This is a genomic window from Myroides sp. TSA_177.3 (assembly GCF_052691955.1).
Genome location: NZ_JBQZGD010000005.1, coordinates 115,344 through 173,014, shown reverse-complemented (window position 1 = coordinate 173,014; position 57,671 = coordinate 115,344). Strand labels below are relative to the sequence as shown.

At 34.1% G+C, this 57,671-nt stretch carries 58 protein-coding genes (2 of these 58 cut by a window edge); 30 read left to right on the top strand and 28 right to left on the bottom strand.

Features of this window, described 5'->3' with window-relative positions:
- The 3 genes from ACUTSE_RS07380 to ACUTSE_RS07370 form a co-directional block, all read right to left on the bottom strand.
- A protein-coding gene (locus ACUTSE_RS07380; protein WP_445639734.1) for a HipA family kinase crosses the window boundary here: on the bottom strand, nt 1-114 show its 5' portion. It extends 681 nt beyond the left edge of the window; 114 of the gene's 795 nt are visible here — the first part of the coding sequence; it begins with the start codon at nt 112-114; its stop codon lies beyond the left edge, outside the window.
- A 154-nt stretch (nt 115-268) separates the two neighbouring features.
- A complete protein-coding gene (locus ACUTSE_RS07375; RefSeq protein WP_445639733.1) occupies nt 269-667 on the bottom strand; it encodes a hypothetical protein in 399 nt (132 codons plus the stop codon).
- 119 nt (nt 668-786) lie between these two features.
- The gene (locus tag ACUTSE_RS07370; RefSeq protein WP_445639732.1) at nt 787-1,209 is read right to left on the bottom strand and encodes a hypothetical protein; all 423 of its coding nucleotides are present in this window, start codon (nt 1,207-1,209) and stop codon (nt 787-789) included.
- Between the two features lie 630 nt (nt 1,210-1,839).
- Between ACUTSE_RS07370 and ACUTSE_RS07365 the strand changes: the two genes are divergently transcribed.
- Complete coding sequence (locus ACUTSE_RS07365; protein ID WP_445639731.1) at nt 1,840-6,717, top strand: PKD domain-containing protein; 4,878 nt, start codon at nt 1,840-1,842, stop codon at nt 6,715-6,717.
- Nucleotides 6,718-6,806: 89 nt separating this feature from the next.
- On the opposite strand, the gene ettA is transcribed toward ACUTSE_RS07365, so the two are convergent.
- Entirely contained in the window at nt 6,807-8,495 is a 1,689-nt protein-coding gene (ettA, locus tag ACUTSE_RS07360; RefSeq protein WP_445639730.1) for an energy-dependent translational throttle protein EttA, read from the bottom strand.
- Nucleotides 8,496-9,157: 662 nt separating this feature from the next.
- Here ettA and ACUTSE_RS07355 point away from each other — a divergent pair.
- Entirely contained in the window at nt 9,158-10,357 is a 1,200-nt protein-coding gene (locus ACUTSE_RS07355; protein WP_445639729.1) for a hypothetical protein, read from the top strand.
- 63 nt (nt 10,358-10,420) lie between these two features.
- Here the strand turns inward: ACUTSE_RS07355 and ACUTSE_RS07350 are convergent, their stop codons facing one another.
- Nucleotides 10,421-10,912: a hypothetical protein gene (locus tag ACUTSE_RS07350; protein WP_445639728.1), complete on the bottom strand. Its 492-nt coding sequence runs from the start codon at nt 10,910-10,912 to the stop codon at nt 10,421-10,423.
- Between the two features lie 201 nt (nt 10,913-11,113).
- On the opposite strand from ACUTSE_RS07350, the gene ACUTSE_RS07345 reads away from it, so the two are divergent.
- A complete protein-coding gene (locus tag ACUTSE_RS07345; RefSeq protein WP_115091092.1) occupies nt 11,114-11,302 on the top strand; it encodes a hypothetical protein in 189 nt (62 codons plus the stop codon).
- A 180-nt stretch (nt 11,303-11,482) separates the two neighbouring features.
- On the opposite strand, the gene ACUTSE_RS07340 is transcribed toward ACUTSE_RS07345, so the two are convergent.
- A complete protein-coding gene (locus tag ACUTSE_RS07340; protein WP_002986661.1) occupies nt 11,483-11,671 on the bottom strand; it encodes a CAL67264 family membrane protein in 189 nt (62 codons plus the stop codon).
- Between the two features lie 10 nt (nt 11,672-11,681).
- Nucleotides 11,682-12,686, bottom strand: a complete 1,005-nt coding sequence (holA, locus tag ACUTSE_RS07335) for a DNA polymerase III subunit delta (protein ID WP_445639727.1) — start codon at nt 12,684-12,686, stop codon at nt 11,682-11,684.
- A 52-nt stretch (nt 12,687-12,738) separates the two neighbouring features.
- On the opposite strand from holA, the gene ACUTSE_RS07330 reads away from it, so the two are divergent.
- From ACUTSE_RS07330 to ACUTSE_RS07315, 4 genes are all read left to right on the top strand, one after another.
- Nucleotides 12,739-13,197, top strand: a complete 459-nt coding sequence (locus ACUTSE_RS07330; protein WP_002986663.1) for a type I restriction enzyme HsdR N-terminal domain-containing protein — start codon at nt 12,739-12,741, stop codon at nt 13,195-13,197.
- 9 nt (nt 13,198-13,206) lie between these two features.
- Complete coding sequence (locus ACUTSE_RS07325; RefSeq protein WP_445639726.1) at nt 13,207-14,214, top strand: glycosyltransferase family 2 protein; 1,008 nt, start codon at nt 13,207-13,209, stop codon at nt 14,212-14,214.
- A gap of 76 nt (nt 14,215-14,290) precedes the next feature.
- Nucleotides 14,291-15,124, top strand: coding sequence for an OmpA/MotB family protein (locus ACUTSE_RS07320; protein ID WP_036462671.1), 834 nt, complete (start codon nt 14,291-14,293; stop codon nt 15,122-15,124).
- 168 nt (nt 15,125-15,292) lie between these two features.
- On the top strand, nt 15,293-16,243 hold the full coding sequence (locus ACUTSE_RS07315; RefSeq protein WP_445639725.1) for a metallophosphoesterase: 951 nt from the start codon (nt 15,293-15,295) through the stop codon (nt 16,241-16,243).
- Here ACUTSE_RS07315 and ACUTSE_RS07310 read toward each other — a convergent pair whose 3' ends face one another.
- Nucleotides 16,244-17,218, bottom strand: coding sequence for a DUF4421 family protein (locus ACUTSE_RS07310; protein ID WP_445639724.1), 975 nt, complete (start codon nt 17,216-17,218; stop codon nt 16,244-16,246).
- Between the two features lie 14 nt (nt 17,219-17,232).
- Nucleotides 17,233-18,711 carry a hypothetical protein gene (locus ACUTSE_RS07305; protein ID WP_445639723.1) on the bottom strand — a complete coding sequence of 493 codons (1,479 nt, stop codon included), beginning with the start codon at nt 18,709-18,711 and terminating at the stop codon, nt 17,233-17,235.
- A gap of 321 nt (nt 18,712-19,032) precedes the next feature.
- Here ACUTSE_RS07305 and rfbA point away from each other — a divergent pair, with 321 nt between their 5' ends.
- Nucleotides 19,033-19,914: a glucose-1-phosphate thymidylyltransferase RfbA gene (gene rfbA, locus ACUTSE_RS07300; RefSeq protein ID WP_445639722.1), complete on the top strand. Its 882-nt coding sequence runs from the start codon at nt 19,033-19,035 to the stop codon at nt 19,912-19,914.
- Between the two features lie 6 nt (nt 19,915-19,920).
- Here the strand turns inward: rfbA and rfbB are convergent, their stop codons facing one another.
- From rfbB to ACUTSE_RS07270, 6 genes are all read right to left on the bottom strand, one after another.
- Nucleotides 19,921-20,943, bottom strand: coding sequence for a dTDP-glucose 4,6-dehydratase (gene rfbB / locus ACUTSE_RS07295; protein WP_445639721.1), 1,023 nt, complete (start codon nt 20,941-20,943; stop codon nt 19,921-19,923).
- Nucleotides 20,944-21,058: 115 nt separating this feature from the next.
- Nucleotides 21,059-22,177: a DNA polymerase III subunit beta gene (dnaN, locus tag ACUTSE_RS07290; RefSeq protein ID WP_002986677.1), complete on the bottom strand. Its 1,119-nt coding sequence runs from the start codon at nt 22,175-22,177 to the stop codon at nt 21,059-21,061.
- An 80-nt stretch (nt 22,178-22,257) separates the two neighbouring features.
- Nucleotides 22,258-23,946, bottom strand: a complete 1,689-nt coding sequence (gene gldG, locus ACUTSE_RS07285; protein ID WP_445639720.1) for a gliding motility-associated ABC transporter substrate-binding protein GldG — start codon at nt 23,944-23,946, stop codon at nt 22,258-22,260.
- On the bottom strand, nt 23,946-24,665 hold the full coding sequence (gene gldF / locus ACUTSE_RS07280; protein ID WP_445639719.1) for a gliding motility-associated ABC transporter permease subunit GldF: 720 nt from the start codon (nt 24,663-24,665) through the stop codon (nt 23,946-23,948). The genes gldG and gldF overlap by 1 nt, the downstream gene beginning before the upstream one ends.
- Before the next feature lie 13 nt (nt 24,666-24,678).
- Nucleotides 24,679-24,975 (bottom strand): putative quinol monooxygenase, encoded by a 297-nt coding sequence (locus ACUTSE_RS07275; RefSeq protein WP_002986682.1) that lies wholly within the window; start codon nt 24,973-24,975, stop codon nt 24,679-24,681.
- A gap of 16 nt (nt 24,976-24,991) precedes the next feature.
- Nucleotides 24,992-25,819 carry an SAM hydrolase/SAM-dependent halogenase family protein gene (locus tag ACUTSE_RS07270; RefSeq protein WP_002986684.1) on the bottom strand — a complete coding sequence of 276 codons (828 nt, stop codon included), beginning with the start codon at nt 25,817-25,819 and terminating at the stop codon, nt 24,992-24,994.
- A gap of 96 nt (nt 25,820-25,915) precedes the next feature.
- On the opposite strand from ACUTSE_RS07270, the gene ACUTSE_RS07265 reads away from it, so the two are divergent.
- A complete protein-coding gene (locus ACUTSE_RS07265) occupies nt 25,916-26,902 on the top strand; it encodes a PhoH family protein (RefSeq protein ID WP_002986686.1) in 987 nt (328 codons plus the stop codon).
- A 42-nt stretch (nt 26,903-26,944) separates the two neighbouring features.
- On the opposite strand, the gene ACUTSE_RS07260 is transcribed toward ACUTSE_RS07265, so the two are convergent.
- Entirely contained in the window at nt 26,945-27,718 is a 774-nt protein-coding gene (locus ACUTSE_RS07260) for a hypothetical protein (RefSeq protein ID WP_115091115.1), read from the bottom strand.
- Nucleotides 27,719-28,176: 458 nt separating this feature from the next.
- Nucleotides 28,177-28,413, bottom strand: a complete 237-nt coding sequence (locus ACUTSE_RS07255; RefSeq protein WP_002986691.1) for a hypothetical protein — start codon at nt 28,411-28,413, stop codon at nt 28,177-28,179.
- Nucleotides 28,414-28,717: 304 nt separating this feature from the next.
- On the opposite strand from ACUTSE_RS07255, the gene ACUTSE_RS07250 reads away from it, so the two are divergent.
- The 3 genes from ACUTSE_RS07250 (at nt 28,718) to ACUTSE_RS07240 (ending at nt 31,074) form a co-directional block, all read left to right on the top strand.
- A complete protein-coding gene (locus ACUTSE_RS07250) occupies nt 28,718-29,665 on the top strand; it encodes an isopenicillin N synthase family dioxygenase (RefSeq protein ID WP_259189073.1) in 948 nt (315 codons plus the stop codon).
- Between the two features lie 175 nt (nt 29,666-29,840).
- Nucleotides 29,841-30,188: a translation initiation factor gene (locus tag ACUTSE_RS07245; protein ID WP_002986695.1), complete on the top strand. Its 348-nt coding sequence runs from the start codon at nt 29,841-29,843 to the stop codon at nt 30,186-30,188.
- 13 nt (nt 30,189-30,201) lie between these two features.
- Entirely contained in the window at nt 30,202-31,074 is an 873-nt protein-coding gene (locus ACUTSE_RS07240) for a nucleoside phosphorylase (protein WP_445639718.1), read from the top strand.
- Nucleotides 31,075-31,125: 51 nt separating this feature from the next.
- Here the strand turns inward: ACUTSE_RS07240 and ACUTSE_RS07235 are convergent, their stop codons facing one another.
- Nucleotides 31,126-31,827 carry a pseudouridine synthase gene (locus tag ACUTSE_RS07235; protein ID WP_445639766.1) on the bottom strand — a complete coding sequence of 234 codons (702 nt, stop codon included), beginning with the start codon at nt 31,825-31,827 and terminating at the stop codon, nt 31,126-31,128.
- Between the two features lie 104 nt (nt 31,828-31,931).
- On the opposite strand from ACUTSE_RS07235, the gene ACUTSE_RS07230 reads away from it, so the two are divergent.
- Nucleotides 31,932-33,347: an MATE family efflux transporter gene (locus tag ACUTSE_RS07230; protein WP_445639717.1), complete on the top strand. Its 1,416-nt coding sequence runs from the start codon at nt 31,932-31,934 to the stop codon at nt 33,345-33,347.
- 487 nt (nt 33,348-33,834) lie between these two features.
- Here the strand turns inward: ACUTSE_RS07230 and ACUTSE_RS07225 are convergent, their stop codons facing one another.
- Nucleotides 33,835-34,290, bottom strand: coding sequence for a GNAT family N-acetyltransferase (locus tag ACUTSE_RS07225; RefSeq protein ID WP_445639716.1), 456 nt, complete (start codon nt 34,288-34,290; stop codon nt 33,835-33,837).
- 83 nt (nt 34,291-34,373) lie between these two features.
- Nucleotides 34,374-35,090: a CPBP family glutamic-type intramembrane protease gene (locus ACUTSE_RS07220; protein WP_445639715.1), complete on the bottom strand. Its 717-nt coding sequence runs from the start codon at nt 35,088-35,090 to the stop codon at nt 34,374-34,376.
- An 832-nt stretch (nt 35,091-35,922) separates the two neighbouring features.
- On the opposite strand from ACUTSE_RS07220, the gene ACUTSE_RS07215 reads away from it, so the two are divergent.
- From ACUTSE_RS07215 to ACUTSE_RS07175, 9 genes are all read left to right on the top strand, one after another.
- Nucleotides 35,923-36,066 (top strand): hypothetical protein, encoded by a 144-nt coding sequence (locus ACUTSE_RS07215; RefSeq protein ID WP_445639714.1) that lies wholly within the window; start codon nt 35,923-35,925, stop codon nt 36,064-36,066.
- Between the two features lie 11 nt (nt 36,067-36,077).
- Nucleotides 36,078-36,221, top strand: coding sequence for a hypothetical protein (locus tag ACUTSE_RS07210; protein WP_002986709.1), 144 nt, complete (start codon nt 36,078-36,080; stop codon nt 36,219-36,221).
- A 66-nt stretch (nt 36,222-36,287) separates the two neighbouring features.
- Nucleotides 36,288-37,583 carry a hypothetical protein gene (locus ACUTSE_RS07205; RefSeq protein ID WP_445639713.1) on the top strand — a complete coding sequence of 432 codons (1,296 nt, stop codon included), beginning with the start codon at nt 36,288-36,290 and terminating at the stop codon, nt 37,581-37,583.
- Nucleotides 37,584-37,585: 2 nt separating this feature from the next.
- Complete coding sequence (locus tag ACUTSE_RS07200; protein WP_445639712.1) at nt 37,586-38,089, top strand: hypothetical protein; 504 nt, start codon at nt 37,586-37,588, stop codon at nt 38,087-38,089.
- A gap of 6 nt (nt 38,090-38,095) precedes the next feature.
- Complete coding sequence (locus ACUTSE_RS07195; RefSeq protein ID WP_445639711.1) at nt 38,096-40,291, top strand: peptidase domain-containing ABC transporter; 2,196 nt, start codon at nt 38,096-38,098, stop codon at nt 40,289-40,291.
- Between the two features lie 70 nt (nt 40,292-40,361).
- On the top strand, nt 40,362-40,544 hold the full coding sequence (locus ACUTSE_RS07190) for a hypothetical protein (RefSeq protein ID WP_445639710.1): 183 nt from the start codon (nt 40,362-40,364) through the stop codon (nt 40,542-40,544).
- Nucleotides 40,545-40,622: 78 nt separating this feature from the next.
- Nucleotides 40,623-42,995 carry an outer membrane beta-barrel protein gene (locus ACUTSE_RS07185; protein WP_445639709.1) on the top strand — a complete coding sequence of 791 codons (2,373 nt, stop codon included), beginning with the start codon at nt 40,623-40,625 and terminating at the stop codon, nt 42,993-42,995.
- A gap of 135 nt (nt 42,996-43,130) precedes the next feature.
- Nucleotides 43,131-43,562: a 3-hydroxyacyl-ACP dehydratase FabZ family protein gene (locus ACUTSE_RS07180; protein WP_002986726.1), complete on the top strand. Its 432-nt coding sequence runs from the start codon at nt 43,131-43,133 to the stop codon at nt 43,560-43,562.
- A 6-nt stretch (nt 43,563-43,568) separates the two neighbouring features.
- Nucleotides 43,569-43,976 carry a hypothetical protein gene (locus ACUTSE_RS07175; protein WP_445639708.1) on the top strand — a complete coding sequence of 136 codons (408 nt, stop codon included), beginning with the start codon at nt 43,569-43,571 and terminating at the stop codon, nt 43,974-43,976.
- Nucleotides 43,977-44,085: 109 nt separating this feature from the next.
- Here the strand turns inward: ACUTSE_RS07175 and ACUTSE_RS07170 are convergent, their stop codons facing one another.
- The 5 genes from ACUTSE_RS07170 to ACUTSE_RS07150 form a co-directional block, all read right to left on the bottom strand.
- The gene (locus tag ACUTSE_RS07170; protein WP_445639707.1) at nt 44,086-44,715 is read right to left on the bottom strand and encodes an AsnC family protein; all 630 of its coding nucleotides are present in this window, start codon (nt 44,713-44,715) and stop codon (nt 44,086-44,088) included.
- A 160-nt stretch (nt 44,716-44,875) separates the two neighbouring features.
- A complete protein-coding gene (locus ACUTSE_RS07165) occupies nt 44,876-45,361 on the bottom strand; it encodes a hypothetical protein (protein ID WP_002986733.1) in 486 nt (161 codons plus the stop codon).
- Between the two features lie 31 nt (nt 45,362-45,392).
- Nucleotides 45,393-46,343, bottom strand: coding sequence for an NAD(P)-dependent oxidoreductase (locus ACUTSE_RS07160; RefSeq protein ID WP_445639706.1), 951 nt, complete (start codon nt 46,341-46,343; stop codon nt 45,393-45,395).
- 19 nt (nt 46,344-46,362) lie between these two features.
- Nucleotides 46,363-47,430: a 3-phosphoserine/phosphohydroxythreonine transaminase gene (serC, locus tag ACUTSE_RS07155; protein WP_445639705.1), complete on the bottom strand. Its 1,068-nt coding sequence runs from the start codon at nt 47,428-47,430 to the stop codon at nt 46,363-46,365.
- Between the two features lie 4 nt (nt 47,431-47,434).
- Complete coding sequence (locus ACUTSE_RS07150) at nt 47,435-48,493, bottom strand: acyl-CoA reductase (protein WP_445639704.1); 1,059 nt, start codon at nt 48,491-48,493, stop codon at nt 47,435-47,437.
- A 73-nt stretch (nt 48,494-48,566) separates the two neighbouring features.
- On the opposite strand from ACUTSE_RS07150, the gene ACUTSE_RS07145 reads away from it, so the two are divergent.
- On the top strand, nt 48,567-48,917 hold the full coding sequence (locus ACUTSE_RS07145; protein WP_002986741.1) for a 4Fe-4S dicluster domain-containing protein: 351 nt from the start codon (nt 48,567-48,569) through the stop codon (nt 48,915-48,917).
- Between the two features lie 90 nt (nt 48,918-49,007).
- On the opposite strand, the gene ACUTSE_RS07140 is transcribed toward ACUTSE_RS07145, so the two are convergent.
- Together ACUTSE_RS07140 and ACUTSE_RS07135 are read right to left on the bottom strand one after the other, a co-directional pair.
- Nucleotides 49,008-49,232 carry a hypothetical protein gene (locus ACUTSE_RS07140; protein ID WP_002986743.1) on the bottom strand — a complete coding sequence of 75 codons (225 nt, stop codon included), beginning with the start codon at nt 49,230-49,232 and terminating at the stop codon, nt 49,008-49,010.
- 91 nt (nt 49,233-49,323) lie between these two features.
- On the bottom strand, nt 49,324-51,357 hold the full coding sequence (locus ACUTSE_RS07135; RefSeq protein WP_445639703.1) for an LTA synthase family protein: 2,034 nt from the start codon (nt 51,355-51,357) through the stop codon (nt 49,324-49,326).
- Between the two features lie 495 nt (nt 51,358-51,852).
- On the opposite strand from ACUTSE_RS07135, the gene ACUTSE_RS07130 reads away from it, so the two are divergent.
- The 7 genes from ACUTSE_RS07130 (at nt 51,853) to ACUTSE_RS07100 (ending at nt 56,562) form a co-directional block, all read left to right on the top strand.
- A complete protein-coding gene (locus ACUTSE_RS07130) occupies nt 51,853-52,497 on the top strand; it encodes a suppressor of fused domain protein (protein WP_445639702.1) in 645 nt (214 codons plus the stop codon).
- A gap of 10 nt (nt 52,498-52,507) precedes the next feature.
- Nucleotides 52,508-52,999: a hypothetical protein gene (locus ACUTSE_RS07125; protein WP_445639701.1), complete on the top strand. Its 492-nt coding sequence runs from the start codon at nt 52,508-52,510 to the stop codon at nt 52,997-52,999.
- A gap of 43 nt (nt 53,000-53,042) precedes the next feature.
- The gene (locus ACUTSE_RS07120) at nt 53,043-53,738 is read left to right on the top strand and encodes a DUF1963 domain-containing protein (protein ID WP_445639700.1); all 696 of its coding nucleotides are present in this window, start codon (nt 53,043-53,045) and stop codon (nt 53,736-53,738) included.
- Between the two features lie 96 nt (nt 53,739-53,834).
- Entirely contained in the window at nt 53,835-54,326 is a 492-nt protein-coding gene (locus ACUTSE_RS07115) for a hypothetical protein (RefSeq protein WP_445639699.1), read from the top strand.
- A gap of 92 nt (nt 54,327-54,418) precedes the next feature.
- Nucleotides 54,419-55,180 carry a hypothetical protein gene (locus ACUTSE_RS07110; RefSeq protein WP_445639698.1) on the top strand — a complete coding sequence of 254 codons (762 nt, stop codon included), beginning with the start codon at nt 54,419-54,421 and terminating at the stop codon, nt 55,178-55,180.
- Nucleotides 55,181-55,210: 30 nt separating this feature from the next.
- Complete coding sequence (locus ACUTSE_RS07105) at nt 55,211-55,984, top strand: hypothetical protein (RefSeq protein ID WP_445639697.1); 774 nt, start codon at nt 55,211-55,213, stop codon at nt 55,982-55,984.
- 20 nt (nt 55,985-56,004) lie between these two features.
- Nucleotides 56,005-56,562 carry a hypothetical protein gene (locus tag ACUTSE_RS07100; protein WP_445639696.1) on the top strand — a complete coding sequence of 186 codons (558 nt, stop codon included), beginning with the start codon at nt 56,005-56,007 and terminating at the stop codon, nt 56,560-56,562.
- Nucleotides 56,563-56,600: 38 nt separating this feature from the next.
- On the opposite strand, the gene ACUTSE_RS07095 is transcribed toward ACUTSE_RS07100, so the two are convergent.
- A protein-coding gene (locus ACUTSE_RS07095) for a DUF695 domain-containing protein (RefSeq protein WP_445639695.1) crosses the window boundary here: on the bottom strand, nt 56,601-57,671 show its 3' portion. It continues 18 nt past the right edge of the window; only the last 1,071 of its 1,089 coding nucleotides appear in the window; the start codon falls outside the window, past its right edge — the gene reads right to left on this strand; its stop codon occupies nt 56,601-56,603.

Below are 57,671 nucleotides of genomic sequence, written 5' to 3'. Positions count from 1 at the left end.
GACATATTTAAAGCCATCATCCGCATCCGCTAGGGCAGGTAAAGATCCTCCTTCTCTCAAAGGAGTAACATAACGTGTAACCACTACACTTCTTAAATCAAATGATTTATTCATCAATTTATGTTCTTATTTAATCAAAAGAATTGCTCCATTAAAAGTAAACTTTCTGATAGGTTTTACCAAACCCTAATGCTCCTAAAAGGAAAAAAGGGATAAAATCCCTTCTTTATTCTTTTGTACGTTATCAATCATACGCTGTTATTCAGCCTTATTTCATTGTTATTTTGGCATTCGTCAAAATTTTTCTCAATACCCCTTGTTGGTCTTTCGTCTTCAAGTTGAAAATCTCTCTTACCTTACCATTATTCAATTTCACTACTGCTTTTGTAGCTAAACCTTTAGGCATTTTTACATACTTAATTGCTACTTTATCTATTTGTTCAGCTGCTGTTTTAGTAAGGAAATTCTTATAAACTAAAAACAAAAACACTGCTGCGATAATACAAAAAACGTAATCCATTTCTTTTGGACTCTCCCAATTCGCCATAAATAAGCGCACCAAAGACATCGCCAAAATAACAGCAGACATCAATCGAGAAGAGGTTAACCTTCCTTTGTAATTATCCTGAATAATCAGTTGTTTAGTCTCATTATTAAATGATAGCATAAGTATATTTTTTGATTGTATTCAATCCTACAAAGGTAAGTATTAAACTTTGAAATTGCTCTTTTTTAACCTTTTCTCAAGAGATTCTTACAGAAAAATGACCAAATTTTTCTGTCCTGCTACTGCTTGGAAAAAATTGCATCAAAAACAGCAAGTGGCGCATCATCACTTTGCTCTAACAATTGCTTCAATATCGGAGCATATCCCTGGTATAATGCAGCATATTCAAAAACAATTTGCTTATTTTTCATGATATATCCATCGTAAAAACACGTGCTTAACTGTCCTATTTTATTGATTACACCTACTTTCAGATAGGGATGCTTACGACTAAAAGAAGTGATTTTATCCTCCAAGAACAACACCGAAATATCAAAATTCGTCCAACATATTTCATCAAGATTAACAGTTAACAACAGCAAAGAATCATCTTTATGCACGACATAATCCATCGTTGCAAAAGGAAATAAAGCACTCAATTCAGCGGTAAAAGCTTGTTTATTCTCGGCATGTAGCGCTATAATAACATAAAGGATTTCCATAGACTTACTTCTTTTATTTAAAGTTAATCCGTATTTTTTTTGAAACCTTGCTTTTTATTTTATTAAAAGATAGTGAAGATGTTAATTTTACATTACTAAGAACAACAATACTCTTTTTTTATTCCTAAAAAACTTAAGAGAATAACTATTCTTCCACCATTCAGCTATTGACAATCTTGCTGTATAGCGTATATTTCTTTTTATCCCAACACCACATTTATCTTAAAAAAACAACTAAATTAAGTTACCTCCCCTCCTCTAAAGATCTTCATAAAAAAAATTTTCACAATATTACCACGTCTATAATAGTTAACATATTTTCACATTATATTTTAATTTTGTTAAGAATAAATTTGGATTTGTTAAAAATTTGCTTTTCTTTTGAATATACATTTAAAAAAATATCTGCCTAATATCTAGTTATTTACAACAAAAATAATTTCGTTTAAACTAAAAAAGACATAAAAAACAAGCCTAGATATAAATCCCTCCTACTATAGCCTTTTACAAGTTTGTTAAAATAAAAATTAGATAATTATAATTTACCCCCCATTTTTTAAACAAAATCAGTATAAAACAGTCTGGTACAAAATAAATTATCACACCATTATTAACTTAAATTATAATTTTATGACAAACACTACAAATCAAATTAGTATTCGGGGCTTTTGGCTCCTCTTACTGGTGGTCTTATGGTCCTTAGGCATAAAGGCACAACAAGGAATCAATCCTGTATTAACATGGGATAAAGAAGTTGGATGTATAATAAGAACCAATAACAAAGAAGATGTAGGAAACTATACCCTCTATGAGCAAATTCGTTTGGGACTTTGTTTACGTGTCTGTGAATACAGCAATGTAAAATATACTTTTACAGCCAATAATTTACGACAAGTAACCTGGCAAGTTTCAGGAGGAAGTATTACTAACAGCTCAAATAACCACGCGACAGTCAGTTGGAATGCTGCTGGAAATGCTAGTCTTACTCTTCTTGTTACTTATACAAATAATACGACCGAAACACTTACGCTCTGTGTCGAAAAAATTAAAAGCCCTAGTTCAGAATTTCAGATCGCAGGTATCGATCCAGGACAAGCTAAATTTTGTCTAGATACCCCTATAAATTTTGATAATATCTCCCATACAAATGGCGGAACAGATATCATTAATTATTTATGGGACTTTGGAGATGGTACAACAACAAATGCCTTCGAACCAACTCACTCTTATAGTCAGACAGGATATTATAAGGTTACTCTTACTGTAACGAATAGTTGTAATTGCTCTTCAACATACTCAAGAGAAATCTATATCTATGACTCTGCCCCTTTTGAAATATCTTGTCCTAGCATAGTCTGTGAAAAAAGCATCGCTACCTACACAGTCAGCGACAATTGTGAGAATGGAGATTGGAAAGTGAAAGGAGGTACCATTATAAATAATAGAGGAAATTCTATTCAAGTAAGATGGGATAATGTTGACCCTATAGAGGGTTTTGGTTATGTATCTTATCAGTCTAAATGTACTTGCCCAGTATGGAGTACCGTAAAAGTACCTGTTATTTTAGCAACAAGCAAAATTATTGGTCCAGGTGTTATTTGTACAAATAGTCAAGGATTATTCACTTTACCTCAATGGCCTTCAACAGATTTTCAATGGATGATTAATGACAATGCGAACCATCCATTCTTAGTTCGTACTGATCAACGCAATGAGATTATGGTCAATGGAACTACTCCTGGAACATACACCCTAAAAGCGAAATATAGAAACACACTAATAGACAACGGGAATTGCAGTGGAGAAGCTTCTATACAATTTACCATAGGAGCACGCCCTACCATTACTTCACCAACAGAAAACACGATATGTCCTGCTACAACTAAAACCTTTGGTATCAGTAATAACACAAGTGTACAATGGACGATCACATTAAATGGCTCAACTGTTCATACTGCTACGGGTAACACAACACAATACAACTTTCCTAATAGTGGAACTCATATTGTAACAGCTAATTACAATGGTTGTATAACAGAACCTCTAATAACAGAAGTTATTAAAACTGGTGTGATAAATGGGGAAATTAAAGGGCAGAAAAAAGTGTGTCTCAATACTCCTTATACATACAACGTAACAGAAAATGACCCAGGTTATATCTATACTTGGCAAGTAACTAATGGAAGTATTATTGGCACAAATTCAGGCAGACAGGTTGATATTAAATTTACCGCAGCTGGCACAGTGAGTGTTGTGAAGGAAAAAACAGTAAATGGGGTAACCTGTAAGACTCCAGCTATTACCTTAGCTGTTGAACCTGCTGTACTTAATCCTATTATTACCAACCTAGAGGGATTAAGCACTTTTTGTCCAAGTACTACATCTAAATTCTCATTAAACTTAGGTGATATCGAACCTGATCATATCGAATGGAGTATTCTAAGTAGTACAGGAGCTACTAATTTTGGTAATATTACGGATGGAAAAAACAGCAAATTAGCTACCGTTAGCTTCAACAATGTTATTGATGCAAATTCGGTAACAGGCGTTTTACAAGCTGCTGTGACAAAATGTGGAAAAACAATAATTAAAACATATCCTATCACTATTATCAAAATTCCAACACTGAGTGTAGCACCTATCCAGCCTCTTTGCGCAGGGACTTCATTTTTTCCTGTAAACCTAACATCTACCCCTATGACTTCGGGAACAGTGAAAATTGATTATCATGGAGAAGCACCAACAACTACCGCTCAATTTACTAATGGCACACCTTTAGTTGTCGCAAACCGATTTAGAAACAATACCAGTTCTAATATCACCAAACCTATTACATTCCACTATGAGGTTTGCGGCATAAAAGTTCAAGCAACTTTAGATGTAACAATTCTTCCTCCATTAAAGATTACTGTTGGTCCACATCATAACTTTTCATTATGCTCTGAAAATTACATTCCTTTTACACTCTATGCATCTGTACCTGTAGGACTGACAAACGTAACTTATCTTTGGTATAAAAATGGTACTTCTACAGGTGTAACCACCTCTACCTATACAGTATCAGGTCCTAATCCAGCAGGAAGGTATCAGGCATACGTCACAGATCTCACAAATGGTTGTACAACAAAATCTCCAGAAGTCAATGTGCAAGATGATTGTAGTGTAATCTCAAATTGTACCATCAGCCCAGACCCTAATGTCAACCTATCTGTCAGATGGACAAAATGCGAAGAATTCGAAGCCAATGTTAGTTTTTCTCGCCCTCCAGATAAAATTATTTGGAATGCAACTCAGCATCTAACTTTAGTTCCACCAACTCAACAAAATCCACAATCTGTAAAATATACAACCGATGTTGTAGGAGGTCATTATATTTCTGTTCTATTGCAATATGGTAATTGTACGATATCTAAAAAATTTGAAATCATTAAAGACTACCAAGCTAAAATGAAAACACGAGTTACTTGTAATAGAGATGGCACATACAAAGTAGAGCTTTTAAATAACTCCGATCTTGCCTATGCCGGAATCCCTGTCACCTATACCTATACTGGTCCAGGTATTACAGGCCCAACATCAGGACAAAATCACACCATCAATAGCATTGGTCCAGGTAACCATACCTATACACTTACACTAAGTTCGCCAGGTAAACCTAATTGTTCTGTTTCAGTACCAGTAAATATTGGTGCTGAACCTAATGCTAATTTTACGCTTTCACCACTTAACTATTGTGCTGAGGATCTTGTTCTATTAAATTTAGCTAGTTACAATTCTGATTATATTTACGAATGGTTTTTTAACGGTACAAGTTTTACTGCATCTGGTATACAAACACCAGTACGTTTTACTGCACCTGGAACATATCCTATAAAACTAACAATTACCACTCCGTATGGATGTAGCTATACCTCAACAAACAACGTACAGGTACAAATAAGGAAAGCAAACTTTAATGTAGGAATTATTAACCCTTCTCCAGCTGAATTTTGTGCAAGTAGTGCAACACCACTGAGCTTTACAGTAACTTCACCTACTTCATCTACCCTGAGTAATATTATTTGGATGAAAGATAATGAAGAAGTTGGTACTGGATTAACATATCAACCTACACGTAGTGGTAACTACTGGCCTGTATTAATCGACCAAAATGGATGTAAAAGTCATATTATGGTTGAAAAATCAAAACCTTACATCTTGCGTCAACCTCCTTTTGCTAGTGTTGAAGGAAAGATGGATGTCTGTTTTAGAGAGAATACAGTACTTACTGGTATTACAACAGATCCTAATGTAGAATTTCGTTGGACTGGACCAAATGTCCCTACTAATTTAGGTAACTGGTCAACAGCTACAGCTAATAAAACACTACAATTAAATGGATTAGCTCAAGGAACCTATGAATATTTTTTCCATACTCGTGTGACTAGTGACGCTTCTTGTGCTAATAGTTTTAAAGCAGTTGTCCAAGTTCATCCAGCGGTTACTATACCAACAATTACAGCTAATGTCATTAACTGTAATCCTTATACTATCCGCCTAACTGCTACAGGTCCTATCACAGGTACTTATAACTGGAGCAATGGTATGACTGGAAGAATCATCGAAGTACCCCATGGAGGTGCATATAGTGTAACTTATACAGCAACTACAGGTTGTAGCGCAACAGGTTACATTCAAGCACCACAAAATCCAGAACGTTCTTTATGGGTGGTTCCGCAAGGATGCTATACTGTATGTAATACATATCTATTAGGACCATTAGGACGATACGAAAATTATCAATGGAAACGATCAACTTCAATTACACAATCTGGGAACAACACTGTAATTCCTAATCAGATTATACAAACAGGTGGAATTTACAGCCTAAGTGTGACTCAAAATGGATGTACTTTTGTAAGTAATAAACCAAATATTGCAATCAATTCTAATAATTGTGTCCAAAAAGCATGTAACTTTAAGGTAACCTATCTTTTAAAAGAAAAGATTCCTGGAGGACTAAGATATCAAGTAACGATCACGAACTCTTCAGGCCCCCAAATGATCTATCTAACTAGCTTCAATGGTTATGGGACTTTCTCTCCTGCGGTACATACAATTATCAATGGAACCAACAACTTTATGGTCGACTTTTTTGTCAACGCTAACTATGCACCAGGAGTCACTGATCAGTTTGTAGCTACTGGAGATTCTTGTGCGACGCTAGTAACTATAAAATTAGAGAATGCAGGAATAAACCGAAATGGATTAGAGGCTCCCTCGCTTGTGCTTTCTCCAAATCCTACAACGGATATTACTTATGCGACTTACAACATAGGTACTTCGAATGAAAACGCTCAATATTTGATTGTTTATGATCTTTTAGGTGTACAGCGATACAAACAAAAAATCAGTGATAGACAAGCTGAAGTTGCTCTTGAAATTAATCATCTGGCGCAAGGTACTTATTTAATAAGTTTAGAAGCCGATGGCAAGCGAATCACAACAGAAAAATTAATTAAAAAATAAATAAAATAGTAAAGGGGCTGTCTTTTTGAGACAGCCCCTTTTTTATAGTTTTAATTCAACCAATTGATTGCTACTTAAAACACATGCAATTATCGAACTAATTTTTTGTATTTCAAACGCGTTGGAGCAACATCTCCTAAGCGCTTCTTACGGTTTTCTTCATATTCAGAGAAAGATCCTTCAAAGAAGTACACTTGTGAATCTCCTTCAAATGCCAAAATATGCGTACAAATACGGTCTAAGAACCAACGGTCGTGGGAAATCACTACTGCACATCCTGCAAAGTTATCCAACCCTTCTTCTAATGCACGTAGTGTATTAACATCCAAGTCATTCGTAGGCTCATCCAGTAACAATACGTTTCCTTCTTCTTTCAACGTCATAGCTAAGTGCAAGCGGTTACGCTCTCCACCTGATAAAGTAGCTACCTTTTTATTTTGATCTGATCCACCAAAGTTAAAGCGGCTTAAATACGCTCTAGAATTTACTTGACGACCACCCATCATGATTAACTCTTGTCCATCACAGAAATTTTCCCAAATTGATTTTTCAGGATCAATATTGGAATGCGACTGATCAACATAAGCAATCTTCACAGTATCTCCAATAGCAAATGTTCCAGCATCTGGTGTTTGTTCTCCCATAATCATGCGGAAAATAGTTGATTTACCAGCACCATTCGGTCCAATAATCCCAACGATACCCGCTTGAGGCAACGTAAAGTTTAAGTTGTCATAAAGCAACTTATCACCAAAAGCTTTTGCTACCCCTTTAGCTTCGATTACATTCGTTCCTAAACGAGGTCCATTTGGAATGTAAATCTCTAATTTTTCTTCTAGTTGTTTTTGATCTTCATTCAACAACTTATCGTAGTTCTGTAACCTTGCTTTTTGTTTGGTTTGACGTCCTTTTGCTCCTTGACGAACCCAATCCAACTCGCGCTCTAACGTTTTACGGCGTTTAGATGCAGTTTTCTCTTCTTGTTCTAATCGTTTTGCCTTTTGGTCTAACCAAGAAGAATAGTTCCCTTTCCATGGAATACCCTCTCCTCTATCTAATTCTAAAATCCATCCTGCAACATTATCCAAGAAATAACGGTCGTGCGTTACAGCAATAACTGTTCCTGCATATTGTTGTAAGTGTTGCTCTAACCAATGCACAGATTCTGCATCCAAGTGGTTGGTAGGCTCATCCAATAATAATACGTCTGGATTTTGCAACAATAAACGACATAAAGCTACACGGCGACGCTCTCCTCCTGATAACACTTTAATTGGTGTATCTGGATCTGGCGTACGCAAAGCGTCCATCGCGATTTCTAATTTAGTTTCCAGCTCCCATCCACCTACTGCATCAATCTTATCTTGTAGTACAGCCTGTCTGTCCATCAGTTTCTGCATCTTATCAGCATCCTCATACACCTCTGGCAAACCGAACATATCGTTAATCTGATTAAATTCATCGAGAACAGCTACAACTTCTGCAGCACCTTCTCTAACAATTTCGATTACCGTTTTCTCTTCATCTAATTCTGGTTCTTGCTCTAAATACCCCACAGTAAACCCTGGTGCAAATACAACATCCCCTTGGTAATTCTTATCAACACCAGCAATAATCTTCAATAATGAAGATTTACCTGAACCGTTAAGACCCAAAATACCAATTTTAGCCCCATAAAAGAAGCTCAAATAAATGTCTTTTAAAACTGTTTTGTTTGTTGATGAGTACGTCTTACTCACCTTCGACATGGAAAAAATTACCTTTTTATCGTCTGACATAAAGTAAAAAATTGATTGAATAATGATGTAATGCTCTTGTTATCACTCACCCTGAGTACGAACAATGGCATCGAATACCCCAAAAATACACATTATTACGGAGATAAGAAATAATTTTCAATAGGGCGAAAAGAATATCTTGTTCTTTCTTGGGGTGAGGGGGTAGGCGGTGAGAGGGTGAGGCGATGAGGGGCGGTGAGGTCGTGAGGCGATGAGAGGTAAAATCCCGTAGTGGCAAATGGCAATTTGCCAAGTAACAAGATAAATTATGGAAACAACGGATCTATTTCGACGAGTTTTTAAAACAGTTTACAAGTAACAAGAAAAATTATGGAACGTCTTTTCGTTTTTTTACAAAAGGCTTTTTTGCAATCATATTCTTTAATCGAGAAATCTTACGACTTCACAAAGAGCAAACAACAAACCTCACAAAGTACAAACCTCACAAAGTACAAACCTCACAAAGCGCAAACCTCACCGCCTCATCTCCTCCGCCTCCCCTTTTTTACCACAGCTTCACGTACACTTTTTTTCTTCAACCAGACAAAAAACAAAACAAGCAACTGATAAACAACATCATACAACGCTATATTATTTTATCAATATTTAATCTAAATAAAAATAAGTTGTATTACATTTGCCCCATCATTAAATAATCAATTATGTTTACCAAAAAATTCACCAATTTCGCAGTGATTTTACTGCTTAGCGTTTTTGTTTTCGGTTGTAGTAGTGACGACTCAACAACAGAAGAACTAACCTTAACACTGGAAGCGAATACTAAAAACATTTTACTGGGAGAAGACGTTTCTTTTGTTGTATTAGACAACAAGGGGAAAGCAATCACAGACGCTACCATTCTAGTTGACAACAAAGCTATTGTAGGCTATACGTATAAAGCACCCGCAGCTGCTATATACCAAGTGGTAGCAACGAAAAAAAACTACCAAAGCAGTGCTCCTATTAGCATCACTGTTGCTGAAGAAACGTTAACCATAAAAGCCAACAAAGAAGTAGCTAAGGTTAATGATACTATCACATTCTCTGCTCTTAATAGCGAGCAAAAAGACATAACAACCAAGGTAATTTTTTACGTTAACGCTAAACCAATTGAAGGTAATACCTACACCGTTAAAGCAACAGACGTCCCTCATCTTAAAGTTTACGCAGCGCGAACAAACATTAAATCCAATGAAATTGCCATTCAAATAGAGCAAGAACAACACGATCTAGCGCAACTAATCCGTGGAAAATGGAAGTTAGAGAATGCTGCTTCACACGATATCATCTATAATTTTTATGCTGATGATACGTTCAACTTTGTATACTTCGGTACGTTAATGCAAGGAGAATACAGAATACTGGGAGATAAAGTGCACTTAGATGTGATTTCTTCTGGTATGAAAATGACAGATTATTCTATTATTGAAGTTAAAAAGTACATTTCTACGAATGAATTGAATGTACTATTAACCGTATCGGGTATCCATGAACAAGGACAAGCTGGTCGTTTAATTCGCCAAAAAGAAGATGTTACCCTAGATGTACAACAAATGATTGGTACCTGGAAAGCAGAGCTCAATGGGCAAAAAGTTTTTACCATTACCTTCAACGATAATGGTTCATGTTCCGTAATTCAAGCAGAGAACACCACAGGAATTGCGAATATGGAAACGGTACAGTACATGAGTAAATACGAAAAATATTCCGCTAATACGCTTATTTTAGAAAACCGCAACGGTGCCTATACGTATTACTTAACAGTTGAGGAATTTCTCCATGCAAATGAAATCAAAGCGACATTATTTGAATATGTTTTATTCCCTCAAAAATCAAGTGCATTGATTTTGAAAAAAATGTAAGTTGATTCTAATCTATTTCTAAAAAAGAAGCTCATTGGTAGCTTCTTTTTTTTATCCCTATTTTTAATTAAAAACCAGCCAGATGGAAACCACACAAAACAACATAAAGCCCGTAAACAAAACATAGTTTTGATACTGATTAACGGTCAAAGGTTCAGTACCCGAGAGTTTGATCAATCCAATAATCGTTGAAAAAGTCAATACAACAATCAAAACGAGACTAAATCCATTAAATCCAGAGGACAAAAGTGAGGAGTAATCGCGTTTTTCCGTTTTCACACCGACCACTTGTTTATACAAGGTCGTTCGACTTAAAACAACAACATCTTCTTTGACAAAATCCTGCTCTAAAGAAAACTCCGTTCCCTTATCAGTATAAAAATGATAGCCAGTAACAGTGTCACTTTTGCCTTGTTTGATGAGGCTATAGGCCACTATTGTTTCCTCAGACTCCTGATAGGGAAACAAGAATAAATCGACAAAAACCATACTGACTGCAAAGAGAATGGCGACCAATCCCCAAACTACGTATCTTCTATTTTTAATATCAAACATGATTATACCCCAGCTGGAGAGTTAAACGCATCTTCCTTTTCATTGTTCAAATCTTAAAAACGGTTAAATCAACTCCTTTTATACAATTGAAAATCCACTATATGTTAAAGTTTTTAAAAATAGTAATTAATCGTTCAAAAACACCCAAAATAATCGATTTTTTATTTGTATATTTAAAGTAATAAAAAACACAGAAATTGTATGGAAAGATTTTTTAGAACGATCCGTTTTAAAGACCTACAAGAGCAGGATGTTGATACAAACCAATCTGTAGGCGAAAACTTAAACTATCCACTAGGTGAGGCTGATATGCCAGCTGGACTGTACGTAGATTTAGAAGAGGAAGAAATAGATTATTACGATGAGTACGCAGAGCACCTTGGAATTTAAGCACATAGGATCTTGTAACTGATTATTCGTTTTTGACAAAAAAACAACAATCAATTACAAGATTTTTTATTTTTAACTATTTTCTTCTTTTTAACTAGCTTTTGTAGTTTTAATTCAAGCTAGATTGTATAGCACGCTTTCTTATTTTTTGACGTTGAATGAAACATCGGTCAAAAAAACTTATACGCGTCCTTTTAAGGCATTAAATACCCAAGCGATGGCCAAGAAGCCAACTCCAACTGCAGCGAACCCCCATCCTGCTATTTCGTAGTATTTCAATGTTCCTAGGGCAATCAATACAATTCCCATCAAAATCATAATTAAGGTTGCATACCCTAATATTTTATTCTTATTCAAGTTATTTGCCATTTCCTTTGTTTTAATTAAAGATTTTCATCAACATTTCTTTCAGCAAATCACCTTGTGGCAATTGTGCTGCTCCTACTCCTTTTCCTTTTAAATCTACCTCTTTTAAGTGAGCAATAATTTGACTTACTCTCTTCATAGGATATGTTTTAAAACCCAATTCGTAATCTTTTATTGCGTACTGTACGATTTTTAACTGTCTCATCGCATTCTGCGGTGACTTATCTTGCAGTCCATGGTACAATAGCAACTTAGAGAAATAAGCATAAACAATACCAATTGTCACGACAAATGGATTATTTTTTGGATTTTGTGCAAAGTGGTTGGCTATTTTATAAGCTTGTAATTGATTTCGATCGACAATCGCTTTCATCAATTCAAAATTATTATAATCCTTACTGATACCAATATTCTTTTCGATTACCTCAGCTGTAATAGGCTGTCCTTTAGGTAGAACAATAGTCAATTTATCTAATTCTTTGACAATTTTAGATAAGTCATTCCCTAAAAACTCAATCAGCATCGCGGCTGATTTAGGATCAATACTATATCCGCGTTTGGCCACGGTTTGCTGCAACCACCCTTCTAATTTATAATCCTTCAAGCGATTACTTTCAAAAAGCACAGCGTGTTTTTGCAGGCTTTTATATAGTTTTTTACGCTTGTCAATTGTTTTATACTTATAGCAAAATACCAATACAGTTGAAGGTTGCGGTTGATTGACATAATCATCCAACTGTTCAATAGTCTTGGCTAAATCCTGAGCTTCTTTTACAATGATCACTTGCTTTTCCGCCATCAAAGGAAAGCGCTTTGCATTCGATACAATATCTTGAATGGTAACATCTCTCCCGTAAAGTATCATCTGATTAAATCCTTTTTCTTCTTCAGTCAAGACATTACTTTCGATATAATCCGCAACATTATCAATGTAATAAGGCTCATCTCCCATCAAAAAATACACAGGGGCAATGGTCTTATTCTTAATATTCTTTACGATTTCTTTGAGTTGTTCCAAAATATAATTTACTTAAAATTGTACTATTCGCTTAAACAAATATCTTTGTGTTATGCAAAGATTAAACTTTCCAGCTTTTAATTTCCGATTCAAAAATAGTGAAAATAAGGTAGCTATTTTTGATGTGATCCGTAAAAAATTTATTCTTCTAACTCCTGAAGAGTGGGTAAGACAACATGTCGTACACGATTTAATGGAGCATAAAGGCTATCCTATTTCGCTCATTAGTGTCGAAAAGATTGTCAAGATCAACGGAATGAACAAGCGTTATGATGTCGTGGTCTTTAAACCCAACGGAGCAATTGCCATTCTCATCGAATGTAAAGCTCCTTCGGTTGCCATCACCCAGCAGACCTTTGACCAAATTGCCCGCTACAATTTTCAACTGCGCGCGGAGCATTTGTACGTAACCAATGGATTGAATCACTACTTCTGCCAGATGGACTACGAGAAAGAAAGTTATTTCTTTTTGCCATCGCTACCGAACTACACTACCTTTACAACTGAATAAACGAGGATTATGGGAAAACAATTTGCACTAGTTGTCTTAAACTGGAACGGTAAAAAACTTTTAGAAACATTTTTACCAACCATGGAGCAATTTTCACCACAAGCTAACTTGTACGTGGTTGACAATGCATCTACAGATGGGAGTCAAGCGTTTATTCAGGAGGCATTCCCTTCGGTAAAAATCATCCAAAACAACGGAAACTACGGTTATGCAAAAGGATATAATGAAGGACTAGCTGGTTTAACAGAACCTATTCTCATTTTAATTAACTCGGACATTGAAGTTACTCCTGATTGGTTAACTCCCATTGCAGCTCTATTTGATGCTAATCCTGACTTAGCGATTGTACAACCCAAAATACTCGATTATAAAAACAAGGCGTATTTTGAGTATGCAGGAGCAGCAGGAGGTTATATTGACAAATATGGTTTTCCATATTGTAGAGGGCGTATTTTTGATTCCATCGAAAAAGACGAGGGGCAATACGATGATGTAGTCGATATCTTTTGGGCAAGTGGAGCTTGCCTGTGCATTAAAAATGAGGTTTTCCAAGCCTTAAATGGATTTGATGAGGATTTCTTTGCACACCAAGAAGAAATCGACTTGTGTTGGCGTGCTCAAAATAGAGGCTATCGCATTCAATATTGTGGTTTCTCAACTGTATACCATGTAGGTGGAGCAACATTAAACTACAACAATCCAAGAAAAACTTACCTCAACTTTCGCAACTCCTTGATGATGATGTACAAGAATTTACCAGCTCGTCACAAGTTTAGTACGATATTCATTCGCCTTTGCCTGGATGGCATTGCTGGCGTTCGTTTCCTGTTGCAATTCAATCCCAAGCATTGTTGGGCGATCATTCGATCTCATTTTGCCTTCTATAAACGCATTCCAAAACTCAAAAATAAAGTAGAATTCACAAGTATTAACAATTATTTTACAGAAAAATCCGTAATTTTTTCGTACTTTGTACTTAGAAAAAAGAATTTCATCATAATTCGAAACAAACAATAAATAATTTTTACTCAGATATGCCAGAATCTCAATGCTTTTGGTATATTTGACTCAAAATTCAATCATTTTTTTATTTATGAAAAAAGTAGTTTTAGGTTTATCAGTTTTGGCTCTTGCACTTACGTCTTGTGGTACAAAACAAAAAATTGCTGATTTAGAAGCAAAAAACAAAGCAGTACAAGATTTATTAAACACTTGTACTATCGAGTTGAACTCTGCACTTGCTGAGAAAAAAGTTTTATCAGATCAAGTACACGATTTAAAGAAAAACACATCTGATTTGATTAGCAACGTAGGTAACTTAACTATGTTATCTTCAAAAGGGGCTGACAACTTAGAAAAATCTTTAGAAAGTTTAAAAGAAAAAGATTTAAAAATTACAAGATTACAAGACGCACTTACGAAGAAAGACTCTGTGACTTTAGCTTTAGTAAAGAGCGTGAAAAAAGAAGTTGGGTTTGACGATCCAGATATTGAAGTTAACGTAGAAAAAGGAGTTGTATACATTTCAATTGCTGACAAATTGTTATTCAAATCTGCTAGTTACCAAGTAAATGATAAAGCGAAAGCTGTATTAGCAAAAGTAGCTAAGATTGCAAAAAGCAAACCTGATTTTGAATTGATGGTTGAAGGACACACAGATAACGTGCCTATCAAAAACACAATGTTTGAAGATAACTGGGACTTAAGTGTGAAAAGAGCAACTTCTATCGTTAGAGTGTTACAAAAAGATTTAGGTTTAGATCCTAAACAATTAGTAGCTTCAGGACGTGGAGAATATGTGCCTTTAGTTGATAATGATTCTGCTGAAAACAAAGCAAGAAACAGAAGAACTAGAATCATCTTGATGCCAAAAATCGATCAATTCTATGATATGATCGAAAAAGAAATGAAAGAAATGAAGAAATAATCATTTTCTGAATAGTAATAAAAGCCACTTGTAGTACAAGTGGCTTTTTTTTATTTCTTATTCTTCTAAAATTAAAGAATTATTTATTTGTTTCTTTCTAAGAATATTAGTATTTTATTCTTTTATTTAAACCGACTACTAACCATTTTTTTCATACATACCTAAACTATGAATCGAATTCAAAAAAACTTTAACAATTTTGACATTATTAGTGATATACATGGTCACAGCAATGACTTAAAAAATTTATTAGGTGCCTTAGGCTACAAGTTAAAAGGGAACTACTACCAGCATCCGGAAAGAAAAGTACTCTTTTTGGGCGATTATATTGACCGAGGTGTAAATGTTGTTGAAGTACTAGAAATTGTCAAAAACATGGTAGATAATGGAGAAGCCATTGCTTTAATGGGAAACCACGAATACAATGCCATCTGCTATAATACACTAACTGTTGATGGAACTTATTTACGAGAACACAGTAAGAAAAACTTCAATCAACACGCCATTACCATGGCAGCTTTTATGCAAAAACCCAACTTGTATAAAATGTATATTGAATGGTTTAAAACCCTACCTCTATTTTATGAAAATGATTCCTTTCGTGCAATTCACGCTTGTTGGGATGAAGAGAGCGTAGCTTATCTTAAAACGCGTCTCATGGATAACTGCTTAACAACGGATCTTCTCGAAGAAGCCAATACAGCAGATACTCCTTTATATCATGCTGTAGAAATTGTATTGAAAGGAAAAGAGATAAACTTACCCAACAATCAATCTTTTATTGATAAAGATGGAATCATTCGCCATTCCTTCCGAGTAAAATGGTGGGAAGAGCCTCAAAAACCACATACCTTAAGTACAGTAAGTGCCTCAGTGATTAAACACCACACCGATGAGGCTGTAGATATTCAAGAAGTGAATTTCTATACCAAAGAAGCAAAACCAGTATTCTTTGGACACTATTGGATGAAAGTCAATGCAAATCGAACTCCAGTAATCTTAACTCCAAATACCTGTTGCTTGGATTATAGTGTCGCTAAAAATGGACATTTGGTTTGTTATCGCTACACTGGTGAACAAGAACTAAACTCTAATGCCATTAACTTCATTAAGGAATAACTAATACGTAGAAGGATTCAACAAATCAATCAAGTCATATTGTAAGATTTTTGGATCCTTTTTCATTGAAAATCGCTTCGTCAAAAACAAAGAGAAACTCTTATTGGATAACTGAGTCGTATAGCCTTCTACTTTATCAAAGTACATTGCACTTAATGACGAGCGTATTCCAACTCCCCATTCTTCTCCTTGATAGGCAAGATTGAGTGTACTCGCTATTTGCCCATTGACATAAAATACCGTATTTCTGGTTTGGAGATTTTCGTCAAAGATGCCATTAATCCCTACACTGAAAGATGGTGAAACTAAAAACTTCTTCCAGAGTACCCAATTGTAAGCATAGCCAACAGTCGGACCAAAACTAAAACTACGCCTATCATTTCCTTGTATACCTTCAGATAATTCAGGTGTATTTTTAATAACAGTCAAAAAACTAGTTCCGCCAATCAACAAGGCTCCAGCTGATTTTTTCTGTATGCTATTTTTATTGTTCGCCGCACCGATTGAAAACTTATCGGAATTAAATACATAGGTAAATCGACCTCCATACATATTAATTCTCAAATCATTAAAACTGAGGTACGTTTTACTATCCCCATCATAGCGATAAAACCCTTTATATTGTTGAAAATAGAAATCAACCAAAAACTTCTTGCCAACCAAATGATATTGCAAATCAACCGTACTACTTTTACCTTTCTCTTTATCGCGCATTCCAGAAAAACCATGGCGATAACTCAAGGAAGAGTTTTTCCAGGAAAAAGCTAATCCAATGTTTAAAGGTCGATTGGGTTCAAACGTAAACTCCTTTTTGTCTTCTTCATAATTGAGAGACAAATACTCTTGGGTCAAACTGGTCGATGCTCCATAGGTATGCTTATATTTGCCAATATACAACGTATCCACTTGAGCCAAACTACAAGTCCAACAAAGCAAGCTGATGCTTACAACAAGTATGTTCCTTTTCCTCTCCAATCTAAAGTGGTTTATTAAGTGAATAATTCTTCTATTTTCTGAATACCATCACGCTGACAAATAATGCGATAGCGTTTATATTCTGTATGATCTTCATATTCAATCTGGGAGATAAAATTAATATAATAAACTTTATCTGCATAAAACCCGATAACTTGTTCATTTTGTTCATCTAAACTCAACACCGAAACTTTGGGATTATCCATACGTTGCAATAAACGCGTGAGGTTAAATCGAAAAATATCGTGAACCCCTTTGAAAAAATAGGTGCTATTTTTCATCATTTCTCCTCGGTCCAAAGAGACTTTCTTGCGATATAACAATATTTTTTCATTGTGAATTCTATTTTCAACCTCTAATAGCACTGAGCGATTTCGGATATTGAGGATTTCAGAAGGAACTTTTTCATCCGTGATAAAATCAACTGCTTCTTTAATCCATCCTATTTGTTTTCCCTTAATACTAATAGACGTTTTATTGTCAAAGTACTTTCCTCCTAACTTACCTGCAAAATAGAAACGCATCAGATCTTTGATTCGATCTTTCAGCATATAACCTACAACCAAAGCAACAAATAAAGGCATCGTAAAGTTGCCGTATTTTTGCTGAAAAGAAAATGCGACAATCGTTGCAAAAACCATAGATATTCCTGCAGCAATGCTATAATATACCTGCTGTACAAAAACGCCATCGCTATCTTTTTTCTTATTTGATTCTAAAATCAAATCGGACTCTACGTATTTATTCAACATGGCATAGCGATAAATAACCGCTTGATTGGTTGCCTTTTCATTGGCTTTAATGAAACTATACCCCATGTTCTTCATATAGGCCTGTTCCGATAAAATCAACTGTTTTACTTGATGCTGTAGCAATTGAAAACGTTCATCTGATACGAGCATCAATCGATCTAACAATAAAAAGCTATAACGCAATAAGGTATAGGATAAATACTCATCTGCAAAACTGAAATAGTTTAGATATTCCTTTCCTGTTACCGCTTCATTTTGGTGTAATTCTTCTTTTAATGCTCTATACTTATCGCGGATGGAGATACTTGAATTGACATATGCTTGAATTAAATCTACATGTTGATCTTCTGTCGCCTGTTTAAAATCAGTAACTGCATTGCGCAAGGCACTTCTAAAAATAGCCATGAACATCTTCAGTTGGAATTCTATTTCATATACATGAATTGCAGTTTCTTCTCTCAACAAATCCTGAGTAGCTGCACTTAAGTTATTATAAGGAATCGCTCCTTCATCCACAATAGCAGCGAGCTTATACACTGGTGTAATGAAGCGTATTTTAGACTTTACATCTGAGTAAAACTGATCTTTAGAATAGGTCGTCTTATTCAGATCTAACGTATTGGGAACGAAAATCCAAGTATTAATTGTAAAATCGCTTTTATGCTGATTTTCACCCTTTATAAAACCAACTTTCATTTCTAAAGTATACGCATCATGCGACCTAACCTTGATATCTAGCATTTTAATTGTATTTAAAATTACTTTACCCCTACCTGCCTTGTGTAACACTTGAAGATTGTCCTACTAACTCCTTCACAGCGCAGATTGATACAAATTTAATTATAAAAACCACATATTTATACCTTTACCAATTTCAAAGTTTACCTCCCCCCTTTCTTGCCGTATAGCGCAATGCTTCGCTATGCTAATCCAATTTCCTACGGCTGACTCTACTAATTATATGTAAAGTTTTTGATTCAAATTTACCCCAAACAAAAATCTTTACTTATCTTTCAACTCTCATTGGTAATCACTTTACCTAGATTTAAAAAAAGCAATACTATGAAGGGAATTATATTGGCAGGTGGTTCAGGAACACGATTACATCCTCTTACCTTATCTATATCGAAACAACTTTTACCCGTTTACGATAAGCCAATGATTTACTACCCTTTATCAACGCTCATGTTGGCGGGTATTCGCGATATCTTAATTATCTCGACACCTCGAGATTTGCCTTTATTTGAATCTTTACTGGGAACAGGTGCACAATTGGGAATTCAATTGTCCTATGCTGTACAACCCCAACCAGAAGGAATTGCTCAGGCTTTACTTATTGCAGAAGACTTTATTGGAACCGATCCTGTTTGTCTAATTTTAGGGGATAATATTTTCTATGGCAATGATTTAAAAAATAAATTACAACAAGCTATCCTTGCAGTAGAAGAAGAAGAAAAAGCGGTTGTCTTTGGCTATACGGTTAAAGATCCACAACGCTATGGTGTTGTTGAGTTTGATGCACAACACAAGGCTATTTCAATTGAAGAAAAACCAACCGATCCCAAATCTAACTTTGCTGTAGTTGGCTTATACTTCTACCCAAACAGTGCCGTAAATCACGCCAAAACGCTACAACCTTCTGCTCGCGGTGAACTAGAAATAACAAGTTTGAATAATCTGTACTTGCAACAGGACAATTTATTAGTACAGCCCTTAGGACGCGGTTTTGCTTGGCTTGATACAGGAACACACGAATCCTTAGTCGAGGCTACTGAATTTGTAAAAACAGTAGAAAAGAGAACGGGACTTAAAATTGCTTGTTTAGAGGAAATTGCCTTATACAAAAAATGGATTTCCATCGATGCCTTAGCGCAACATATAGCTCCTTATAAAGGAGAATATTACGACTATATTCGAGATAATATTCGCTTCATGCAAAAGTAAAACCGCTTACTTTTTTTGCTCAATGGCAGTAATCCAATCCTGATTAGCTAAATACCAAGCTACGGTTTTTCGCATGCCTTCTTGTACTTTTTCAGCAGGCATCCAACCTAGGGCTTGTAATTTTGTAGCATCAATTGCATATCGGAAATCATGTCCTTTTCGATCTTCTACAAAGCGAATCAATTGTTGACTCGTTCCTTGTTCTTGTTGTAACTCTTCATCTAATATTTCGCATAAAAGATGTACAAGTTCAATGTTTTTTACTTCATTAAAACCTCCTACATTATACGTTTCACCAGGTATTCCATGATCTAAAATGAAGCGAATCGCCTCCGCATGATCTTCAACATACAGCCAATCGCGGATATTTTCTCCTGTTCCATAAACAGGAATTGGCTTTTGCTGTAAGATATGTTGAATCGTTAAAGGAATTAATTTTTCTGGATATTGATTAGGTCCGTAATTATTAGAGCAATTGCTAATCAAATAAGGCATTTGATAGGTTTCTCCATATGCGCGAACAAAGTGATCAGAACTAGCCTTAGAAGCAGAATAAGGCGAATTAGGCGAATAGGCCGTTGTTTCTGTAAACAAACCTTCACTCCCCAAAGTTCCATAAACCTCATCCGTACTAATGTGGTAAAATACTTTTCCTTCCCAATTGTTTTCCCATAATTGGCGAAAAGCATTCAGTAGCACAACTGTTCCCATTACATTTGTCGTTACAAACGCCAACGGATCGGCAATAGAACGATCAACATGAGATTCTGCAGCTAAATGAACAACATGGGTAAATTGATAGGTTTCAAATAATTGCTGGATGAAATATTCATCGCGAATATCCCCTTGTACAAATTGATAATTGGAATATTCCGCTATATCTTGAATATTAGCTAGGTTTCCAGCATACGTTAGTGCATCTAAATTGACAATTATATCATCGGGATAAGCTGTTACAAATTTGCGTACAACATGACTTCCTATAAAGCCAGCGCCTCCCGTAATTAAAATGCATTTTGAAGATTTCATTTGCTTGTCTATTATCAATAACAAACAAATATAGTTATAAAAAAGCTACGCATACCTCGATATGCGTAGCTTAATTTAATCAAAAAAGGCCTATATACTTATAGACCTTTTTGTATTAGTTATTTAACATAACAGGCATTACAAGCATAGTTACTGCTTCTCCATCTTCTAGACCATCTACTGGTGTTAAGATACCTGCTCTGTTTGGCAATGACATTTCTAATTGAATCTCATCCGATTGAAGGTTGTTTAACATCTCCAATAAGAATCTTGAATTAAATCCGATTTGCATATCGTCTCCTTGATAATCACAAGTTAAACGCTCATCTGCTTTGTTTGAGTAATCGATATCTTCTGCTGAGATATTCAACTCTGTACCTGCAATACGCAATCTGATTTGGTGTGTAGTTTTATTTGCATAAATAGCCACACGACGAACTGAATTCAAGAATTGAACTCTGTTCAATAATAATTTATTCGGGTTTTCCTTTGGAATTACCGCTTCGTAATTTGGATATTTCCCATCGATTAAACGACACGTTAATGCGTAGTTATCAAACGTGAATTTTGCATTCGAATCATTAAATTCAATTACTACATCCGCTCCAGACGCCATTAAAATATTCTTTAAAATATTCAATGGTTTCTTTGGCATGATAAAACTAGCTTCACTTGGTGAAGTGATATCTGTACGAGAATATTTAACTAACTTATGTGCATCCGTAGCAACGAAAATTAATCCTGTCGGTGCAAATTGAAAAAATACCCCTGACATTACTGGTCTTAAATCGTCGTTACCTGCTGCGAAAATTGTTTTGCTAATTGCTGTTGCTAAAACACCAGCTGACACTTCTGTTCTTGATGGATCTTCTAAGCTCTCTGCTTTAGGGAATTCATCTCCTGCAGAATAAGCTAAAACGTATTTTCCAACATCTGAACTAATTTCAATCGTATTGTTTTCCTTTACTGAGAAAGTCAATGGTTGCTCAGGAAATGTCTTCAATGTTTCCAACAATAACTTAGCAGGAACAGCAATACTTCCTTGACTAGTTGATTCTATCTCTAGACTAGCAGACATTGTTGTTTCCAAGTCAGACGCTGAAACTCTCAAGATATTATTATCCAATTCAAACAAGAAATTGTCTAATATATGTAAGGTATTACTACTACTAATAACACTTCCTAATACCTGTAATTGCTTCAACAAATAGGAACTCGATACTATAAATTTCATATTAAAATATTTTTATACGTAAAAGGCTTTACACCTACAAATATATTCGATTAACTTCAATAATAAAAGTAGAATTTGCACTACTTTTTAACAAAAGCCTTTCTTTTAAAGAAAGAAAACAAAAATCCAATCACCAACAGAACGACAATCGGAACAACTAACACAATAATTTGGATGGTTGTATGCTTTTCAAAAACCTTCATCTTATCTAAAACTGGAATTTTAACTTCCTTAGTACGAAGGTTAATCAGTCCAGAATCGTCCAATAAATAGTTCACCGCATTGAACAAAAATTCTTTATTTCCGTATAGTTTATTGGTCCATTTATCATAGCCCAATTCCATCGGTTGATAGTCTTGATCCAATTGATTTTTGATGATATCCCCATCACTTATCACGATCATTTTCGTTTCTTCACTTTGTTTTTTCGCATTTGGTAAAGCAAATGGCAGTACTCTATTTTCAAAAACAGACTTGAATTGCCCTTCTAACAGCACCCCCAACACATAATTCCCCTTTCCTTCATACAATTCAGGAGTCGTTTCTTCATTGAGCATATCCAAGGTAATCTCCGCTGGAGTACCAACAGTCAAGGAATATTGAGACGATTGTAAAAGCACAGTTTTACGAATGCCGTTTTTCAACGTGTCAATTGGCGAAGCAAAATCCATGCGAACCCCTTCAATATTCTTCACTATAGGATGATTTGATTCAGGGTAAACAAAAGGAGCGAATTTCCAAATAAACTCCCCGTATTGTGTTTCACTTCCTTGACGTCCCAATGCTAATTTTATTGGAGTTGCCACCTCATCTTTTACCAAAAGTGGATTAATACGCACGCCGTATTTGAATAGCATTTCTCCCAAAGACTGATCCTTTGGATAAGCCAACATGGTTCCTTTGGCGCGTAAACTGTCAAAATCTGCTTGTACTTGATCTAACAACCACAAGGTTTTTCCACCATTCATGATGAATTGATCCAAAACCTCTATCTGTTTTTCATCAAATTCTCGCGTTGGTTTAGCCACAATAGCCAAATCAAATTCCTTCAGCTGTGCTAAGGTTTTTTCTGGTGTTTTAGCAACTGAATCTAACGTAAAAGGCGCAATGTGATAGTTCTCTTTAGCCGAAATTAAAAAATCTGCGATATATTGGTCCTCTAATTGGCCATTGCCCTTTAGAATCGCAATCTTTTTCGATTTAGGCGTATTAATCTTTGCAATAGCTTCCGTAAAAGCATATTCTAAATGTTGAATAGAAGTCAATACTTTCTCTTCGGTATTCGCTCCAATCATATTTTTCAACAATTGAACTTTTACCATTTGTTCCCCTTTGCTAACAAAAGCCCAAGGAAATACTAAAGATTGAGATTGAATCCCTTTATCATTAACCGTTAAGGTAACGGGCTTAGCCCCTAGCCCATACAGGTTACTTACAATTTGATCTTCTGTTCCGCCCCCTTCTTCTAAAGGATTGACAAAACGGAATAAAATATTTGAATTTTCAGCACTAAACTCTTCTAGCAATTGACGTGTTTCTCCTTGTAGTTTGACGAACTCTTGAGAAAATTGACCTTCTAACAGCACCTCAATTAAAATAGGTTCTTCTACCTGATCGATAATTTCATTCGTAATTGAAGAAAGCGTATAACGCTTGTCTTGTGTCAAGTCGAAACGATGATGTACAACTGATCCAATACCGTTTAACAGTACAATTCCGGCAATAAAACTACCAAGCTGAACAATATTTTTCTTTGTCTCTCTTTTCATTATTTGCGCAATTGATTAATTCGGAATACAGTCAAACTCAAAAATAAAGCAGAAAAGGAGATAAAGTAAAGTAAATCTCTTGTATCAATTACTCCCCTAGAAATACTGCTAAAGTGAGCATGTATTCCCAACTTGCCAATACCGTGTAAGGCTTGTACACTATCCAATAGAGTTAATCCATAAGAAGCCAACAGACAAAACAGGACGGCTAAGATAAAAGAGACCACCTGATTACTTGTCAAGGAAGAAGCAAAAAGCCCCATGGCTACATAGGCTGCCCCTAAAAATAGAAGTCCTAAATACGAACCAATCACACTTCCTAAATCAAAGGTTTGTCCTGCTAAAAGATACTCTTGCAACACCCAAACATACACCAAAGTAGGCAGGATAGCTAAGAGCACAAGCGTGAGTACTCCAAAAAATTTACCCAACACAATTTGCCACGGAGACAACGGTTTGGTTAAAAGCAATTCTATGGTTCCTTGTTTAATTTCTTCTGAAAAACTTCGCATGGTCACCGCGGGAATTAAAAATAAAAATACCCAAGGAGACAAAAAGAAAAAAGGAGATAAATCGGCAAATCCACTTTGGGGGATATTATAATCTCCATCCAAGACCCAAAGGAAGATTCCATTGACAATCAAAAAGACAATGATTACTAAATAACCGATTGGCGATCCAAAAAAGGATTTAATTTCGCGCAAACACAGTGCTTTCATATAGTAAATGCGTTTATTTTAACGTAGCGTATTTATCCACACTCCACGCTTCAGCTTTTTCTTTGAATAGTTTCTTGAAATAAGGCCAAACTTCTCCAAATAACGTTGATTTTTTATACGTATCTAAATCTGATTCTTCAGTCCAATAGCTGTAAGTAAAAAAGATATTCGGTTGATGTTTATCTCTGTATACTTCTAGAAATTGACAACCTGGAAAGTTGCGAATTTGGTCTTTGTATTTTTCAAAATGATTTAAAAAATCATCTATTTTATCCTCTTGTAAGGTAAGTTTTACGATACGTACAAACATATTTTTTTACTTTAGATTACTCTTCACTAAATTCTATAAACAACTGATCTTCTAAATGCACGCCTAGTAACGTTCGGATAGAACCACCAGGTTCATTTGTTGTTGAATACATAATCGCCACTACCAATTGTCCAACTTCATTAAATAAAGCGAGTAATTCTCCAGCTTTATTCAGCAATTCACTTGGATCATTGACATTGAAATCAGCGTAGTATTCATTTATTTTTGTAATTGTACGATTTTTTATTCGAATACCAAAGTTTCTTCCCCTTCCCACTTGTTCAAACAATTCTCTCGAAATATTCGTCACTAGATTTCCGAATTTATCTTCATACACGTATGTTCCAATAATGAGATTCGGTTTAACGGTAAGATTTTCAAGCAATAAGTTCATCTTATACAAAGAATCAATCGGTTGTCCGATTGCTTGTAACTCTTTTCCTTCACACAGTTGATACGCACAGTACACGAATACGTCATTTGTACTCATGCCTTCCACGTGATTAATCGCAACCGCTTCTTCAAACTCATGCGTGCCGAGTGCAACTGCAATTGCCCCATTATCCGTTCCGATAAAGTAATGGTCTTGATATTTCACGCATATAGCAGCCGAAAAAGGCAAGATAGCAGAGGCTACAGATAGAATATGAATGGTTCCTTTTGGAAAATGGCTATACGCCATAGAAAGCACAAAACCAGCATCTGCCACTCGATAGTTTCTCACTCCATGAGAAATATCAACTACATTACAATTTTGAATATTAGAATATATCTTCCCCTTTAAAACGCCTACATAATAATCCGTATATCCAAAATCAGTTGTTAATGTAATTATTCTCTGCATTATTTTTTAGTCTCTATTTTTATAAGAAAAATCAATTTTTTATAGTAGATTTGAAATACAAAATTAGACTATTTTTTTAATTAATTCGTATTAGTATTGAACGAAAGAATAATAGAACTATCGGAAATTAGCCCTAAAGAGTTTTGGGGACCTCAAGACATCCACTTAGACGTTTTAAAAAAGCTTTACCCTCGTGTTAAAATAATCGCAAGAGGATCTCTATTAAAAATATATGGAGAGGAAGAAGTTTTAGATGAATTTGAACGAAAATTTGTCCGTTTGGTCAAATACTTCACTCGATATAATAAGATTGATGAAAATGCGATTGAGCGCATTGTATTGGATAGTGACATCCAACAAACCACAGCTTTAGACGATGTCTTGGTGCATGGTGTTGGAGGGAAGCTAATCAAGGCTATGACGGAGAATCAGCATAAGTTAGTCAAATTTGTAGAGAAAAACGACATGGTTTTTGCCATAGGCCCTGCGGGTACTGGAAAAACCTATACGGGTGTTGCTTTGGCTGTTCGCGCTTTAAAGAACAAAGAGGTTAAGCGTATTATTCTAACACGTCCTGCAGTGGAAGCTGGTGAAAACTTAGGTTTCTTACCAGGGGATATGAAGGAAAAATTAGATCCGTACATGCAACCGTTGTACGATGCATTGCGAGATATGATTCCGCCACAAACCTTAGAAGACTATTTATTCAAAGGCGTGATTCAAATTGCACCTTTAGCGTTTATGCGAGGTCGTACCTTAGATAATGCTTTTGTTATTCTAGATGAGGCACAAAATACCACGCATTCTCAGATGAAAATGTTTTTGACGCGTATGGGAAAAAACGCCAAGTTCATCATTACTGGAGACCCAGGACAGATTGACTTACCGCGCAAAGTTTCTTCTGGATTAAAAGAAGCAATAGAAATTCTGAAAGATGTTGAGGGAATTGGCATGCTTTACTTGGATGACAAAGATATTGTACGCCATAAATTAGTAAAACGCATTGTAAATGCTTACAAAATTGTGGAAGACAGACGAGATACTATCAAACCAGATGATATAAAAAAGGTTGAAAACAATTAAGTTTTCAACCTTTTTTTAATATTCAATTATTTACTCCCAATGTTATACGTTATAGGTATCTCTGAAAAATTGCAATTTTAATTCTTCCCCTATAAACAAATTCAAATCATCTCCATCTAACTCGTAACGATCGCATTCTTCAAGAATTTCTAACAATTCTTTTTCTTTGCTTTCGTTCAAAGAAACATAGTCCGGAGACAATACAATTTTAAAAGCGATGCTCTCTCCTTCACAACGGAGGTCACCATAAATCATGTGATTTCCACCACTTCCAGAAAAGCTACGTGTATTTACATCAATACACACTAAAGGAATTTGATTAATTCCCAACTCTTCTATTCTTTTATTTTCAAAAGCTTTGAATACCCAATTTCCAGATAATTTCTTATCGTACAAGTAATGTCCAAAGCATGCGAAATCTGTTTCAATACCATCTTTCTTGCTCAAGCTAACAGCAACTGAATGATCAAATCTTCCATCTAAAAAAGAACGAGCGCTATCATCTTTGTAAATGACAATTTCGATTTTCTCATTTGCAGTCGATGATCGGTATACTCTTCCCTCTCCTTCAATTAAGGGTTCTTCATAAGGAAAAACGATTTTTACATTCGGTTTCATACTAGCATAAACAATCCCTTTCTTACTGATGGTGATTGTTTGTAAAGAATCTTGTGCTAATATTTTAAAAAACACGCCCTCTGAATCTTCTTTCTTCAAGAGGTCCAGTTGTTTTGTATCATTTTCTTTTTGTCCCTTTTCAGTTAAATTATCACTTCCACAAGAGGGAAACAATGAAACAGTTAAAGCCAATATCATATTCTCAATCTTTTACGTTACAAAGATAATCCCAAACAACATACCAAAAAAAACGAACTTTTTTTATTTAGTAATACTTTAACGTTTATTACTCATTATTTTAGAATTTCAATTATAAAATTAAATAAATAATTAGGAACAAAAAAATAATATCACCTAAATATCAGAAGTAAAATCAATAAATTAACAAATAGATAAAAACTGAGATAAAATATTTACATTGAGATCAATTAACAATTTTAACTCCTCTTAACCTCAAACCCCTTAATAAAAACAAAAAACAAAAAAACATTTGCCTTCATTCTGCTTACAAATTTGATTTTCACCTCTACAAAAAAAGGAAGACTTGAGGTTAACCTCCTCATTTTGGGGTAAAAAAAAACTGTTTACACCTCAAAGGGAGAAACAGTTTCACATGCGTAGACCACTAATTTTGAAGTCGTGAAATAAGTCCATCTTTACAATAAAGCCGTTTTATATCCTGTTTGGCGAAGACAAAACATCAAATCTTCTTCATTATTACTTATACAATACACGCGTATTGTTGAATTGTCTTTTTTCTGAAAAATAGGTTTAAAACTTTTTGGTAAACTAGCATAAAATGGATCCATTTCTTTTAATTCATACTTTGGATCTATATCTACAGTAACCAATACCACGAACTCATTTGCTTTTAATACAATTGGTAATTTCATATATCTTATTTTTTAATTCTATCGAAATTTAAAAAAAATTTCAGACAATTCATATTTCATTATCAAAAATCTTATGTAATGTCAACTAAAAACACACAGATAAAATAACTGTTATGAAATTTAATTCATTTTTTTTCAGCATTATTATTTAATAAGTAACAAAAATGCATTCTTAAAAAGAATACATTGGTCTATATTCCATTTGTTTTACACTATTAAATAAATGTTATATTCTAATAGTATAAGCTATTTTACCTACTTTTGTTTCATCTAAAAACAGTAAGAGCACATAACAACTTAGAAAATGCAAAACATTCCTAGTGTTAACTTACGTGATTTCCTATCGGATGACCCGGTACGTAAACAAAAGTTTGTAAATGAAATCGGCCAAGCCTACGAAGAAATTGGATTCGTAGCATTAAAAGGACACTTCTTAGATGATCAATTAGTTGAGAATCTGTACACTGAAGTTCGCAATTTTTTCAACCTTCCTTTAGAGACCAAAAAGAAATACGAAATCCCTGGCATTGGTGGCCAAAGAGGATATGTATCTTTTGGAAAAGAACATGCCAAAGGAAGATCAGAAGGAGATTTAAAAGAATTTTTTCACTTTGGGCAGTATGTTGAAGACAACCCTGAATTAGAAAAAAGTTATCCTGCCAACGTAACTGTTGACGAATTACCTCAATTCAATCCCATCGGAAAAGAAACGTATCAAATGTTAGAAAAAACAGGGGTTTACGTTTTACGTGCATTAGCAATCTACTTGGGACTTGATGAATTTTACTTCGATAAGTTCGTCAAAAACGGAAACAGTATTTTAAGACCTATCCACTATCCACCTATTACGGATGAGCCTAAAAATGCAGTTCGCGCAGCAGCTCACGGAGATATCAATTTGATTACTCTACTTATGGGCGCACAAGGTAAAGGATTACAAGTACAAAATCACAAAGGCGAATGGATTGATGCTATCGCTGCAGAAGATGAATTAGTAATCAATGTTGGAGATATGTTATCTAGACATTCAAACAACCGATTGAAATCTACTATTCACCAAGTGGTTAATCCACCGAGAGAACTATGGAGTACTTCTCGTTATTCGATTCCTTTCTTCATGCACCCTATTAGTGAAATGCCACTCAATTGCTTAGACAATTGTATTGATGAAGCTAATCCTAAAAAATTTGAGGATATCACAGCAGGTGAATTTTTACACCAACGCTTGGTTGAGTTAGGTTTAATTAAATAGTTTTATTGGAGATGGGTTTGGGGGTATGTATGGGTTATGAGCAACAAACATCATAAACCTTATAAACATCCTTTTTCCCATCTCCAATTTCCATTTTCTCCTCTCCCATTTTCCCTTTTTTTACTATCTTTGAGTAATACCAATACAAGTAGATTTATAAATCCAAATTAAAATAATGGCAAAGAAAATCAGTAGTTTAGAAGACTTAGGTGGTTTTGTTTTTTCAACAAATAAGGACTTTGAATTCAGTCAAGAAGAAGTAATGGATACATTATCTCCTAATGAACAACGACTGGAAGCTCATTTGGACAAGAAAAACAGAGGTGGTAAAGTGGCTACAATCATCAAGGGTTTTGAAGGGAACGAAGATGATTTAAAAACATTAGCCAAAGATTTAAAAACACTTTGTGGCGTTGGAGGAAGTGCTAAGGATGGTGAAATCATCATTCAGGGAAATTTTCGTGATAAAATCATGGAGTATTTACAAAAAAAAGGCTACAAAGTGAAACGTGTAGGCGGATAAAAAAAGGAATAATATGAAAATAAAATCATCTGAACTTATTTTAAATCCTGATGGTAGTGTTTACCACTTGAATTTAAGACCTGAGCACTTGGCAGAGAATATTATCTTCGTAGGTGATCAGAATCGAGTAGATCGAATTTCGAGACATTTTGATACTATTGAATTTTCTACACAAAAAAGAGAATTCAAAACGCAAACAGGTACGTATAAAGGCAAGCGTTTTTCTGTAATTTCAACAGGTATTGGCCCTGATAACATTGATATTGTCGTAAACGAAATTGATGCCTTATTCAATATTGATTTAGAAACTAGAGAAATTAAAAAAGAACTGACCTCAGTGAATATTGTGCGTATTGGTACTTCGGGATCTTTACAAGCGGATATTCCTGTTAATAGTTTTGTTTTATCTCAATATGGCTTAGGATTGGACAACATGATGCGTTCGTATCTTATAGAGGATATTACGGATTATGCCATGGAAGAAGCATTTATTGCTCATACCCAATGGGATTTGAGAAAAGGACGTCCTTATTTCATTCAAAATAGCCCTTGGTTAGAAGAAAAATTGAGCAGTGATCAAACCTTTAAAGGAATTACAGGTACTGCTGGAGGATTCTACGGTCCACAAGGTCGTGTCTTGCGTTTAGAAATCCAAGATCCAGAATTGAATCACAAAATTGACAATTTTAAGTTTAACGACTACCGCATTACTAATTTTGAAATGGAAACTTCAGCTATCTATGGATTAGCTAAATTGCTAGGACATCACGCTGTTTCCTTGAATACCATTATCGCGAATAGAGCCAATGGTACTTTTTCAGAAGATCCATATGCAGCTGTAGATCAATTGATTCTTTACACCTTAGATAAATTAAGCGAAATTTAATACTATATATCGCTTCTTGATACTAAAAAAGCTCAGCCTTAGCTGAGCTTTTTATTTTTTATAATACGCTTGAAGGTCAAACCCTAACAATGCGTTATACTTTTCGTACTGTTCATCTATCGTTGCTGTGAGGTGAATTTGCTCTTTTGTCACAGGATGCTCAAAAGTTAACTCAACAGCATGCAGCAACATAGCAGTAAGACCAAATTGATCCAACCACAATTTATTTTGCTTATTACATCCGTGGGGTCTACTCCCCAAAATTGGATGAAAAATATGTTTAAAATGTTTGCGCAATTGGTGTTGTCTTCCCGTTTCTGGATAGGCTTCTACCAACGAATAACGCGAAGTAGCATGCTTGCCAAAAGGAATCGCTGCTTCTACTCGTTGTAAAGTTTTATAGTACGTCTTTGCCTCTTGTAATTGTCCACTATCATTTGTCAGTGCATAATCAATGGTCTCTTCCTCTGCTGTATATCCTCTCACTATAGCCATGTATTTTTTCTCCACTTGTCGAGTAGCAAAAACTTCATTGAGTTGTTTTAAGACCTCTTTTCTCAAAGCAAATAACAACACCCCCGATGTTTTGCGATCCAATCGGTGCACAGGATATACATATTGCCCAATCTGATCTCGCAAAATTTGAATGGCATATTCTTGAATATCGCTTGCAATAAAAGACTTGTGTACTAATAAATCACGAGGTTTATTAATCGCTACGATATATTCGTCTTGATACAAAATTTCTAACATGCCGCAAAGATACTTCAACTTGATTACTACCAAAGCCATTGGTATAATTTATAATCTCCATTTTTAAATAAAATAATACATTTGCGTACTTTTTTGCATCGTATATGACAATTCAAATAGCTCAGAAAAAAGGTGTTTTTGCTCTTATTAAACAATCTTTTTCTAATGAAACAATCGATTTAACGAAAATTCCAACGAATAAGGCAGTTCTGCTCTTGGCTATTCCCATGATGTTTGAAATGCTGATGGAATCCGTTTTCGCTTTAGTGGATTTATATTTTGTCGGGCATCTCAAAGAAAGTGCTTTTGCTATTCAAACTGTAGGACTTACCGAATCGCTACTGTCGATTATCTATGCTATTTGTATCGGTATTAGTATGGCAGCCACTGCTATTATTGCTCGTCGTATTGGAGAAAAAGATAGAGAACAAGCCTCTATTAATGCCGCTCAAGCGATTTCTATTGCCACCATCATCACTATCGTTTTGAGTGTCTTGGGCTTTATTTTCGCCAAAGATTGGTTGATTTGGATGGGTGCTTCAGAAGAATCGGCAGAATATGGCTATGGTTATACGCGTATTTTACTTGTGAGTTGTGTATCGATTATGATGCTCTTTCTTATCAATGGTATTTTTCGAGGAGCTGGAAATGCAGCGATTGCCATGAAAAGTTTGTGGTTTGGTAATTTATTCAATATTATACTTTGTCCCATACTCGTTCGTGGTTGGTGGATTTTCCCAGAAATGGGATTAGATGGAGCTGCCTATTCAACGGCTATTGGACGCAGTGTAGGGGTATTATATCAGATTTACTATCTCACGCGAAAAGATTCCTTGATTCAACTCAAATGGCACTATTTCAAAATGCAGGGAGAAAAGGTTTGGCACATTCTGAAGATTGCCATTCCAGGTATGATTCAATATATGATTTCAACATGTAGTTGGGTGATTTTAGCGCGTATTGTTGCGCAAAGTAGTGGAGAAATTGGGTCTTCTGGTTTCTTAACGTGCTTGCGCTTGATGATTTTCTTTATTTTACCAGCTTGGGGATTGAGCAATGCTGCTTCTACTTTAGTAGGGCAACATTTGGGAAATAAAGATCCACAACGGGCAGCTCAATCTGTCATGACTACATTAAAATACAACGTTATTTATATGTTAGTTGTGACCGTTATCTTCTTTACTATGGCAGATTATCTAGCTTCTATTTTTACCACACAAGAAGATATTAAATCCGTTACTATTTTAGCCATGTATATCGGTGCTAGTGGCTTTATCTTTTACGGAATAGGGATGACGTTAATGAATGCGTTCAATGGAGCAGGAGATACTTTAACCCCTTCTATTTTAAACTTTGTCGGATTCTGGTTGTTCCAGATTCCCCTAGCCTATGCGTTAGTATACTATTTCAACTGGGGCTCAGAAGGCGTATTTATCGCAATTCCTGCCGCAGAAACACTGATTGCAGTTTTGGCATTCATTGCCTTTAGAAGAGGAAAATGGAAGTTGAAACAGGTGTAATGGGAATGGAAAAGGGTTAGGAGTTATGGATTAGGCGTTATGGATTAGGCGTTATGGTTATGGGTTAGAAGTTATGAGTGAAGGGTTTAGGGTGTCTTTTTTAATCATTAAACAAATTGTTTTTTATGATTAACCTCTATCAAGGATGTACAAACCATTAAAAATAATGCTTTAGAATATTAGAAACCCAAAAGCTTTTATTAACTCAGAAGATTAATTAAAAAAGCAGTCAACCAGTATAATAATACTAGGTCTCATCATTCAATAGCAAAAATGAAACGGGGGTTTCATTTAAAAACAAATGGTTTGGAAAAAGTACTTTTTCCAAACCATTTATTACTATATTTAATAATGAAGTTAATGTTTAAAAACGCCCCCTATTTAGGGATGTTCAACTCTTAACTCCTAACTCCTAACTCCTAACTCCTAACTCTTAACTCTTAACTCTTAACTCTTAACTCTTAACTCTTAACTCCTAACTCCTAACTCATACCCCTTGTCTAACCATATCCACATGCGGAATACCATCTTCTAAATATTCTTCTGAAACAGGTTCAAATCCAAATGATCCATAAAATTTCTTCAAATACGATTGTGCGCCGATTTGGATGGCTTGGGCACCGAACTCCTCTTCAATTTTCTCTAATGCCAAGTCGATTAAAACCCTTCCTAATCCGTCTTTTCTATACTCTTGATGAACTGCTACCCTTCCGATTGAAATTTCTTTATAACTCAAACCTGGAGGAACAATTCTCGCATAAGCAATTACATTTCCGTGTTGTGTAGCAAACACGTGTAAGCAATTTTTATCTTTTCCATCTAGTTCTGGATAAGGACAATTTTGTTCCACTACAAAGATATTAGTACGTAGTTGCATGATATCATACAATTCATCCGACGTCAATTCTTCAAACGCTTTTGTATGCCAATGAATGCTATTCATAACTTAATTAATTTAAGGCAAAAATAAAAAAAATATGGGTATTCCGATGTGATGTTATTCCATTTTATCTCGTAGTTCATCATTTACTGAGGTAGCAACAAATACACACCTACAGCAAAGCCATTATTCAAAACGTGAAAGAAATAACCATACCAAAAACCAAAACGCATGCGCAAATATCCCATTCCCAATCCTAATACAAACTGTGGTAAAGTAATAAGTGGAGCTAAAAGGATAACACGTAAAGGAAACTCTTCAAAATTAAAAATGTGTATTGCAGCAAATGCAACCGAAGCGATATAAAAAACCACTGGAAAACGGGCGGTCCACCAATGCGCAACACGCGTCTGGTATTTCAAACACGAGAAAAGAAATAAGGCTAATAGCAAACCTGAAAAAATATAGAGGTACATTGGCCCTTGCGGACTGATATTTTCTGCAATCGGAAAAGCAGCTTGCGTCATATATGCCGTAAATGCAAGGACACCTATAATGACATTTCGCAAGCGAAAACGCATCGCTAATCGAAAGGCAACTTCCTCTAGCAATGGACCGAATAGCACTGCAAAACCAATAAATCCAAAAATTCCTATTTGTTCCATGACTTCTTCAAAACGGTCATGCATGGGAATATCAATAAGAGAATCTAAAAGTGCTCCACCAAAAATGATGAATACAAAAAGGCATAACCACAAACGAAAGGTATACCCCAATCCTTGTTTAGGTGTTTCTGTACTTTTTTCAGTGTTAGGTCTTCGCAAGAAAGACAGAAAATCAATTAGTAATTCGCGGGTTGACATGTTCTGTTTTATTTGAGTTCAAGGTACTAAAAAATATCCATCAACAAAAAATGGCTAATATGAATCCTTGTAGCATTCTTTCGTAACTATAAAGTCAATCACTTCGAGGATTAACCAATCTTTTTCGGGTTATTAATTAACTTTTTAACTCAGTTTATTTGAAAGCTTAATTAACGTTTTTTGATTATCAATTCCCTTTCTTGTTAAGTTTTAAAGCATCGTTTTTTTTTATAATATTTCCTAGTTAATTTTAATTCAAGATATCAAAAACAAATGATGTTTTTAATCCAATTTACACTAGATATCAAGGTGTTAATAAAATATTTACACAAAACATGATGGAAACTATCATGAATAATTCATATAGAGTATCAGAAATAAGTGAGTCTCGTTGCATTGAAATTAAGGAAGATTCTATTTGAAAAAGGTTTCTTTAAATTATGATGAATAAAATAGACTTTTTTTTAAATCAGTAACCTTTTGCAAAAGTCTTGAAACTCCATGATTATATAATATGAACTAATACCGAGTGTTTATCCTGAATTTGTGTTTACATTATTTAATAGTATTATTTTATAAATCCCTGTGTAACAAGATTTAGAAATCATCATTATGTACAATACTACTTTATATCTTGTTAGTTTCTTTTAAAATTCTAGTATTTTCCTTATTTGGTATAATACAATAAAAGACGTTTATATTTTAATATAATTTTTGAGTCTCTTCATAATTACAATATTGAAGAAGAAATACTCTTGGCCGAGAGATAGACCGAACCACAACAATTAAAGTCTTAAATCTATGATTAATATTAACTAAAACATCAATAACCATGAAAAAATTAAAACCAGAAAATTTCCTAGAAATTGAAGAGCTTTCAGCCTTAGAAAACGAAACCTTAAAAGGAGGTACAGCTGAATCAGATGTAAAGGTTGAGAAGAAAGTTGAAAAGAAAAAAATCGAAAAATCTATCTAAATCTAGTAATCATGCAAAATTTTAAGCCCGAAAATTTCTTAGAAATTGAAGAATTATCAGCATTAGAAAATGAGACCTTAAGAGGAGGAGCTTCAGAGAGTGTTGAAATTAAGAAAGAGAAGAAGAAAGAGAAGAAAATAGAATCTAATAAATAATTAATTCTAAATAAGGAGGTGTTTAAGTCAAAGCACCTCCTTATAAATTCTTTTAAAATTATATATATGAAAACAAATAAATTTTCTAAAGATTGGTGGTATTCATTTGTGGACAGAAATCTCTCTTTTTCAGAGTGTCAAGTCTACAAAGAGGTGATTTCAGAAGATATTTTAATTTCACTGGATCTTGGAGTGAGAGAGATGTTAAGATCTAGAATCAATGAATTTAATATTAGAGATGGATTTAGACTATATATTGATGAAAGAGAGTTAAGCGATTCTGAGATAAGAAAGTTAATTAAAGATAATAAGATAGATGATTCAGAAAGTATTGAAGCATATTGTAATCGGGTCTTTGGTAATAAATTTGGGATAATTACTAACTATTGCGAAAAACATTCTGAAATATTAGCTAATACTGTGCTAAAAACAATTAGCCCATTGTTTGAAATTGTGGGTATTCCGCCTTGGGGTATAGAATTAACAACTTTTATTGGAAATTATGGTTGGACACCTATAGGAATACATAAAGACAATCGTGGAGAAAATGTTTTACATTATCATTTGGGACCAGGTAAAAAAATAATATATGTATGGGATGAGGATCTATATGACAAAGTAACTGGTGGGGTTTCTAATAATAAGGATGTAGAACCATTACTCAAATATGCAAAAAAACATGAATTTGGAGTTGGAGATTTATACTATATGCCTTGGAATAAGTATCATATAGGATATTCTGCAAATTTCTCAATTGGGGTAACTTTATGGTTTAATAATCCGACTAGATATGATTTTTCTACGTTGATGGTTGAAACCATTAAGAATTTATGTTTGAAAAATGATCAGAGTATTATAGAAAGTCAATTAGATTATAGTACTAATGAAAATACTTTTAATGATTTTATAAATACTCTTAATATTAAACAAGAGGTTTTAGAAAAGCCATTAATTGATTTTTTTAAGTCTATTTATAACGAATATAAAAAGTGTCTGATGAGTAACGGAGGTTGGCAAAATATACCTCTTAGTCTATATGCTAAAATTGATAGTGAAAAAGATTATTTTCCAAACTTAGAAAGTAAATCCCTTCTACCAAATGATTTATTTAATATCAAATTTGAAATTATAGAAAGTAGGTTGATTATTTATGTCCGAGGTTCAAAACTAACTTTTAAGCATTTTCCAGAATTAGTATCAATCATTAATATTATTAATACTTCTGAGACAGAAATTGACATTAAATCTATTATTTGTAGATATGAAACCTTACCTAAAGAAGTGATTTTATACTTTTTGAAGGTTTTGATTAATAATCGTGGAGTTAAAGTTAAAGATTTGAATTTAAAGGAGCTAAATTAATTATGAAGGGATATGAAATTGTTAAAGAAGGTGAGGGTACTTATATTTTTGTAACTGATAATAATATTGAATATCAACTAGAGACAAAACGCTCTGGAATTGTATACGAAGACTTTCAAGGAGAATGTAAAGATATTATAGAATTAGCATTGAATTGTGATATAAATACAGCTTCTAAAGATTATAAAACGACATTGACATTAGCCAATTTTTTTGAGGGACTCGCCAGTTCTCATGACGCGATTTATTTGCAGATACACAATCAGCCAGAACACCTTTATGAGGATAAGGTTCAGAGAAGAGGATTATCTCGACTAAAACTTTGGAATCGAGAGATTTCAAAGTTTTTTAAAAATCATATAATGTTGAATAATTTAGTATTGAACCCAAATAAAAGCAGTGATATTTTAAGTATTATAATAAAAAAAGATTCTATTTATTATAACCAATTTGTAATAAAATTTTATAGATTCTGCTATTTTAAAATGTATAAAGATATTTCTTGATTGAAAATGTTTAGAAAAAAAAAATATATTAAGCTAACTCGTCAACATGATTTAATGGACTGTGGGCCTGCTTCATTAAGTATGATAACTAGTTTTTATGGCAATAGATTTTCTCTATGTAACCTTAGAGAATTGTGCCAAATTGGTAAAGACGGAGTTTCAATGCTTGGAATCATTCACGCTGCACAAGAAATCGGGTTTGAAGCAAAAGCGGTCAAATTAAATCTAACTCAACTTGTTTATAATTTTACGTCTCCATGTATTCTTTATTGGAATAAAAATCATTTTTTAGTTTTAGAATCAATTGCTATTGTAAATAATAATTGTTTTTTAAAAATTGCAGATCCAGCTCATGGAAAAGTAACTTTAGGAGAGAAAGAATTTATTGATGCTTGGTTGAAAAATGAAGAGAAGGGAATAGCCTTATTTCTTAATCCTACAGAACAGTTTTATTTATTAAAAGATCAAAATGATTTTAAGGAAAGAGTAAATGAAATATTAAAATTGTTTGTTCCCTATAAGAGAAAGATTTTTTTATTAATGTTTTTTGTTCTAGTAAGTAATATGTTGAGTATAGCTCTTCCTTTTTTAACCGAATCCTTGATAGATAATGGGGTAGAAAAAAAGGATCTAAACTTTATTACTTTAATTCTTTTAGCTCAACTATTTATTTTTTTAGGTATTATGGTAATAGATATTTTAAGGAATTGGTATACACTTATAATCGGTGCAAATTTTAGTATTGATGTAATATACTCATACTTAGATAAGATTTTAAGACTTCCTATTCGTTTTTTTGACACTAAGAATTCAGGAGATTTTAATCAGAGGATACAGGATAATGTAAAAATTGAGGAATTCTTTACTTCGGATAGTATACTAACTATTTTTTCCTCTTTGACTTTGATTATTTATTCAATTATCTTGCTTTATTATGACATCTTTCTGTTTATTATTTATTTGGGACTTACTGTCTTATCAATTCTATGGTCGTTTTTTTGGTTAAAAAAAAGAAGAACTTTGGATTATCAATTGTTTAGTGCAAAATCTGAAAATCAAGAAGCTGTGTACGAGTTTTATAATGGGATTATGGAAATGAAACTCAATCAGTTTGAAGATTATAAAAAAAAGAAATGGATTTATTTACAAAAAAAAATATTAAAACTTAACATTAAGTCATTAAAAAACAATCAGTTTCAATCAATCGGATTTACTTTCTTTAATCAACTTAAAAATATTTTGGTAACTTTTTTGGCAGCAAGTTATGTTATAAAGGATGTAATGACTTTAGGAGCTTTATTAAGTGTTTCTTTTATTATAGGACAGATGAATACACCAGTTTATCAATTACTAAACTTTATTAAATCACAACAAGATGCATTTTTAAGTTTTAATAGATTAAATGAAGTATACTCACAAAAGGATGAAGAAAAAGATACAGATGTCAAACTTGATCTAGCACATGGACCGTTAGACATTCGAATGGAAAACGTTAGTTTTAAGTATAATATACTATCCCATAAAAATGTTCTGAAAAACGTCAATTTAATTATTCCTAAGGGAAAGATAACAGCAATCGTTGGACATAGTGGAAGTGGAAAAACAACATTAATGAAGTTATTATTGAATTTTTTCTTGCCGTCTGAAGGAAAAATAGCGTTTGGAGAAGATGAAATAACGCAAATATCAGCCAAGAGCATTAGAGAAAATTCTGGTATAGTGATGCAGGATGGTTATATATTCAACGATACCATAGAAAGAAATATAGCTATGAATGATGAAATTGTAGATAAACATAAAATGAAAAATGTTCTTGAAGCTGTTAATTTATTTGAGTTTGTCAATTCACTTGCACTAAAAGAGTTTACTAAGATTGGCTCTGGAGGAAATGGACTATCTGGGGGGCAAATGCAAAGAATACTGATAGCAAGAGCATTGTATAAAAATCCAAAATACATTTTTTTAGATGAAGCTACCTCTGCACTTGATTCTATAAATGAAAAGGAAATACATAATAACCTCAAGCAATTATTTTATAATAAAACGGTTGTAATAATTGCTCATCGATTAAGTACTGTTCAGAATGCAGATCAAATAATAGTACTTTCAAATGGTGAAGTCGTAGAACAGGGAAAACACAAAGAGTTGATAAACAAAAATAATTACTATTTCACATTAGTTAAAAACCAATTAGATATATAAGAATAATGTCATTTTTTTGTTAAAATTAGTTATAATTATTAGTTTTATTTTCACTAATATGTCTTTTACTATGGCAGCAAAATACGAAAAAGTGATTTATAAAAGTATAAATACAAGCGAGTATGCTTTAATTTATCAGATACTTAAAAATAATATCGAAGATTTTCCTGAGAATAAGAGTATTAATTATAAAGATTATGGTAGCAATTATTCATTTCAAATCGTATTAAAAAGCAATCATTTTAGATTGTAGTATAAGAGTAATAGATTGTGTAATAAAAAAATAGATACTATAATAGTAAAGATTGAAGAAGTGACAAAATAATAAACAATGATGAAAATAGGAATAATAATAGTTAGCCTTTTGTTATGTACAGGAATGGTGTATTCTCAAGGTCGTATTTCTGGTAAAGTACTCGATCAACTAGAAGCGCCTCTGCGTTTTGTGAGTGTTGTTCTATATAATGCTGAGACAGATGAATTAGTTACAGGAACAATTAGTGATGATACTGGGAATTTTTCATTTTCGAATATTAGTTTAGGAAGTTATTTCCTCGACGTCTCGTTTATTGGTTTTAAAACTCAAAAATCTTCATTATTCTATCTTACTTATGAGCAGTCCAATGTAAATTTGAACTTTGTTTTGGAGGAAAATATTGAATTGTTGAATGAGGTAGTTATTACTAGTCGTCGACCAGTAATTCAGCAAACAGCTGAGAAATTAATCATTAATTTAGAACAATCGCAGATGATAAGCTCAAATTTGCAAGATGTGCTTAAAAAGGTTCCTGGAATTATTGTTATTAATGGAAATGTTACTTATGGAGGACAGCAAGGAGTGAAGATTTTAATCAATGGAAAAACAACAGACTATATGGATATCTCATCCTTATTACGCGACTTTCCAGCCGATAATATTGCTAAAGTAGAATTGATTCAGCAACCTGGAGCTGAATTCGATGCAGATGGTTCAGGTCCTTTAATTAATATTATTCTAAAAAAAAATGTTAGCCTTGGAACTAATGGAAGTGTAAAACTTAACGCAGGGTATGATAATAGACCAGAATATGGGCTAAGTAGTTCCATTGCTAGCTATAAAAACAAACTTAACTGGCAATTAGATGCTGGATACAAAAAATCGGCATGGAGAGAGGATTTATTTATTAAGAGAAATATAAATAACCAAATATATGATCAGGCTACTATTGAACCCTATAGCCCAAAAACGATTAGATTTAACGGGGGAATAGATTATTATATTACGGAACAACACGTAATTGGTGTTGGAGCAAGATTAATTGACACAGAGTCTGATAGAATAGCCTCAAATAGTACCTACATTATTAAAGGAGATGTATCCGAAAATCTATTTACGGATAATAGCTTTGAACGTAATAGTAAAACTGTTAATCTGAATCCATATTATAAGTTTGAGGATGAAAAAAATCAATTGATTTTAGATTTTGATTATGTGAATTACAACAACGATAATATTAATACTATTTACAAAATTAAAGAAAGTGATGTCTCATACAATGATCAACGCTATTTTCAAGATGGAAAATATAAAATAATAACGTATAAGGGAGATTATAAGCGTTCTGTAAATGATGGTTTTAACTGGATGTTTGGAAGTAAATATTCTAAAGTTTCAACTGATAATGATTTAGAATCTTTTGAACATACTGCTACTGGAGAATTTGGGTTAGATCCCAATCAAAGTAATCGTTTTTTAATAAGCGAAGACATAGTTGCATTATATTTTAAAGTGTTTAAAAAATGTAAAACTTGGTCTTTTTCAGGGGGATTACGTTGGGAACATAGCGATACGAAAGGGACATCTTCAAATCCATATGAAGTAAAAAATAGAGTTGTCTCTAAGTTATTTCCTAGTGTGAGCATTGACAGAAGTATTAATGAACAGTTTGGAATAAATTTATCCTATAGTTATCGAATTTTGAGACCTTCCTATAATTCTTTAAATTCTTTTGTATTTTATTATGATCCCTATACTTTTGAAAAAGGGAATCCAAATTTAAAACCTGAATTCACAAATAGCTTCCAGTTCAACTTAACTTTTGAGCGTAAGCCCTTTTTCAGCATAGCTTACAATAATACAAATGATGCTTTGTTTGAATTAGTTTCACAGAATGATCTTACAGCCCAAACTTCAAGATCTATTATTAATCTTTCTAAACGAGAAAATTGGAATTTCAGAGTTTTTGCTCCTGTAAAATTTGGCAATAGATTAGATGGTTACAGTGGAATAATAGTAAATTATAATAAGTATAAATCAAGTGTATTAAGTCCTAAACTAGATCTAGATAAATGGAGTTTAACATGGTATTCCAACATAGAATATCAACTTCCTTGGGATATTCATTCAGAATTAATAGGGTATTATACAACAGGAGGCCTTCAAGGACAGATTGAGCACGATTGGCTGGCAGGATTAAGTTTTGCTTTGGGAAAAAAGTTTATGAATGATAAATTCAAAGTAAATCTTGGAATTGAAGAAGTCTTAAATCGTAAATTTGAAGGACGAATTAGATATGCTAATATTAATGCAGATATCCAAAGTGATTGGTCCCGACAAAATGTATATCTTCAATTGACCTATAATTTTGGTTCAAATTTTAATAAGAAGAAAGAAACAAGAAGTGCATCTGAAGAGGAACAAGAAAGAATTAAGGAAAATAATTAAACTTGTAACTATTAGGCAATAGAAAATAACTGAGGCACTTTGCCAAAAACTGTGTAAGAATAGAATTTACAGAAACTGAACTCGATTCTTTCAAAACCGTTTCTGATATTGTTAATATAATAAAAAGAAAAATAAATGAATAACTCTTTTTATATCTTAGATTATATTCCACATTGTTATCCTTATCGTTTTATTGATTCTATTAGCGAGATAAGTAAATCACATGTTATAGGAAAATGTTTTTTATCAAGTGAATCATTTTTCTATAAAGGGCATTTTCCTCAGAGCCCCATTACACCTGGTTACATAATCACAGAAATAATGGCACAAATAGGTGTATTGGCATTAGGCATCTATTTAAATAAAGAAAACATACAGAAAATAAATGCTGCATTCCTAACAAGTACAAATGTCAAATTTTTTAATATCAGCTATCCCAATGATACAATAACAGTAAAATCAAAACTTATTTACTACAAACTAAATACAATTAAATGCAAAATAGAAGCCTACAATCAACATGAATTACTGTTATGTAAAGGTGTACTGACAGGAAAAATCAAGTAAGTATAAATGAAAAATAAAAATAAAGTTGACCTCTATCCTGCTTTATGGGTAATCGTTTGGGATGTTGCTATAACTGCTATATACCAACCGAAAGAATATTGGGAAGGTAATTTACGAATGGTTAATGAGGGAAATCCGATAGGGTATATTTGTATGACTACTAATCAATATGGCCTTTTCTATCTAGCCTTCATATGGCTTGTTGCTGTAGTACTCTTTGCTAAAATACTCCCCTACTCTCTTAGTAAAACCTTTTTATTATTTGTTTTTATCTCCCATAATATCGGGATAGTTAATTGGATGCTATTCAAAAATCATTTCGTATTCGCAATTCTATTTATATTACTAAATTCTTTATTCTTTGATAGAAAAGAAATTTGTTCAAATAGCAAAACAACTTTATTTAAAAATTAATCACCTAAAATAAATCCAGTTGTAATCTAAATGCTACTGATTCCTATTTTGTATTTTTCTTGTCTCTCTCTTCCCAAAATCTACGTGGTTGTTACCCTCAAAAAACGAATTAAATTATCTTACATACTCTCAGCACAGCTAACAATTCTTGATAGTCTTTGACATTAAATGCGACCATCATTTTAGATACCCTTTTTTGAATTGCGCTCCTACTCAACAAAATTTCATCACTTAACTGATAAATCCGATAACCCTGTGACAACAACGCAATGATACGCCTATTTTTTGAATCGAGTAATGTGTTATTTTTAATTATTGTTTGAATTGCTCCTTTTGCCAAAGGACTTAAATAAGGCAAGGTATATTTATTGGATTCCACCAGATCTAACATCAACTCTTTCGTTAAGTCTGATTGAACAATTAAAGCATCTGTCTCCATTGTTTTATACATTGTATACAACGCAAGTGCTTTTTCACTTTCTGATAGCAAGATAATCTTACAATATGGAATATTTCTTTTGATTACTAAAACACAATCAGAAACTGATACTAGCTTATTTTCAGAAACTCCAACAAGGTCATATGTAATAATGGCTAGGTCGAGATCTAATATTGTTTCAAAAAGAGTAAAAAAATCTTCACAATTTGTTGTATTTAAAAAAGTATGCTTCTTCTTTCCAAGGATAGAAATATATCCTTCCACTACCATAAGGTTACTTTCAATTATCAATATTTTCATTTTTATATTCAAAATAGAATAAAAAAACAACAAAAAACAACAATTTAACAATTTTAATAAATAAAGATTAAAAAAACAAATATTTTACGGGATTAAGAAAAATAAAAAAACCAAAAAGTAAATTACTTTTTGGTTTTTTTATCTTATATCGTATGAAGTATTAAAACAACCCTTTCAACGCATCAATCGCGCCTCCTAGCCCTTCTTTTCCTCCAGTTAGGGAACCAAGCATATCTTTAATTCCTCCTCCATTTCCATCGCTCAAACCACCGATTAAATCAGTCAGTTGAAATCCACTTTCTCCTCCTTGTACTTTAGAAACGATCATTTCAATTACAGACGGAATCACCGTGCCTGCAAAATTTGATGCAACGCCTTCTGGCAATCCTATTTTTTCTGTCAAACCAGAAACTAAGTTTCCAATCATTCCCGACACCATTGGATTTGATGTTAAATTACTAACACCTCCGCTCAAAAGATCAGTTAATCCACTGATATTACCACTGCTAATGCTGTCTTTGAATCCGTTGATAATACTATCCCCTGTTTCTTTTGTAACAGCCGAAGTTAAGTCGTTTGAAATCGCAGAACCGCTGATTTCTTTCGCGCTTACTTGCTCAATTAATTTTGTAATTTGCTCTACCATAGTTTTTATTATTTCAAATAAAACTAAGCAATTAATTCAACAAATCTTTTATTTTAACAGTTATTTCAGACCAAACAGCATGCTGACTTTCATGAGTTGCTGTTGCGATATTCGGTGACAGTGAAAAAGCAGGTTGCATCAAGACTTGAATCACAGGATGTGGCTCTTCTTCGAATCGATCTAACCCGGCAAAAAGGATGGTTTCCTTGTTTACCTCATCAACTAAATCAACTTCATTAATAGCCTCTGGATAAGCACAATTGATTACACCTATGAGGTTCTCCGCTTTTTCAAACGACTCTTTATTCACGATATAGCGCTGAAAGTATTTTGTATGAACAGAGATAAAATGCGCTTGTTCAAGTAACTCCTCCATAGCTATGGATTCCATCGCTACAGGAAACACAATCCCATTAGGTAGTTCAAACTCTGTTTTGATTTTCGGTGTAGAATTGTCCGTATAAACAACATGCATACCCAATCCCAGTGCTTTTTGTGCTAAAAACTGTCCTGCTAGGTTCATCCCTATAATTCCCAAGGTTTTTCCTGACACCTCAATACCGGAGCTATACGATTGTTGTAATGATTTAAACATCGTATCCCCTTCCAAGGGCATATTTCGATTTGCTTCTTGTAGTAACCTTGTCCCACTAAATAAGTGAGCCAACACCATTTCTGCCGTTGCATTCGCCAACGATTCTTCTGCCCAGATTACAGTAATTCCATTACTCTTGATATGATCAATAAGTTCTAAATTCACTACAACCCCTGCGAAAACAATGGCTTTTAAATGTTTTAATTCGTCAATCATCGTTTTGTTCAACAACGTACCTTGCTGTACTAACAAAACCTCAATGTCATTTTTTTTTGTGTAAGCTACAAGTTGTTCATGCGCTACACGTACTTCTTTTATTTCAAATCCTAACGATTCTAATGCTTGTTTATTATTTTCTGGTATACCATCATTGGCTAATACTCTCATTGTATTCTAATTTAGTAAGTTAGACTAAGGTCTTCATCTGGTGCAATACTGCAGTTAGTGTCTCTACACTTGAAAGAGATACAGCATTATACAAAGATGCACGGTATCCACCTACCGAACGATGCCCCTTAATATTGGTAATCTGAGCTTCCGTACACAGTTGGTCAAATATAGCATTCAGTTGTTCATCCTTGAACGTAAATGTAACATTCATCTTCGATCGATCTTCTATTGCTGCTGTTCCAGACACAAAATCTAGTTCATCCAACGTTTGATATAACAACGCTGCTTTTTTATTGTTGATGGCTTCAATAGCTGCAACTCCTCCTTGTTGTTTCAGCCATCTCAGGTTTAACAAACACGTATAAACGGCAAATACATTGGCTGTATGATATAAACTATCTTTAGCAATATGTTCTTGGTAATCCAGCATTTGTGGAATGACTCTCTTAGTTTTTCCGAGAATTTCCTCTTTGGTAATAATCAAACTAACACCTGCTGAACCAATATTTTTCTGTGCTCCTGCGTAGATTAAATCAATCTGATCGTAAGCAAATTCGCGTGAATAAATATCTGAGCTCATATCACAGACTAGCGGTGCATTCGTCTGTGGGAGGTAATTAAACTGTGTTCCATGGATTGTATTATTCGAAGTAAAATGAAGGTAATCTACCGCCTCTTCTACTCGTACCTCTTTTGGAATATAGGAAAAATGTTGATCTTCAGAACTCGCTACTACCTTCACTTCTCCAAGCATTTGTGCTTGTTCAATTGCTTTACTAGACCAAGTACCTGTATTAATATAAGCTGCTTTTTGTTGCATTAAATTATAGGGAATACGCAAAAACTCCATGCTTGCTCCTCCTTGTAAGAATAAAGCGACATACCCTTTCTTGTCCAATCCCAATAACTCTAAACTCAAATGCCTCGCTTCTTCCAATGCAGCAATAAATTCTTTACTGCGATGTGAAATAGAGAGAATAGACATTCCTGTATTTTCGAAATTGAGAACAGCCTGAGCCGCTTGTTCATATACCGTTTGAGGCAACAAACTAGGTCCTGCACAAAAGTTATGTACTGCTTTCATATCTTTATAATTTTAGTAAAAATTCAAGCGTATCCACTTGATCTGCGTAATCCCAAAGCTGTGGATGTTGCGTTTGTCCAAATGCAATGCTATCCTCTGTTAATTCATTGGATACGATGCACTGTATTTTATCCTCATCCTTACGCAATCGTTCAACTACTTCATCAATAGCATCATAATACTCATAATAGATCGAAGAAATTGGTGAAGCATACGAAGCATCTTCTTTTATGGTCAAGAATCCATTGTCTAATAGCTTGAACTCACTCATTAGGAAAACAGCTTTATTATAATCGTAATTATTTGCGTAGCGCTCATATTCAATTACGTCTTTTTGTTCGTACATCCCTTGAAAAAACGCATCGAAGTTATAACCTCTAGGAACAAATAGTTTCGATACATTGCGACAACCTAATCCGTAAAACGTAAAAATATCTTTCCCTAATTCAACTAATTGTTCAGGTGTCTCTTCACCGGTAAGCAAAGCAACAGAATTTCTATTTTTGCGGATAACGTGTGGAACCGAATTAAAATAGTAATCAAAATAGCGAGCCGTATTATTGCTTCCTGTTGCAATTACAGCGTCAAATCCTTCCATTTTCCCCTCGATAAAAATCAGGCGATCTTGAAATTGTGGTTCAACGGTTTGCAAGTATTTCGCTAAGAAAGGTAAAAGTTTTTGATCGTTTGATGATAATTTGACCAAAGCGATATTTCCAGAAATCAAAACGGATAATAAATCGTGAAATCCTACTAATGGAATATTTCCGGCTAAGATTAGTCCTACCTTTTTTAGAGGTTCTCTTGAAAAATTATAGGCGGAGCACCATTGTGCAATATTTTCTTCCGTCAAGGCATCTGCCCAAGATTGCACGGCAAGAAGAACTTGTTCTTTTACAAACCATCCGTTATAATGTACAGATGTTTCAATTAAAGCTTCAAATGAGGAGAAAAAAGCATCATTATGTTCAACTTTTTCACTTTTTATAAATTCATTAGTAGCAAATTGTCTTAAAAAATCTCCTAACGCTACGAATGCTTTTTTTTTAGCTTCTAAATCCATATTGATTTGTTTCTGAAATGTTTTGGGTGTAAATTTGTAGCAAAGTTAATACATATAAAACAAAATATAAGCTATGGCAATCATTATAACTGACGAATGCATAAATTGCGGTGCTTGTGAACCTGAGTGCCCAAACAATGCGATATACGAGGGAGCTGACGATTGGAGATATAAAGATGGTACAGCCTTAAGAGGAACTGTTGTTCTACCTGACGGTACAGAAGTTGACGCAGATGCTGCGCAAGATCCTGTTTCGGATGAGTTCTACTACATCGTTCCTTCTAAATGTACGGAATGTAAAGGTTTCCACGAAGAGCCACAATGTGCAGCAGTTTGTCCAGTTGATTGTTGTATTCCAGACGACAATCACGTGGAAAGTGAAGAAACACTTTTAAACAGACAATCTTTCTTACACAATCATTAAGACAGAAGAAATCACAGCAATATGCTGAGATATTTCATAACGAAAAAGAGATTTGGGCCCTTTCCAAATCTCTTTTTTTTATTCGTTTATTTATTTTTTACTCGGTGTTAGTACAAAATAGATTACATAAATCCACCCTAACAATCCGTGAATAATAGCCCAAAGCACAGACTTATTCCGTGACCAAGAGGCTACAATTGCAATAATAGTTCCTAATCCAACACCTCCTAAAATTCCTGCATTTCCACCAGAACTGGCGAAAGCTTGTGTCCCTACTAATAAGAAAAACACAAGTAACAATAGATACTTTTTCATCGGTTTTGTTTTTTTAATTTGCTTTAAATTAATTATTTACAATTAAAAAACAAAGAAAAATCTTAAAAAAGAAGTAGAACAGAACCTAGTTTTATTTTTGATGTTGATTGATACTCTTGTAAATTTCCACTGTTTTCATCACCGTATACGCTTGCATTTTATGCTGTAAATAAAGAGCATGACTAGACGAATTATCCCCAACTTTCAACTTTCTTCTTCCTTGATCTACCCACGTATAATAATACGGTTGATTATTTTCAATTGCAACAGCTCCTTTATCATCTGCAATAAAGTTATAATCATTCAATGCAAAACGATGTTCTACTGCTGGATCAAAGAGATCATCTCCCGTATAAAAATAGGAAGCATCAGACAGTGCTAAATTGAAAATAGTTGGAAAAATATCTTTGTGTGAAGCCAATACATTGGCATCAAAAAAGGCAGGTTTATACTTTTCAGGAATATACATCAAGATGGGTACACTTCTTTTCAAAAAGCCTTCCTCTGGTGTATACTCAAAAACTTGACGAATATTATGATCCCCAGAAGCTACAATAATCGTATTCTCCCCTAAAGGAGAATTGCGAATTTCTTTAATGAAACGAGCCAATTCTGAAGCTGCATATTGATGTGAATAAAAATTAGCATAGGCTGTTTCCTCATCTACTCTAATTTTTTTCTTCATCTCTTCACTCATCGTAATCTTTTGCTTTTGGTAGTAAGCTGGCACTTCAAAAGGAGTATGATTACTAATGGTCAATCCAAAAATGAATTTAGGTGTTTTTGATTCTTTCAAGGTAGCTTGGATATAATCAAAGAGATAGCCATCGTGAACCCCCCAGGCAAATTCTTCTGCATCTGGGAATTTCTCTTCAATGAAATTTTTCCCTTGTATTACATCAAACTTTTGATTCTTAATCATATTATCAATATTTCTCCACGAAATACTAGCACCTGTTAAAAAGTAAGTTTCATATCCACTCTGCTTGAAAGGCAAAGCAATTGAACTAGCAAAAGGAGTATCAAAATAAACGGATTGAGAAATAATCGTTTTTGGAGTACCCAAAATAAAATCTTCCAAGGTTTGAATTGTCCCATTATAAGCAGATAAGCTGTTTTTAAAATAGTAGAGATTTGGCAATTCTTTACTTAAATCTCCAAGTAAATTTAAAGTTTCGCTATTCAAATCAAAGTAGTGATTACTCATACTTTCCATTTGTAGAAACACAACATTTGGTGGATTTTGAGCTAAGAATTCCTTGTGTTTCGTTTTCGTAAACAACTCTTGGTTAAACAAAGGCTGTTCGCTTTCTCCGATATAACCGCGTTGCACTTCCTCGACACTAGCAAAACCATTAGCTTGTAATTCACGTTCAATATCCGGGTTGATGGCATTGTCTTTTCGTTCTGAATTAGCAAATTTCAAAGAATATAAAGCATTATAACACAACGAATTGACAAATTCATTTTTGGAAATATTCGTATGCTCTCTTCGCAAAGTAAATACCCCTACACTTCCCCTCATTCCGATAAAGAATAAAGGAAAAATCAATAGTCCAATCACGCCATAAATTTTCGCACGAGATTGTGCAGGTTTCACCACTTTGCGCTTCACATATTTACTCCAATATAGCCAAGCAATCACGGCAACTGCATAAACCAATGCGATATAAAATAGTGGATAATCCGTCCAAACGGAAGTTAATACTGCAGCTGTATCATCATTAAAAATTCCGAAGAACAATAGGTTGATATGGGATTGGAAAAACTGATAAAAGAAGTAATCTATGATAATTAGCGTCAAAAAGACAACAGTTACAAATAACAAATAATAGCGAGCAAAAGTCGCATAGGTTTTACTAAAACCTAGTTCATACTTCTTGGGTATAAACAGCGAACTCAACCAAAAAAGCACAAGCGGTAAAAAACCATAACAGATGGCAGATACATCAAAGCGAGCTCCTACCATAAACGCCTCTGCAATCTTTCCTTTTTCATGCTCAAAAACTTCTGAAGTACCGTAACTGATTAGAAATACCAATCGTCCAAGTGCGAATAATAAAACAAAAAATAAAAAATATCGCAATCCATTCAGGACTGTTTTTCGAAAAAGGTTAAGATTCATAGGTTATTTTTCAAATACTAAGTGCACAAAAGTAAGGATTTAATAACAGTTCTATAATCTATTTCACAAGAAATAGCGATACTATACTTGAGTTACATGCTCTTTATATTGTAAAAATCACTTTCTATCCGTACACCTAAGCCCTGCTTTTTGTTCATTTTAGCGCTCTTCAAACCATCTATTCAAAAGAGAAGGCGAAAAATAACTATAATTAGGGATTTCGCATTCCGCGAAATTGGGTGAATTTTGACTTAAGTAAGATGAAGTAAAAATTGCGCTGAAAAAAAACTATATTATTACTTACAATTTTGTTCTGAATCGCTCTTAGTTTACTAGGAGCGATTTTTTGTTTTTTTATGCTACCTTAGAAAAATAGGATTACTCCTCTTTTCGATAACCTTGCAAAAAAATAAAAGGTGTAAAATTCCCCTATAATTAGGGATAAGCGCGCCTAACAATTTAAAGTAATTTTATACTCATTAAAAAAATAGAGCAATGACACTAGAAGAATATAAACAAAGATACAACGAAGAAGACGCTGTGGGATGGGATTGCATTACCGCCTCATTAGAACAATTATATGGAGAGCAAGAACCTCAACATTTTGGCAATCTGTTGCCTTTCTCCTTGGGAGGAGATAATCCGTTAGATGGGTTAAGTGTTTACCAAAGTACAAAACAAGAAGATCACTTTCACTTGGTGAGCTATGGTTTTTCTAATTTGTATTATGATGAAGAAAAAATAGATGCAGAATACAGTGGTTTTGGTTTTGAATTGACCTTTCGCTTTAAACAACAGGGCGATGACAACATCCATTGGGCGATGAACTTGATGCAGAATCTCGCTAAATACGTTTTTGATTCAGGTAAATGGTTTGAAGAATTTCACTTCATCCCTACCAATAGTCCAATCCGATTAGAATATGACACCGATTTAGTTGGTATCGCATTTGTCCAAGATCCGGAATTAGGTTTCATCGATACCCCACACGGACGTGTAGATTTTTTACAAATGGTTGGGATTACACAAAAAGAATTGGATCTATTATGGGAGAATCCTAAATTATCCGAAACAGAGAAATTAATTACCAACTTACGTCAAAACAATCCACTATTAATTACAGATTTAGATCGAAAATAAAAATAACAGCATGAAATTGTTTTGCCTTTCTTTCTTTTTCTTGGCACTTATTGGATGTAGTTCTACTCCTTTGACGCTTACGCCTACGCAATATACGTACAGTGGAAAAGAGCGAACAAAAGACCTCGACAAAGAAAACCCAAAGTTAGAACCTACTATTACCCTAAGAGAGATTAAACAATCTTTTTGGGGACGTAAAGCCATTATAGATGTTCAAGGTTGGTATAGCTCTTCTGGGCTTCATGCCAGAAGATTAAACCGCATTCAAATGCTAGAGGAAATGGAAGAAGATCAATTAACCCTAACCTTTTATGTAGCACCAAAAGGAGGCCTCGGAAAGGAAGCTAATTTAATCTATGGGTATAATTATCGACAAGTAGTTGAGATTAAAATTCCAGCTGAAATCAAACAGTTGCATTTTAAATTAATTGAACAAAACTTAACACACAAAGAAGTTTTAAGTTTTAAAGCAACAGTACCTTTAACGGATACAGCCTCTTAAGCAAAAGAAAAGCACAAATTTAGATGGGTCAATACGCATAAACATGGATAAAAATACCTTACTTCAGGATATACAAAGAAAAGCTACTCAATTTACAACAGGAGGATTCCGCCCTGCCAACACAAGAGAAGAAAGTTGGATTGGTCGAGTATTTATTTATAAAACGGAAGAAGAACTCCCTCTGGATAGTGATGGGAAAACGATGATTCCCTTGGCTCAATTTTATTTACCTGCTTTACCTTTTGTTCCTGAGCCTCTGCAAGGCATCGAATATATCACCGTCTTTCTATCCACTCAATTTCCCGATCCGTTTGAGCCCATGGGTGACCGTTGGATAATTCGAACCTATACAGCTACAGATGAAATCATAGAAAAGGAATTTCCATTTGATACAATCTATATTAAAGCTTTTCCCTTACAGCCAAGTCTTATCGAACAAGACTGCCCTTTATGGGATGGTGGTGGACTAACTATCGAACAAGAAGATGCCTTTTTAGCCTTAGAAGAGGAAGGAGTCATTGAAGGTTATTACGAAGAAACCACTCATTCTTATTTACATAAAATCGGAGGTTGGCCTTCTTTTTGTCAATCTGGTGTTGATTTTGAGGAAGGATATTCTTTCGTTTTTCAACTTTCAACAGATGCAAAAGCAAATCTCAATGTCGTGGATAATGGTTCTTTTTTGTTTGCTTTCAATCCTAGTATACAACATTGGCAATTGTATTATGATTTCTATTAATTTAACAAATAAGCGAATTAAATTAAATAAAATATAAAAAAATACTGTTTTTTCTTCTTTTTTTTACTATCTTCACCCGAATATAACGAATTCCATATGAAGCCTTATCTAGCCCGATTAAACTATTCTTTATTAGCCTATTTTTTTGCTGCCTGTACAGGGATATTACTCTTTTTTTATAACAATGCGGATAACCGATATATGTATATCTTACTATCCTTAGCTTTTATATTTATACTAACAGCCAGTTGTTTTAATGCGTTAACCTTCAAACGCTACCGTACCGTGTTATGGCCTTTTTTACTCAATATGCTTTTACTCTTCGTTTTCATTATTGCCAATGGAGGGATAGCAAATGTTCCTTTTTTTGGTTCTAATAATGCAGCTTTAACGATATTTTTTCTCTTAATGGGTTTTAATTCTCATTGGTATATGTTAGTAGAAGCAACAACAGTATCTGACTTTAATTTCCTATTAATCAATACAACAATTTCATTTATTATTCCAAGTCTCGGTTATGGTATTGGGTATTTATATGTTTCTAAATTCAGACAAAACGCTACAACGCCTTGTTCAGATTCAAACTAAAAACAACGCAAACCCAACTTCTCTTTTTTAATTCTAAAATCAGGCTCCTTACTTTTAAAAAGTAGTGGCACGTCTATTAATACCCTAAACAATTGAATACATTGGTTCGATTATTTCCCGATTATGAGGATGTGTTTTTTGATGAAATTGAAAAACACAGCACTTATTTTTTACCTCTTTGCTCTTTCAATTTACAACTCCTAGATCCTCGTTTAGACCAATGGTTGCATTTTGTTTCGGTCAAAGAAATCTATGATGGCTGTATCGGTCAAAATACTACCTCCTATCATCGTAATTTTACGCAACTAGATAGTATTGGGTTTGATATCATTGATGGAAAATATAAATTTGATGGAGATTGGAATTTTTTCTCTCAGCATCGTCTCATTGAAGCGAATGAATATGATCAGCATTTTACAACTGAAGAAATTGAATTCGCCATGAATGATGCTATGTACGCTTTAAAAAAAGCTTATTACCAAAAACAAGGAACATTATATGACCGTGATCAATACAGACCTGGGTTAGAAGTTAATGATATTCGAAGACTAGAGCGTTTGCGTAAATTAACAGCAGAAGACTTGGAACAAGATACACCTTGCAATTATGCAAAAGAAAGAATAGAGCAAAAAATAGCAGGTATTTTTGAAGAGTTGAATACGGCTCAATTACCACTAGATCAATGTACATTTGATGGAACAGATTTACTACAAATCCCCACTTATCAAGGCAAAATTCTTGATTATTTAGGTTATATCGAAGGCTATGATTTTCAATTACATGCCGCGGACGCTATCGCTTTATTCTATCAAAAAGACATACAAAAAGCAGTGATCTGTTTTACCTATTCTTAATACTTCATTTGATTTTTTGAATTTAAACTTATGCAAGAAAAATATATCGAATGCACTACACATGGTCGACAAGCCATGGCTTTATTGTGTACGCATTTAGCTCATAGTTTACACCATCGCACACCTGTCGGGTTCTTTGAATATGATACAGGAGATACAGGAAGACCTGACGCTTGGTGCAACACCTGTGAAGAGGCATGGAACCACACCCAAACTGAAGCAGATCGAGACCAATGGTTCATCGACTGTCAGCATAAATTGGTTTGTGTTTCCTGTTGGGATGAAGCCAAAAACTTAAATAAAAGTGCTTCCATCATCACATTCAATCTCTTGACTTTAGAGGAAATACAAACGATACTTGAACACGAGGAACATGCAAAACAAAATTTCCCTTCTGTTGTTTCATTCCCATTTCCTACCTTATATAAAGATTTAGTTACCGCTATTCCTACAGTATCTATATCCTCTGAAACTATTTTATATGGTTCAGTAGAAGCCACCCTTGAAAACAAAGAAAGTGATCATCCCTCCTATTGGATATTTGCTGGAGTTGGACAGGGAGATCGTTGGCTACTGGATGAAAAAGGGCAAGTCTTTTTTGGCGATCACGATGTGAGTCCCATGCAATTACACCCCTTGGATATTGACTTTCAACAATGGCTACAATTGGCTTTTTTAATACAACAGTTGGATGATTGGTGCGATGCTGCCTATGACATCAAGCAAATTGAAATTGCTTTCACTCATGCCCTAAATCAGATTCATCCCAAACTCCCAGCCAATTATCCTTTTGAAGTTGAATAACATTAAAAACAAATTATTTTATGAATAAGCCGCTATCATTCCTTGCTGTTGCTAGTTTTTTAATCCTTGCAAGTTGTCAAGATAAAAAAGAAGAACAGACAGCACCCGAAGTTGCTCTTGTTGAAGAAGAAGCAAATACTCCAGCAGAAAAACAACCTGATTTTGTTTTATCTCCAGATCATCAAACCAATAGCATTATACTGGATATTGACGGAGATGGTCAACCCGATCACATTGAAATTGTAAAATCAACCGTAGACGACCAATATGGAATCACTGTAAAAAGAGGTAACGGCGCATTTGATATTATAGGTCCATTAGTAGGCTCTACCCATCGTGCCTTACCTGAAGATATGGAAGATTTAATTTGGGCTCAAGATGTATATGTCGCAGATAAGCATACGGTTATTTATGAAGTAACAGATGAAAATGGCGATTTGCGTTCGGAAGAAGATGTTCCTGAAGACGAAAAGACAACACTTCCTTATGAAAGTTTACACTTAAGTGTACCTGAAAGCTGCGGAAGTGGATTATTATATTGGTTAGATGGCACCTATTATTGGCATCAAACCAGTTAAAGAAAAAAAGCGCTATTCGATGGAATAGCGCTTTTTTTTTATCCTTTATAACGTTCAAAAGATTGCCAATATTTATCTTTATAAATCGCATAGTTTACAGCAAAATCTTGTTTATACTGTTCTTTCATTCGATCAATAACCCTTGCTGGTTCTCTAAAATCTTTACAACTAAAGAAGATATCTCGATTGCCATCTACTGTTTCTCTTCCTATGTTTAAATACCCTTGATCATCTGGTAGAATTTCAATCAATTCATCTTCAAATTGATTTAGCAATTGATAAGTAGCCTCATCAGGAAAACCATTGTGATTGGCTTTAAAAGCGATTTCTACACGAACAATCCAAGGGTGAGAAGCCTTAGCATCCCAATCTAAAAGTGTTCTATTAATCATTGCGATTAAAGGCATGCCGTTTTCTAACGTAGCTTCTAATCCCACATAAGCATCATTATCCGTATTATAGCGCGTCCCTTCATATTTCTCAATGAACTCTTTCTCTCGCCACACCAAGTAATCCTTGAGTTTTAAAATGGAAATCAATTCTCCTTCTGCTTGATCAGGTCCTACAACTTTCAGGCTATCAATAGCCGTAATCGCGTTTAATTCTCCTAAGAAGTTATCCAAAAAGATATAAATTCCATTTGCAATAACGGATTTATCGCTTTCTACGAAATCGTCATAAACAAGAACTAAATCGACCTCATCTGGATATTGAGGATGTTCGATTGCATAGAAATTAATTTTCTCTTTTGAAAATTCGTAGTTATTCATTCGAATATTAAATCGATTAATATCCGCCACAGGCTTTAATGCCGTAAACTTCCAATTGGGTAATTGTGGGGCTGCTTGTACGAGGTCTTCAATAAAAGCAACATTTTTCACCATCCCATCTGGTGTAAAGATTAATTCCGCTACTTCATCATTCATCATTCCAGCAAGAAAATAGACCCCTTCTCTTAATTCTTGTAATTTAGGAGCTAGACGATCAAAGAATTGCTCTTCAATAGCATCACGCCCTTGAACCACTTTAAAAAACGTTTGTTCATTTTCCTGAAACCAGTGCCAAAAATCGGCGATGGTGTGAATAGGGTTTTCTTTTTTAGCAAAAAT

Coding starts and splice junctions, on each gene's coding strand:
- gldF (WP_445639719.1), bottom strand. CDS start 24,665: ATGAAAGCACTGTGTTTGCGCGAAATTAAATCCTTTTTTGGATCGCCA.
- ACUTSE_RS07370 (WP_445639732.1), bottom strand. CDS start 1,209: ATGGAAATCCTTTATGTTATTATAGCGCTACATGCCGAGAATAAACAA.
- ACUTSE_RS07105 (WP_445639697.1), top strand. CDS start 55,211: ATGCAAGAAAAATATATCGAATGCACTACACATGGTCGACAAGCCATG.
- ACUTSE_RS07260 (WP_115091115.1), bottom strand. CDS start 27,718: ATGATATTGGCTTTAACTGTTTCATTGTTTCCCTCTTGTGGAAGTGAT.
- ACUTSE_RS07305 (WP_445639723.1), bottom strand. CDS start 18,711: ATGCTAGATATCAAGGTTAGGTCGCATGATGCGTATACTTTAGAAATG.
- ACUTSE_RS07220 (WP_445639715.1), bottom strand. CDS start 35,090: ATGTCAACCCGCGAATTACTAATTGATTTTCTGTCTTTCTTGCGAAGA.
- ACUTSE_RS07330 (WP_002986663.1), top strand. CDS start 12,739: ATGCAAAGATTAAACTTTCCAGCTTTTAATTTCCGATTCAAAAATAGT.
- ACUTSE_RS07145 (WP_002986741.1), top strand. CDS start 48,567: ATGGCAATCATTATAACTGACGAATGCATAAATTGCGGTGCTTGTGAA.
- ACUTSE_RS07215 (WP_445639714.1), top strand. CDS start 35,923: ATGAAAAAATTAAAACCAGAAAATTTCCTAGAAATTGAAGAGCTTTCA.
- ACUTSE_RS07210 (WP_002986709.1), top strand. CDS start 36,078: ATGCAAAATTTTAAGCCCGAAAATTTCTTAGAAATTGAAGAATTATCA.
- ACUTSE_RS07180 (WP_002986726.1), top strand. CDS start 43,131: ATGAATAACTCTTTTTATATCTTAGATTATATTCCACATTGTTATCCT.
- ACUTSE_RS07240 (WP_445639718.1), top strand. CDS start 30,202: ATGAAAATAAAATCATCTGAACTTATTTTAAATCCTGATGGTAGTGTT.
- dnaN (WP_002986677.1), bottom strand. CDS start 22,177: ATGAAATTTATAGTATCGAGTTCCTATTTGTTGAAGCAATTACAGGTA.
- ACUTSE_RS07195 (WP_445639711.1), top strand. CDS start 38,096: ATGTTTAGAAAAAAAAAATATATTAAGCTAACTCGTCAACATGATTTA.
- ACUTSE_RS07315 (WP_445639725.1), top strand. CDS start 15,293: ATGAATCGAATTCAAAAAAACTTTAACAATTTTGACATTATTAGTGAT.
- gldG (WP_445639720.1), bottom strand. CDS start 23,946: ATGAAAAGAGAGACAAAGAAAAATATTGTTCAGCTTGGTAGTTTTATT.
- ACUTSE_RS07150 (WP_445639704.1), bottom strand. CDS start 48,493: ATGGATTTAGAAGCTAAAAAAAAAGCATTCGTAGCGTTAGGAGATTTT.
- ACUTSE_RS07175 (WP_445639708.1), top strand. CDS start 43,569: ATGAAAAATAAAAATAAAGTTGACCTCTATCCTGCTTTATGGGTAATC.
- ACUTSE_RS07185 (WP_445639709.1), top strand. CDS start 40,623: ATGATGAAAATAGGAATAATAATAGTTAGCCTTTTGTTATGTACAGGA.
- ACUTSE_RS07340 (WP_002986661.1), bottom strand. CDS start 11,671: ATGGCAAATAACTTGAATAAGAATAAAATATTAGGGTATGCAACCTTA.
- ACUTSE_RS07125 (WP_445639701.1), top strand. CDS start 52,508: ATGAAATTGTTTTGCCTTTCTTTCTTTTTCTTGGCACTTATTGGATGT.
- ACUTSE_RS07205 (WP_445639713.1), top strand. CDS start 36,288: ATGAAAACAAATAAATTTTCTAAAGATTGGTGGTATTCATTTGTGGAC.
- ACUTSE_RS07230 (WP_445639717.1), top strand. CDS start 31,932: ATGACAATTCAAATAGCTCAGAAAAAAGGTGTTTTTGCTCTTATTAAA.
- ACUTSE_RS07135 (WP_445639703.1), bottom strand. CDS start 51,357: ATGAATCTTAACCTTTTTCGAAAAACAGTCCTGAATGGATTGCGATAT.
- ACUTSE_RS07140 (WP_002986743.1), bottom strand. CDS start 49,232: ATGAAAAAGTATCTATTGTTACTTGTGTTTTTCTTATTAGTAGGGACA.
- ACUTSE_RS07200 (WP_445639712.1), top strand. CDS start 37,586: ATGAAGGGATATGAAATTGTTAAAGAAGGTGAGGGTACTTATATTTTT.
- ACUTSE_RS07375 (WP_445639733.1), bottom strand. CDS start 667: ATGCTATCATTTAATAATGAGACTAAACAACTGATTATTCAGGATAAT.
- ACUTSE_RS07190 (WP_445639710.1), top strand. CDS start 40,362: ATGGCAGCAAAATACGAAAAAGTGATTTATAAAAGTATAAATACAAGC.
- ACUTSE_RS07245 (WP_002986695.1), top strand. CDS start 29,841: ATGGCAAAGAAAATCAGTAGTTTAGAAGACTTAGGTGGTTTTGTTTTT.
- ACUTSE_RS07355 (WP_445639729.1), top strand. CDS start 9,158: ATGTTTACCAAAAAATTCACCAATTTCGCAGTGATTTTACTGCTTAGC.
- ACUTSE_RS07130 (WP_445639702.1), top strand. CDS start 51,853: ATGACACTAGAAGAATATAAACAAAGATACAACGAAGAAGACGCTGTG.
- ACUTSE_RS07270 (WP_002986684.1), bottom strand. CDS start 25,819: ATGCAGAGAATAATTACATTAACAACTGATTTTGGATATACGGATTAT.
- ACUTSE_RS07275 (WP_002986682.1), bottom strand. CDS start 24,975: ATGTTTGTACGTATCGTAAAACTTACCTTACAAGAGGATAAAATAGAT.
- ACUTSE_RS07120 (WP_445639700.1), top strand. CDS start 53,043: ATGGATAAAAATACCTTACTTCAGGATATACAAAGAAAAGCTACTCAA.
- ACUTSE_RS07250 (WP_259189073.1), top strand. CDS start 28,718: ATGCAAAACATTCCTAGTGTTAACTTACGTGATTTCCTATCGGATGAC.
- ACUTSE_RS07365 (WP_445639731.1), top strand. CDS start 1,840: ATGACAAACACTACAAATCAAATTAGTATTCGGGGCTTTTGGCTCCTC.
- ACUTSE_RS07255 (WP_002986691.1), bottom strand. CDS start 28,413: ATGAAATTACCAATTGTATTAAAAGCAAATGAGTTCGTGGTATTGGTT.
- ACUTSE_RS07160 (WP_445639706.1), bottom strand. CDS start 46,343: ATGAGAGTATTAGCCAATGATGGTATACCAGAAAATAATAAACAAGCA.
- ACUTSE_RS07320 (WP_036462671.1), top strand. CDS start 14,291: ATGAAAAAAGTAGTTTTAGGTTTATCAGTTTTGGCTCTTGCACTTACG.
- ACUTSE_RS07345 (WP_115091092.1), top strand. CDS start 11,114: ATGGAAAGATTTTTTAGAACGATCCGTTTTAAAGACCTACAAGAGCAG.
- ACUTSE_RS07165 (WP_002986733.1), bottom strand. CDS start 45,361: ATGGTAGAGCAAATTACAAAATTAATTGAGCAAGTAAGCGCGAAAGAA.
- rfbA (WP_445639722.1), top strand. CDS start 19,033: ATGAAGGGAATTATATTGGCAGGTGGTTCAGGAACACGATTACATCCT.
- ACUTSE_RS07325 (WP_445639726.1), top strand. CDS start 13,207: ATGGGAAAACAATTTGCACTAGTTGTCTTAAACTGGAACGGTAAAAAA.
- serC (WP_445639705.1), bottom strand. CDS start 47,430: ATGAAAGCAGTACATAACTTTTGTGCAGGACCTAGTTTGTTGCCTCAA.
- ettA (WP_445639730.1), bottom strand. CDS start 8,495: ATGTCAGACGATAAAAAGGTAATTTTTTCCATGTCGAAGGTGAGTAAG.
- ACUTSE_RS07100 (WP_445639696.1), top strand. CDS start 56,005: ATGAATAAGCCGCTATCATTCCTTGCTGTTGCTAGTTTTTTAATCCTT.
- ACUTSE_RS07350 (WP_445639728.1), bottom strand. CDS start 10,912: ATGTTTGATATTAAAAATAGAAGATACGTAGTTTGGGGATTGGTCGCC.
- rfbB (WP_445639721.1), bottom strand. CDS start 20,943: ATGAAATCTTCAAAATGCATTTTAATTACGGGAGGCGCTGGCTTTATA.
- ACUTSE_RS07115 (WP_445639699.1), top strand. CDS start 53,835: ATGAAGCCTTATCTAGCCCGATTAAACTATTCTTTATTAGCCTATTTT.
- ACUTSE_RS07170 (WP_445639707.1), bottom strand. CDS start 44,715: ATGAAAATATTGATAATTGAAAGTAACCTTATGGTAGTGGAAGGATAT.
- ACUTSE_RS07235 (WP_445639766.1), bottom strand. CDS start 31,827: ATGTTAGAAATTTTGTATCAAGACGAATATATCGTAGCGATTAATAAA.
- ACUTSE_RS07225 (WP_445639716.1), bottom strand. CDS start 34,290: ATGAATAGCATTCATTGGCATACAAAAGCGTTTGAAGAATTGACGTCG.